The 45,197-nt window shown below is 50.9% G+C and carries 41 protein-coding genes; 23 read left to right on the top strand and 18 right to left on the bottom strand.

What is annotated here, in order from left to right:
- Window positions 1–16: 16 nt before the first annotated feature.
- Entirely contained in the window at window positions 17–856 is an 840-nt protein-coding gene (locus ABWO75_RS05670) for a hypothetical protein (protein WP_353183447.1), read from the bottom strand.
- Window positions 857–1,126: 270 nt separating this feature from the next.
- On the opposite strand from ABWO75_RS05670, the gene ABWO75_RS05665 reads away from it, so the two are divergent.
- Window positions 1,127–2,146 (top strand): nucleoid-associated protein, encoded by a 1,020-nt coding sequence (locus tag ABWO75_RS05665; RefSeq protein WP_353183445.1) that lies wholly within the window; start codon window positions 1,127–1,129, stop codon window positions 2,144–2,146.
- A gap of 35 nt (window positions 2,147–2,181) precedes the next feature.
- On the opposite strand, the gene ABWO75_RS05660 is transcribed toward ABWO75_RS05665, so the two are convergent.
- Window positions 2,182–3,999: a helix-turn-helix transcriptional regulator gene (locus ABWO75_RS05660; protein WP_353183443.1), complete on the bottom strand. Its 1,818-nt coding sequence runs from the start codon at window positions 3,997–3,999 to the stop codon at window positions 2,182–2,184.
- 238 nt (window positions 4,000–4,237) lie between these two features.
- Here ABWO75_RS05660 and ABWO75_RS05655 point away from each other — a divergent pair, with 238 nt between their 5' ends.
- The 4 genes from ABWO75_RS05655 to ABWO75_RS05640 all read left to right on the top strand — a co-directional run bounded on the left by ABWO75_RS05655 (window position 4,238) and on the right by ABWO75_RS05640 (window position 6,657).
- Entirely contained in the window at window positions 4,238–4,564 is a 327-nt protein-coding gene (locus ABWO75_RS05655) for a DUF4870 domain-containing protein (RefSeq protein ID WP_353183441.1), read from the top strand.
- 225 nt (window positions 4,565–4,789) lie between these two features.
- On the top strand, window positions 4,790–5,476 hold the full coding sequence (locus ABWO75_RS05650) for a hypothetical protein (RefSeq protein WP_353183439.1): 687 nt from the start codon (window positions 4,790–4,792) through the stop codon (window positions 5,474–5,476).
- 12 nt (window positions 5,477–5,488) lie between these two features.
- The gene (locus ABWO75_RS05645; RefSeq protein ID WP_353183437.1) at window positions 5,489–6,049 is read left to right on the top strand and encodes a hypothetical protein; all 561 of its coding nucleotides are present in this window, start codon (window positions 5,489–5,491) and stop codon (window positions 6,047–6,049) included.
- A 134-nt stretch (window positions 6,050–6,183) separates the two neighbouring features.
- Window positions 6,184–6,657, top strand: a complete 474-nt coding sequence (locus ABWO75_RS05640) for a protein kinase family protein (protein ID WP_353183435.1) — start codon at window positions 6,184–6,186, stop codon at window positions 6,655–6,657.
- On the opposite strand, the gene ABWO75_RS05635 is transcribed toward ABWO75_RS05640, so the two are convergent.
- The 8 genes from ABWO75_RS05635 to ABWO75_RS05600 form a co-directional block, all read right to left on the bottom strand.
- The gene (locus ABWO75_RS05635; protein WP_257657801.1) at window positions 6,648–6,953 is read right to left on the bottom strand and encodes a GNAT family N-acetyltransferase; all 306 of its coding nucleotides are present in this window, start codon (window positions 6,951–6,953) and stop codon (window positions 6,648–6,650) included. The two genes, ABWO75_RS05640 and ABWO75_RS05635, sit on opposite strands and share 10 nt — an antisense overlap.
- Before the next feature lie 193 nt (window positions 6,954–7,146).
- Complete coding sequence (locus ABWO75_RS05630; protein ID WP_353183432.1) at window positions 7,147–7,911, bottom strand: rhomboid family intramembrane serine protease; 765 nt, start codon at window positions 7,909–7,911, stop codon at window positions 7,147–7,149.
- Window positions 7,912–7,995: 84 nt separating this feature from the next.
- The gene (locus ABWO75_RS05625; RefSeq protein ID WP_353183430.1) at window positions 7,996–8,451 is read right to left on the bottom strand and encodes a 3-oxoacyl-ACP synthase; all 456 of its coding nucleotides are present in this window, start codon (window positions 8,449–8,451) and stop codon (window positions 7,996–7,998) included.
- A gap of 92 nt (window positions 8,452–8,543) precedes the next feature.
- Window positions 8,544–9,419 carry an endonuclease/exonuclease/phosphatase family protein gene (locus tag ABWO75_RS05620; RefSeq protein WP_353183428.1) on the bottom strand — a complete coding sequence of 292 codons (876 nt, stop codon included), beginning with the start codon at window positions 9,417–9,419 and terminating at the stop codon, window positions 8,544–8,546.
- 15 nt (window positions 9,420–9,434) lie between these two features.
- The gene (locus ABWO75_RS05615) at window positions 9,435–10,856 is read right to left on the bottom strand and encodes a SusD/RagB family nutrient-binding outer membrane lipoprotein (RefSeq protein ID WP_353183426.1); all 1,422 of its coding nucleotides are present in this window, start codon (window positions 10,854–10,856) and stop codon (window positions 9,435–9,437) included.
- A gap of 18 nt (window positions 10,857–10,874) precedes the next feature.
- Complete coding sequence (locus ABWO75_RS05610) at window positions 10,875–14,075, bottom strand: SusC/RagA family TonB-linked outer membrane protein (RefSeq protein ID WP_353183424.1); 3,201 nt, start codon at window positions 14,073–14,075, stop codon at window positions 10,875–10,877.
- Between the two features lie 109 nt (window positions 14,076–14,184).
- Entirely contained in the window at window positions 14,185–15,240 is a 1,056-nt protein-coding gene (locus ABWO75_RS05605; protein ID WP_353183422.1) for a FecR family protein, read from the bottom strand.
- 81 nt (window positions 15,241–15,321) lie between these two features.
- Entirely contained in the window at window positions 15,322–15,930 is a 609-nt protein-coding gene (locus ABWO75_RS05600) for an RNA polymerase sigma factor (protein WP_353183420.1), read from the bottom strand.
- Window positions 15,931–16,265: 335 nt separating this feature from the next.
- Here ABWO75_RS05600 and ABWO75_RS05595 point away from each other — a divergent pair, with 335 nt between their 5' ends.
- The 4 genes from ABWO75_RS05595 to ABWO75_RS05580 are packed head-to-tail and all read left to right on the top strand — an operon-like array spanning window position 16,266 to window position 21,028.
- Window positions 16,266–16,901 carry a TetR/AcrR family transcriptional regulator gene (locus tag ABWO75_RS05595; protein ID WP_353183418.1) on the top strand — a complete coding sequence of 212 codons (636 nt, stop codon included), beginning with the start codon at window positions 16,266–16,268 and terminating at the stop codon, window positions 16,899–16,901.
- Window positions 16,902–16,924: 23 nt separating this feature from the next.
- Window positions 16,925–18,331: a TolC family protein gene (locus ABWO75_RS05590; RefSeq protein WP_353183416.1), complete on the top strand. Its 1,407-nt coding sequence runs from the start codon at window positions 16,925–16,927 to the stop codon at window positions 18,329–18,331.
- Window positions 18,331–19,446 carry an HlyD family secretion protein gene (locus ABWO75_RS05585; protein WP_353183414.1) on the top strand — a complete coding sequence of 372 codons (1,116 nt, stop codon included), beginning with the start codon at window positions 18,331–18,333 and terminating at the stop codon, window positions 19,444–19,446. Before ABWO75_RS05590 ends, ABWO75_RS05585 begins: the two co-directional genes overlap by 1 nt.
- A 4-nt stretch (window positions 19,447–19,450) precedes the next feature.
- Window positions 19,451–21,028: a DHA2 family efflux MFS transporter permease subunit gene (locus tag ABWO75_RS05580; protein WP_353183412.1), complete on the top strand. Its 1,578-nt coding sequence runs from the start codon at window positions 19,451–19,453 to the stop codon at window positions 21,026–21,028.
- A gap of 26 nt (window positions 21,029–21,054) precedes the next feature.
- Here the strand turns inward: ABWO75_RS05580 and ABWO75_RS05575 are convergent, their stop codons facing one another.
- Window positions 21,055–21,882 (bottom strand): glycoside hydrolase family 16 protein, encoded by an 828-nt coding sequence (locus ABWO75_RS05575; protein ID WP_353183410.1) that lies wholly within the window; start codon window positions 21,880–21,882, stop codon window positions 21,055–21,057.
- A 158-nt stretch (window positions 21,883–22,040) separates the two neighbouring features.
- On the opposite strand from ABWO75_RS05575, the gene ABWO75_RS05570 reads away from it, so the two are divergent.
- The 4 genes from ABWO75_RS05570 to ABWO75_RS05555 all read left to right on the top strand — a co-directional run bounded on the left by ABWO75_RS05570 (window position 22,041) and on the right by ABWO75_RS05555 (window position 23,684).
- Complete coding sequence (locus ABWO75_RS05570; protein WP_353183408.1) at window positions 22,041–22,457, top strand: lipocalin family protein; 417 nt, start codon at window positions 22,041–22,043, stop codon at window positions 22,455–22,457.
- Window positions 22,458–22,483: 26 nt separating this feature from the next.
- A complete protein-coding gene (locus tag ABWO75_RS05565; protein ID WP_353183406.1) occupies window positions 22,484–22,966 on the top strand; it encodes a hypothetical protein in 483 nt (160 codons plus the stop codon).
- A 108-nt stretch (window positions 22,967–23,074) separates the two neighbouring features.
- Complete coding sequence (locus tag ABWO75_RS05560) at window positions 23,075–23,350, top strand: Ada metal-binding domain-containing protein (RefSeq protein ID WP_353183404.1); 276 nt, start codon at window positions 23,075–23,077, stop codon at window positions 23,348–23,350.
- Window positions 23,322–23,684 carry a DUF4180 domain-containing protein gene (locus ABWO75_RS05555; RefSeq protein WP_353183402.1) on the top strand — a complete coding sequence of 121 codons (363 nt, stop codon included), beginning with the start codon at window positions 23,322–23,324 and terminating at the stop codon, window positions 23,682–23,684. The genes ABWO75_RS05560 and ABWO75_RS05555 overlap by 29 nt, the downstream gene beginning before the upstream one ends.
- Window positions 23,685–23,699: 15 nt before the next feature.
- Here ABWO75_RS05555 and ABWO75_RS05550 read toward each other — a convergent pair whose 3' ends face one another.
- The 3 genes from ABWO75_RS05550 to ABWO75_RS05540 all read right to left on the bottom strand — a co-directional run bounded on the left by ABWO75_RS05550 (window position 23,700) and on the right by ABWO75_RS05540 (window position 25,873).
- On the bottom strand, window positions 23,700–24,950 hold the full coding sequence (locus ABWO75_RS05550) for an RNA polymerase sigma factor (RefSeq protein ID WP_353183400.1): 1,251 nt from the start codon (window positions 24,948–24,950) through the stop codon (window positions 23,700–23,702).
- 61 nt (window positions 24,951–25,011) lie between these two features.
- Window positions 25,012–25,356 carry a YciI family protein gene (locus ABWO75_RS05545; RefSeq protein WP_353183398.1) on the bottom strand — a complete coding sequence of 115 codons (345 nt, stop codon included), beginning with the start codon at window positions 25,354–25,356 and terminating at the stop codon, window positions 25,012–25,014.
- Window positions 25,357–25,420: 64 nt separating this feature from the next.
- Window positions 25,421–25,873, bottom strand: coding sequence for a carboxymuconolactone decarboxylase family protein (locus ABWO75_RS05540; RefSeq protein WP_353183396.1), 453 nt, complete (start codon window positions 25,871–25,873; stop codon window positions 25,421–25,423).
- 212 nt (window positions 25,874–26,085) lie between these two features.
- Between ABWO75_RS05540 and ABWO75_RS05535 the strand changes: the two genes are divergently transcribed.
- The 7 genes from ABWO75_RS05535 to ABWO75_RS05505 all read left to right on the top strand — a co-directional run bounded on the left by ABWO75_RS05535 (window position 26,086) and on the right by ABWO75_RS05505 (window position 35,627).
- A complete protein-coding gene (locus ABWO75_RS05535) occupies window positions 26,086–26,418 on the top strand; it encodes a hypothetical protein (RefSeq protein ID WP_353183394.1) in 333 nt (110 codons plus the stop codon).
- A 53-nt stretch (window positions 26,419–26,471) separates the two neighbouring features.
- Complete coding sequence (locus tag ABWO75_RS05530; protein WP_353183392.1) at window positions 26,472–26,705, top strand: hypothetical protein; 234 nt, start codon at window positions 26,472–26,474, stop codon at window positions 26,703–26,705.
- A gap of 5 nt (window positions 26,706–26,710) precedes the next feature.
- Complete coding sequence (locus ABWO75_RS05525; protein ID WP_353183390.1) at window positions 26,711–28,336, top strand: PepSY-associated TM helix domain-containing protein; 1,626 nt, start codon at window positions 26,711–26,713, stop codon at window positions 28,334–28,336.
- A gap of 206 nt (window positions 28,337–28,542) precedes the next feature.
- Entirely contained in the window at window positions 28,543–29,130 is a 588-nt protein-coding gene (locus ABWO75_RS05520; protein ID WP_353183388.1) for an RNA polymerase sigma-70 factor, read from the top strand.
- Window positions 29,131–29,271: 141 nt separating this feature from the next.
- The gene (locus ABWO75_RS05515; RefSeq protein WP_353183386.1) at window positions 29,272–30,417 is read left to right on the top strand and encodes a FecR family protein; all 1,146 of its coding nucleotides are present in this window, start codon (window positions 29,272–29,274) and stop codon (window positions 30,415–30,417) included.
- Between the two features lie 140 nt (window positions 30,418–30,557).
- Window positions 30,558–33,980: a SusC/RagA family TonB-linked outer membrane protein gene (locus ABWO75_RS05510; RefSeq protein WP_353183384.1), complete on the top strand. Its 3,423-nt coding sequence runs from the start codon at window positions 30,558–30,560 to the stop codon at window positions 33,978–33,980.
- Between the two features lie 42 nt (window positions 33,981–34,022).
- Entirely contained in the window at window positions 34,023–35,627 is a 1,605-nt protein-coding gene (locus tag ABWO75_RS05505) for a SusD/RagB family nutrient-binding outer membrane lipoprotein (RefSeq protein WP_353183383.1), read from the top strand.
- Window positions 35,628–35,689: 62 nt separating this feature from the next.
- On the opposite strand, the gene ABWO75_RS05500 is transcribed toward ABWO75_RS05505, so the two are convergent.
- Window positions 35,690–36,412 carry an SDR family NAD(P)-dependent oxidoreductase gene (locus tag ABWO75_RS05500; protein ID WP_353183381.1) on the bottom strand — a complete coding sequence of 241 codons (723 nt, stop codon included), beginning with the start codon at window positions 36,410–36,412 and terminating at the stop codon, window positions 35,690–35,692.
- Window positions 36,413–36,711: 299 nt separating this feature from the next.
- Between ABWO75_RS05500 and ABWO75_RS05495 the strand changes: the two genes are divergently transcribed.
- The 3 genes from ABWO75_RS05495 (at window position 36,712) to ABWO75_RS05485 (ending at window position 40,491) form a co-directional block, all read left to right on the top strand.
- The gene (locus tag ABWO75_RS05495) at window positions 36,712–38,499 is read left to right on the top strand and encodes a PQQ-dependent sugar dehydrogenase (RefSeq protein ID WP_353183379.1); all 1,788 of its coding nucleotides are present in this window, start codon (window positions 36,712–36,714) and stop codon (window positions 38,497–38,499) included.
- A 194-nt stretch (window positions 38,500–38,693) separates the two neighbouring features.
- A complete protein-coding gene (locus tag ABWO75_RS05490) occupies window positions 38,694–39,251 on the top strand; it encodes an NADPH-dependent FMN reductase (RefSeq protein ID WP_353183377.1) in 558 nt (185 codons plus the stop codon).
- 127 nt (window positions 39,252–39,378) lie between these two features.
- Window positions 39,379–40,491, top strand: a complete 1,113-nt coding sequence (locus tag ABWO75_RS05485) for an NAD(P)-binding domain-containing protein (RefSeq protein ID WP_353183375.1) — start codon at window positions 39,379–39,381, stop codon at window positions 40,489–40,491.
- Here ABWO75_RS05485 and ABWO75_RS05480 read toward each other — a convergent pair whose 3' ends face one another.
- The 3 genes from ABWO75_RS05480 to ABWO75_RS05470 form a co-directional block, all read right to left on the bottom strand.
- Entirely contained in the window at window positions 40,492–42,135 is a 1,644-nt protein-coding gene (locus ABWO75_RS05480) for an FMN-binding glutamate synthase family protein (protein ID WP_353183373.1), read from the bottom strand.
- A gap of 88 nt (window positions 42,136–42,223) precedes the next feature.
- A complete protein-coding gene (locus ABWO75_RS05475) occupies window positions 42,224–43,543 on the bottom strand; it encodes an acetylxylan esterase (RefSeq protein WP_353183371.1) in 1,320 nt (439 codons plus the stop codon).
- Between the two features lie 149 nt (window positions 43,544–43,692).
- On the bottom strand, window positions 43,693–44,856 hold the full coding sequence (locus ABWO75_RS05470; RefSeq protein ID WP_353183369.1) for a sialidase family protein: 1,164 nt from the start codon (window positions 44,854–44,856) through the stop codon (window positions 43,693–43,695).
- Window positions 44,857–45,197 lie beyond the last annotated feature (341 nt).

The raw sequence follows: 45,197 nt of genomic DNA, 5'->3' as shown, positions 1-45,197 counted from the left end.
GAATCCGGTGGCCGTATTACCACGACCACTTCCATTTGTTGAATACCGCATAGGCGCTGGCTACACCAGCACCAACTCCGGCACCAATCACGGTGCCTATGGGACCACCTGCTGAACCGGCTGAACCGCCTACTATTGCACCTGCGATATCTGCGGCAACCACGTCCGACAGCTCGGCCGGCGTCAGCTCGGCCAGCGATTCACGCAGGGCGTGTTTGGCCATACCGTGCGTGGCATTGTGCCAGTATGCTGCCGAGTAACGGGCTACTGCATACGCCTGAAGCAGCACGCGGCGATCTTCTTCCTTAACTGCACGACTATTGATCAGGTCCGCTTCCATGGATTTGATTCTCCGGATAAATTCGAACACACCGGAAGTGGCGGTACCATCGCCGGTGCCGGTTAACAGCGATACGATGGGAAATGGATTATACGGGCCGGGGGATCCAGGGGGCGTATTGCATAGCGATGGGATGATGTCGCAGATGTTCAGGGCGGCAAGTGCACGGGGATGTCCGTTGGTTAATTCGGCATATCGGCCGAGCAAGGACTGCAACCGGTATTGTTCTGGCTCGTTGAACGCTTCATCCTGCTGCCGGTAAAAATCCTGCGTGACAGCCATTAATTTCTCCCGGTCTACTCCGTCTCCGGCTTTGACTTGACCGGCAAAATAATCGAGGTACGCATTGTGGATCCGGCCGGTGCCATCTTCGGGGTTTCGCGCATTGGCCATCTGTTCGATGCTGATGCTGCTTTCTGGTGCCGCGACCGGCTCAAGCGGATCCCCTTTATCGCAGGAGACAAGACCGACAGTGAAACTGAGCAACAGCACGCTTACGTAATTTCTCTTTTTCATAACCATGTAATTTAAAAGGTGAAACTTGTTGTTCTTTGTAGGTATATCAGTCCACGGGTGTGGTTGTTACCCCCGGTATATTGAAAAAAGGGAAAATAAGTTACAAGACATTGTTTATCAATAAATTAATTTAAAAAATAGATGGCCGATCACTCGTGGGTTATCGCGAATAGGAAGTGAAATAGGGTTGAATAAAAAATGATTGATACCTTTAACGGCGAATGACATTCCAAAGAAGCGAAACGGCATCAAAATTTAAGAAGAGAACACATGATCCAGTTTGAAGAAGCGGTGATCGGCAAGCTGATCCTGCACCGGATAGCAGCGGAAGGCAATTCCGTGATAAGCAAATCACCCATTGATTATACGGACGACGAAGCAACGGTACTGAAAAAAATATTCCTTAAACCTTTCCTCACCACAACGCAGACATTTGAATTTAAACACGACGTAAACATCGACTATAACATCCTGTTCAACCTTGCCAGGCGGATTCACACCAACGATGATTTCACGGAATGCTCCGAAAATATTGCGCAGCACCTGATCTCATCATCCAGGCATCCCAACATCAAAGACGGCGATGTTTTTATTGCGAAGTTTGACGGCGTTTTAATGAATAACAGGACTTATGCGGCGCTGGGGATTTACAAATTTGAGGATAAGGAGCATTTTATTGAAACAGCGACGGACAACGGTGGTGTGGGGATGAATGTCCGAAGGGGAATCGGGAACAAAAAGCCCGATAAGGCTTGCCTGATCTTGTTTTCCGACGAACCGTATACATTGCTTGTCGTAGACAGCAACCCCAATGAAACCGACTACTGGCAACGCGATTTTATTAATCACCGGCCGAAAAACGACGACGTCAACAACACAAACAGCTTCTTGACACTGACAAAAAACTTCATTACGACCCAGATTCAGGAAGACTTTGAAGTAACCAGAACCGATCAGATTGATTTGCTGAATCGATCGGTGGATTATTTCAAGAAACGTGAAACCTTCGATAAAAAGGAATTTGAAGAAACGGTTTTCGGCGATCCTAATGTAATTGAATCATTCCGCAGGTTTGATAAGCATTACCAGCAGGACCATGAACTTGATTTATCGGATAGCTTTGACATCGCGTCGCAGGTCGTGAAGAAACAGGCCCGGATTTTCAAAAGCGTGCTGAAACTGGATAAAAACTTCCACATCTACATCCACGGAAGCCGCGAACTGATTGAACAGGGTGTCGATGAAAAGGGCCGGAAATATTATAAGATCTACTATGAGCAGGAATTATAGGTAGGCATTGCCTTGTGCAGATCTTCCCGGCAGCATCAGTTGCCCAGTTGCTGGATGAACTGTTCCAGGTCACTTTCCCTGGGAAGTCCGAGTTTCTGTTTGAGCCGGTATTTGAACATACGCACACTCTGCACCTCCACGTGCAATGCCTGCGCTATCTGCTTGGAATTCATCTTCAGGTAAATATAGGTGCAATATTTCAGGTCCAGCGGCGTAAGCTTCTGTACCGCTTTTCCGGTGAGCTGATTAAAAAAACCAGGATGTAATTCCTGCACCTGTAACTTAACCTCTTCAAAATCGGCATTAAGCAGTGCCTCTTCTTTGAGCAGTTTACGCACGTGATGGGTGTCACCTGTTTTGAGCTGGCTGCGGATCTGGTTCAGCATATCGTTTTTATGTTCGATAATCAGCGAATTGGCCAGCGCTTCTTTCTGCAACCGGCCCCGCTGCAGTTCGAGCAGCTCCTGTTCGGCACGGAGACGGGCCTGCTCCTCCTTTTCCATTTTCAACTGCATGGCCGCATAGCGCTCGCCCTCTTCCTTTTCATTGGCCAGTTTTTTCTCCCGCTCAATGGAATAGCGAAGCCTGAAGTGATACGAACTGAACATAAATACCAGTCCGATAAGCAGTGCCAGTGCCAGCCCACCGTAAAGGTAACTCTGCCGTTTCCGGAGCGAAGCCGTTTCAGTAAGCAGTTTCAGCTGTTCGTTCTTCTTTTCGGTTTCATATTGGATTTCCAATTTCTGGGCGTTAAAAATCTGTTCGTGGTCCAGGATCTGCCGGAGCCGGGTCTCTGCCTGCCGCTGGTAATTAAGGGCTGCGGGATAATCCTGCTTCTTGACAGCAATATCCGACAAGTGTTTAAAAATCGTATACGCTTCCTTATCGTGGGCCTGATCACTTTGCTGAATGCGGCTCAATCCCTGAAGCAGGTATTTTTCCGCCTGTAAAATGTTTCCATTACCGAGGGCAAATCCACTTTTAATACCGTATACGTTTACCCACTTTTCCGCACTGGCCCGGTGCTGTTCCAATTCTTTTTCAGCGAGTCCGAGGTAAAAGTAGGCCTGCCTTTCGCGTTCCGCTGCGGGGGCATCGGAATAAGTCAGGTAAAAATTGCCCAGGTTAATACAGGTGATAGCAAAGGTATTGCCGCTTACTTCCCCAGCATGCTCCTGCTGGATGGTAAAAGACCGTTTCAGGTAATGGTACATGCTGTCGAGGCTGGCGCGGTTCCCCGACTTTCTATAATCGGCCAGGTACATACTGGAAAGACCGTTGTTAACGTTGACTAATAAGTTGGGCTTTCCGATGCGCTGCGCATACGCAGCACATGCCAGGATGTATTTCTCCATTTTCTCCCGGTCGCTCCATTTGCTGTATGCACTGTACAGGAGGTAATTCAGGTGATAGCGCGTAGTCAGTTCACCTTCATTACCATCGAGGTATGCAAGGCCTGTTAGTGCATCTTTTACCACCTCATCGGGCTCATTGAGGTAATTGGCCAGAAAGGCCTTTGCACGATAAGCCACTGCTTTCGCAGCTTTATCCGTGGCGTACCTCATACTGCTGTCCAACAGTCGTTTACCCAACAACAGGCTATCCATGGCAACGTAGATGCCGCTTTGGTGTGCATACAGGTAAGCCAAGTCATCCGGCTTATCGGCGTGTGCCCGAATAGCAGCTTCCAGTGTTTTCAGGGCTGCTCCGTTCTGGTTCTCCAATTGCAGTTGTTCTACGTGCTCAAGCGTGGCTGCGGTCTGTGCATCAATAGCCTTGACCTGGGCCATGGCAGTCAGGGGGGCCGACAACAGCAATAACGCAAGATATTTGACGATTTTGGTAGTATCCATGTAGCTGTTCGGATGGGTTCCGATGCAATAATAAAATATTTTCCGGTAACGTAGCGCGTTCATGGTGCGAGAAACAGGAACTCCAGGGACCTGAAAACCCGGTTATTTCACCGTTTTTAACCACTGTAGATACTTTGTATATAATTAAACACCACTCCATAGATGATTTGTCGCGCCAAAAAAACAACGTTTCTTTTTTTTCTATCCAACTTTGCCTGATCATCAATAAGGAGGAAACATGACTGCCAGAACTCAATCCATTTTAAGTTATCTCGGTATTTTTTGGCTGATCGCTTATTTTGCCGGAAAGGGCCAGCGTGATCCGTTGAGCGCATACCACCTCAAACAGGGTCTGGGGCTCCTTGTTATCGGTATTTTTTTTAACGTCGCCGTGTTTATTATCAGCCTGGTGTCATCCATGGTCGCTTCGGCGGTAAGTTACGCTGGTGTTTTATTGCTGTTGTTGATGGTATTTGGAATCATTCACGCAATAAACGAGGTAAAGAAACCATTGCCCGTAATCGGAAAGGGCTTTGAAAATCAATTTCCGTTTTTGGACAACTGATCACATACCAATGAAAGGAATTTTACACAGCCGTCTGTATATGATTAATTGCGACAGCAAAGGAGGTAATGGAATACGGCCAGCAGATTTTCGAAACCGATCAATTAGCAATTGCCTATGCCAAAAAGCATAACCTACCCTTTGCGGTATGGTAACGGATTTTGGAAGTCCGGCAGCAACGGAACACGGTATCAACATTAATATATCATTTAAGCACAAAGGAATATGTGGTTAGCGATCGACAAAATGGAACAGTCCGTTCATCACACGGATGGTTTAAAAAATCCCCAAAAAGCCGGAAATGACATGGTACTGGGCATATACAGGAATCACGTAAGAACGGTTATTTATAAGGCTTATACGAAGAAGACATTCGGTGAATACTGGGATATTGCTGAAAATAAAAAAATTCCGAAACGGGCCTGGACGCAGGAAATGCGGATGTTCTATGCAGATCGTGCAAAAGAAGTCCCCAAACCGCCCTATTTAATTAAAGTCACTATCTTCGGCTGGATATTCCTTACCTTATGTATCGGTATTCTCGCCAGCCTGGTTTACGATTCGTTCAAACCACCGTTACCAAAATCGGCACAGGTGAGCGCTATGGAAGCCCCTTTGGTTCCCGGCGATGTCTTCTTCGGGCACTTTGAAGCGTATAAGAAAAAAGGAGACCGAATAGCTTCCGGCATCGGTTTTGGCTGGTTCAAAATCGTCAGCATGAAACAGGACACGTTCTACGTGGCGAAAAGTACAGTTATGAGCAAAAATCACCAGTCCAGTGAAAAACTGAACAGTACAGACTTTGAAATGGAAACGATTCCGGCTACCATAACCGAGAAAAGCGGTTACACCATCCGGCTGATGGCCACGGACGGGAAAACGGAATACTACCTGGACGAAAAGAAACCGTAATCCGATTGGCAAATGCAAAAAAGAAAATCGAAGATAGGCAGTACAATCCGGCTTATCGGTGTAATTGGGTTACTGGTATTCGGCGTTATATTGTACGCCACGATAAAAACAAAAACATCGAGCCTGAATAAGGTAGCTCCGTTTGATCAGCTAATCGGGCAGACTGTCCAGTTAAACCGGGAGGCCTACCTGATGCAGGAAATACCAGTGCGCAACGATGACTATCCGTTTGTGCTAATGGACCCCGGGCATGAAAATTTTCAGTGGTATATCGACCGGACAGCAATTGACCCGCCGGAAACGGTGATATTGGATACGATTCCCGCGGGCACCCCGATCACGTTCGAAAGGGCCATCGTTTACACGAATGGGGTGTCCGGGCATTCAACACCCTGCATCTTTGGATGGCTATCTATTAATGGCAAAGATTATCGCGTGGAATATTCATGGGGAAAGCTGGATTTAGCTAAATGGTTCGACCAAGAAAAGAAAAGCTGGAAATTCTGGCAGGCACCCTGGCAGGAAGCGCCGGACACCACGTATTATGAAGTCCCTGCGGCCCAGTGGTGGTAACCTTGCCGGCGCCGGAATCACGGTAAACCGGTCAGTCGCAATAAACGAGCGCGGCATAGATCAATAGATAACCTTGGCAATCCGGTCAGGTATTGCTATATTTGATTTATCTGCAACTAAATCATTAGATCCCCTTGAAATATCAACACATCCAACCTGGCTGGATTATGATTGCGGTATTTGTGCCCGCAATTGTTTTCCTAGTGGTCGCCTATATTTTCCAGCTGGGTGAAAAACCAATTGACCTGGGTGGATTATGCCTGATAAGTGCTGTATTGCTTTTGCTGTTATTATGTTTCTACCGCATGAAAACGATCGTTGAGCAAGGTGTCATTCACATCAGTTACGGCATTGGGTTAATACACTTTAATTTGAAACCGAAGAACATTTCAGCCGTAAGGGAAGTGAAGATCCCGTTCTATGCCGGATTTGGTATCCGGATTACCCCTTCAGGTATGCTGTACAATATCCACGGGAATAAAGCAGTGGAAATACGCTATGGGAAAAATGGCACGCAAACGCTACGGATCGGCACCGCGGATGCAGCCGCACTAAAGGCGGCCATCATCACCCATTTCAGCGATGAATTTGTTAAGGATCAATCCTGATCATGCTCGTTGAACCAGATATCCATGTATGTTTCCGGATGCCGTTTAAACTGTGCGTAAACGTAGGGGCATAAGGGTACAATCTTCAGCGCATGTTCCCGGGCATGGGAAACCAGCTTATCCAGCAGCAACCTTGCAAAACCTTTTCCCTCGTGCGCAGGATTTACTTCGGTATGGTAAACGATCAGCTTACCGCCAGCAATGGCAATATCCATTTTCCCTGCCTTCTGGTCATCAGTGAATAACTGGATCTCTCCCCGGTTATTGTGATTTATAACGACTTCTGTTCTTTCCATAATGCTGTTTTACCTATTATACGTGATTTATTTTAACCCGTTAGCGGACACCGATGTTTATCCCTCTGTCAGTTACGAATGCAAGTTACGATATCCGACGGTCATATTTATTAATCCAAGTTAAGAAACCATCGTAAATATCAACCTTCATCCATGTCGACCCCTTAACTTAACGAGGATTCATTTAACTGAATCACCTTCCGCTCCTCACGCGGGATTTCCGGTAACGCCGTTTCCCCTTAAAACGGCCAACGAGCAAGAGCCCTGCAATAAACCCGCCGATATGTGCTGCATAGGCAACGCCTCCCGCTTGCTGGCCGCCGAGTGCCCCAAGGCCGTTACTAACCTGAAAGATAAACCAAAGCCCGATAGCCAGGATAGCAGGCACCGAAATAATAAAAAACAATATCCAGACCGTAATCCGCTTATGGGGGAACAACACGACATATCCGGCTAGCACGGCTGAGATCGCGCCTGAAGCCCCCAGGCAAGGCATCAACAAGTCCTGGCCGAAGAACAGCGTACTGAATACGTGGCTCAGGCCACTCAATATACCACAAAGGAGATAGAAAAGTAAATAACGGAAATGTCCCATGCGGTCCTCCACATTGTCACCGCATATCCAAAGGTAGAGCATGTTACCTGCCAAATGCCCGATTCCGCCGTGCATGAACATCGCGGTAATCAGTGTAAGGAATACGGGAATTCCCGTTGGTTGCAGGCCCGGCATCTCAAATGAGCCGCCCAAAGCCGGGTCGATGATCAACTGGCTATCGGTGACGATATCCTTACCTGTAAGGATTTCTGCGGGGATGATCGCGTAGGCATATGTAACGTGAATGTTGTATCCGAAGCCCTGCAAAAATATAAACACCAGTATATTGGCGATGATCAGCAGGTAATTGACAAAAGGAAATGATTTCCGGTCATGGTTTTCGTCTCCGATGGGCAATAACATAATGCGGCTTTTATGGATTGTACGAATATAGGAAGACTTTGCTTACCGTGAAAATGGCGTGATGTCACAATTGCGCAGTTTCGATTAAGCAATTTGACTAACGGTATATTCCTGTGAATTGAACACAAAGCGCTGGCCAATTGTTTTACCCAGCAACTGGGTGCCAATAGGCGAAACCGGCGAAACGATGCCATAGGCCCGGCCATCTACCTCCAGACGGCCTATGCCAATGGCAATGAAAAACGTTCCGCGATTTGTTTCAACCAAGCTACCCAGCGTAGCCGGTCCCGATTGCGGACGGATATCCACGGCGGCCAGGTGCTGTTCCATCTGTTTGGCATTTGCCAGCGACTGTTGGTACCGGTCAATTTCCTGCTGCATCATTTCGCGCGTCGTCTCATACTTGTCTCCCGCACTGCTCTTTCCGTCGCTGGCGGCCGCTTCACTGGCTGCGGCAATGGCCTGTTGTGCATGCGTAATACGCTCACTCACATGCTGTCTGCACGCCTCCAGCAGGTGTTGTTTAATCGAATTATCCACACAGCCAATATCCAAAAAAGATGTCACTTTCTACATAACGTCAAAAAATTACATACAAACCAAAAGAAAGGCATCACCTGCCCCGGATGATTTTAGTGCGCTGTTTCTGTTGCCCAGTTAAGCCAGCTCGTCACGGGCAGATGATCGGAAGGATAATGATCGCCATTGTAGGTATCCGATAACACCTGGTAATCCGCTACCTGAAAATGCGGGCTTACGAAGATGTAGTCGATCCGCCCTCCGGGCTGGCCCTGGAACACACCTCCCGGAAACCCGGTACCCTCCACGCCGACCCGTGGGGATTGGGTTACTTCATAGGCGTCTGACAACAGCTCCTTTACCGCTTGTATTTGAGTGGTTTCGGAAAGGGAATTGAAATCGCCGGTGCAAATGACCGGCTGATCACCGGCAATTTCCCGGATCTTGCGGGCGAGTAGCGGTCCCGACTGTTCCTTGGCGATGTATTTCCGCCAGTAGAAATGTACATTGAAGAAGAAAAATGTCTTTCCCGTTTCCTTTTCCCGGAACTGTGTCCAGTAGCAGATCCGGCGGTCGCTGGCATCCCACCCAATGCTTGGCATATCCGGTGTTTCGCTAAGCCAGAAGACACCCGAGTCCAGTGCATCAAACCGTGCTGCTTTATAAAAAATGGCGCAGTTGGATAACAGCCCGTCCTGCCCGCCATAAGGATGCGCCAGGTAGGCATATCCCGGTAGCAGTTCGCCCAAATCGGCCAATTGCGAGGTATTGCCTTCCTGTGTGCCAACGATGTCAAAGCCGTGGCTGCTAATCAGTTCGGACAGGGGTTGCTTGCGTATGTCCCAGCCGTTACCTGATTGTTCATCGGCCTCAGCAGCATAGCGGATATTATAAGAAGCTACGCGGAATCCCGGTTGGGCCTGCAGTTGTGCCTGACTGCAATTGATTGCAGCCAGGAAAAGAAAAATAAAGAAATAGTGTGTTTTCATGGTTATTTTCTCCTATTAATTGACGTCCCACCAAACTTTGGAATTGATATTATCGCCGCCCATGGCCTGTGCAGCGGCTTCATAGTTTGTCCGGTTGTATATGGGCTGCACATCCGGATAAAGCAAGCGGGAGGGCATTACGCCGTCATTTAACATCGAATGAGTGGTAGGCAGCTCGGGGTACCCGGTGCGTCGGTATTCTGCCCATTGTTGGTTATCGGTAAAATAAAGCGCCAGATATTTGTGCAGCATAATGCGTTCAAGCGTACCGTCGTATTTAGCCAGGTTGGTTTCAAAATAACTTGCTGGCACGGTTTCGCCGGTCCACAGCTCAATTGCTGCCCGGATGCCGTTTTGGTAATGGGTTTCCGCATCATCCAGGTGTCCCTTTTGTGCCAGTTCTGCCTTAATGAAACAGATTTCGGCATAGGTAAGTATCGGAATGATCATGGGTGCTACTACCTGCTGGTTATTCATATAGGAGGGCGAATAAGTAAATTGCTCGTTGTCATATCCACTTGGGATCCCCTTATAACCGATTGGGTCTCCTTGTTCCGTGGCCTGTCCCACGTAAATCGGCCTCCTGGGGTCTTCCAGCGCATTTAGCGTTTCAATAAAAAACTGACCCACAGCGTGCTGGTTACTGAAATCAAGTGCCCGGGACCAAGGCGAGATATTCGGGGTAACCCCGGTCACGTGAAATACTGCGGCTTCCGAGGGTGCATCGATGATCGGTGTAGCAGCGGGATCGTTAACGATGACCACCATTTCCTGATAAGCCGACGGGCGGACGTCCGATACGCGCAGCAACAGGCGCAGGCGCAGGGAGTTGGTGAATTTTTGCCAAAGGCGGGTATCGTTAGCGAAAAGGATATCGGTACCATAGGCCATTGCAATGTTATGATCATACAGTGTATTTGCGGTTTCGAGATCGGCCAGCAATTGCGTGTAAACCGTTTCCTGATCGTCATACTTGGCTTGGAGAATGCCATCTTCCGCCTGTGAAGCTTCGGAAAACGGGATATCCCCGAAGGTATCGCTCAAATTGGAATACACCCAGGCATTTAACGTGAGCGCAATGGCAAGGTAATTAGTTGACTGGTCCGCTTCCGCAGTGATCCGCATCTCACGGATGTTTTTGGCCCATTTGTAAGCAGCATTCCACTGCGAATTCCCGGTAGTGGGCAGAATCTCATACCGTTGTACCCCACCGTAATATGCAGGGTACGGCAGCTGTACCTGCATCAGCTGACAGTTGATGTTATAGTGATTGGTGACATTATTGGAGGCCATGTTGTAGATGACCTCATTCAGCAAGGTACCCGGACTGATCTGGTCAATCAGGTTCGGATTGGTATTGATTTCCTCAAAGTTATTATCGCAGCTCGAAGCACCTAATAATAAGCTGCATGCTGCTAATATTGTAATCGTTTTCATCTGACTTTCTTTTGTTAATTAAAACCCAACTTTCAATGTAGCCCCATAGGTGGCCGTGTATGGCATCGGTGCCATTTCAAGCCCGGGCACGAAGGATGTTCCGTTCATGGTACCACCTTCCGGATCCCACATCGGGAACTTATCAAACACGGCAATATTTCTTCCGAAGACACTGAGGGAGAGGTTGTCTATATGAGCTCCCTGAACAAGGGATTTCGGGAACGTATAGGTCAGGGAAACCTCCCTAAGTTTGATAAATGACGATTCGAACACTCCGGTTTCGGCGATCTGGTGCAGCTGGCTGTAATACGTCTGTGTATTTACGGGAATGGTATTTTCAACGTACCCGCCACCAGCAACAGGCATCACCCCTTTCCCAATGATTACCCCTTCATCCCGGCCCGGTATGGTGTTGGCCATAAAGCCATCCCAGGAGGAACGGTTATACGTATTGGACAGGATCAATCCCCCGTATGAACCGTCGATCGTGGCATTAAACCGGAAGTTTTTATACCGCAGCGTGTTGGTTATCCCGGCACGCCAGTCGGGTGCAACGTCTCCGAGGTATTCGGTCGTTGCCGTCCGCACCGGAACCCCGTTTTCAAATACCTGATTGCCTTGGTCGTCCCGGACGTACTTCGTTCCATACAGGTCGGTCGTGCTGCCGCCGACTGTGCCGATCAGGGAACCCTGGTATACTGTTGCCAATGTCTGGCGCTCAAGGTTGTCGTTCAGGGAGATAATTTCATTGTGGTTGGTCGACCAGTTAGCCGTGATGTCCCATTCAAAATTGGTGTTCCGGATAGGTGTGGCGGTGACGACAACTTCTACGCCATTATTACGCACCTCACCGGCATTGATCACCCGGCTGCTGTAACCGGATACGATATCGCTCGGCAGTGAGAGAATTTGGTTTTCGGTGGTCGAAACGTAATAGGTAAGATCTAACCCCAAACGGCTATCGAACATCCGGTAATCGATACCGGTTTCCCAGCTCGATGTAATTTCCGGTTTAAGGTTTGCATTGAACATCGCTGCCGGCACTACTGCTGAGCTGGCAAATCCGCTCTGGCTGTAATACTTCGAAATTTGGTAGGGGTTGGCATCGTTACCCACCTTGGCATAGGACAGCCTGTATTTAAAGAAGCTTACTGGCTCCGGCAGGGTGAACAACTCCGACAGGATGACACTGGTTGTCACCGACGGATAGAAGTAGGAATTATTACCCGCCGGTAATGTGCTCGACCAGTCGTTACGCCCGGTAGCATCAAGGAAGACCTTGTCATCCCACGATAGCGAAAGCATACCGTAGAAACTGTTGATCTGCTTACGCCTGTCGTTGGTGCGTACGAGGGGATTGTTGACGCCGTTGGCCAGACTGTATACGTTGGGGACAATCAATGCATCCACTTCCGACATCACGTTGCGATGATCATAAGACATCCGGCTTCCGCCTGCCATCAATGTATAATTAAGCCGCGCTGCAAAGGTGTTCTTATAGGTTAGCAGGAAGTCGGCGTTGATTTCTTCGCTCGTCACGTCCTGCCGGCCGTAATATCCCCGGGGGTGCTTTTTGCTGGAATAACCCCGGTGCGTTTCACGCAATTGCGACAGGGAGTTCAGCGAAACCCGCCCCATCAGGTCCAGGTGATCCGATAGCTTGATATCTGCCTTGACGTTGCCGACAAGCTGATTGCTCGTTAACGGGTTCGTATCTACATACATCAGGTAATAGGGGTTAGTCGACCAGGCAGAAAATGGATTTAACTGCTCCAGGTTTTCCCGGCCTTTTACCCAGATTGGTTTGTACCAATCCGTATCCACATTAGGCAGCAGGAACATCATAAAGTAGCCCAGCGAGCCGTTGCTCATACCAAACCCGGGGAGGTTGTCGCTGCTTCGGTTATTATAGTTCATCACGGACGATAACCGGATCGCATTGGTAATTTGGTAATTCCCATTGAAAGACACGGTATTTCGTTCGTAGCCCGTGTTAGGAGCGATATACCGGTTGTCCGTACGTCCCAGGTTGAGCCGCATGGAACCGCGCGAATCACCGCCCTGAAACGACAATGAGTTTTCAAACGTCATGCCCGTGCGGTAGAAATCTTTCATGTTATTTCTGTATGGCCTCCATAGCGTCCTTTCCGCCCCTTGGTCCTGTGTTATGGGGTCATACTGGTAGTAGTACTGGCCGTTGAATTTCGGACCAAAAGCTACCGGTGTTCTGGTGCTGGGGCCATCTTCTGAATCGTTCCACGAATAGTACTGCTCACCGGCTTCATTAACGCGGGCAATGCCGCCTTCGCCGTATTCGTACTGATAGTCCGGCCAGTTGATAATGTGGTCCGTTAGCAGGGTAGAATTAAAACTAATGCCTATTTTCTGATTTTTCTGTCCAGATTTCGTTGTGATAATCAACGCGCCGTTGGCTGCCCGGGAGCCGTACAGGGCCGCTGCCGACGGTCCTTTCAATACCGTTACGCTTTCGATATCTTCTTGCCGGAGTTCGGAGACCGCATTACCATAATCAACCGGTGCCTCCGTACCGTAGGCCGCCCCCACGTTGTTTCCATAAGCCGTGGTTTCCTGATTCATCGGTACGCCATCGATGACAATCAATGCGGCGTTTCCGCCCGGATCCAGCGATGTGGTGCCACGCAGCTGGATGCTCTGCGAGTTAATCGGTCCTGTACTGCCGGAAATAATATTCAAGCCAGCAACTTTACCTTTCAGTCCTTCCGACCAGTTCGTCGAAACTGCCGTAGCCAATGCTTCTGCATTAACGGTCTGCTGTGCATAACCCAATGCTTTCTCTTCACGTTTGATTCCAAGTGCGGTGACGATCACCTCATCCAGATCCGTTGCCTGTTCCGTTAACCGCGCCAAAATGGAGTTTGTGTCACCTGCCTGCACCAGAAAGTCGGAGACCTCGTAGCCTGCATAGCCGATAAGAGAAAATCGGATGGTATAACGTTCACCGGCGGTTAAACCGTGCAGACTGAACAGCCCTTCGGTATTGGAGGTTGTTACAGCAATCCGCGCGCCTTTGCTGTTGTTTGCCGTCACCGTTACCCCCTGCAGTAACTTCCCCCTGCTGTCTACCACCGTGCCCTGTATCCGCCCATCCTCCTGGCCATGTGCCGGGAATACCGCCAGTAGGTAAAGCAGGCATACGACCCACCGGAAGCTGTCAATTAGTTGTGTTTTTTGTTTCATCAGTTGAATCCGTTAATTTTTAAACTTGTTTTCAAACCGATTTTCTTAGTGCAAAGGCATCCCATTCAGCTTAAAAAGCTGTCTTTTGCAACCTGGAAAATCTCGGTATTTACTTGTTGGTAATTACAATGTGATCCTCTTTTTCATATCGATAATTCAAATCATTCATGGTGCATACAATGGACAGCATGGTTTCAAGCGAATCCGTTGGCAAAAAAGCACCGGAAAACGACAGCCCCTTCAAACGGGTTCCCTGCACCGTGATGCGTATCCCCCGTGCTTCGGCCAGCCGCTGGAATACATCTACCAGGGGAGTCCGGCTGAATTGCAGGGTTTCAGCAACTCCCCTGCTTTTTAGCCGGCCCCTGACGTCGCCGGAACCCAGTGACGGGGTATGTGTCATGGAAAGTGTCTCTTCCAGCGCATCGATGCGGAGTTCATCACCGGGTTTGAGATAAGTAGCTGCCATCACAAATGGGGCGGACCGGGTAGAAGTGACCACAACTTTTCCGGATAACAGTTGGATCATCGTTTTACCTGCTTCCCGGGTGCTGACAATGAATTCGGTACCCAGTGCCGTAGTGGCGAACCCATTAGCATATACCGTAAATGGCTTCTCCCGATTCGGCATCACCTTGAAAATGGCCCTACCGCTTAACCGGACTCCCCGGGCGTTGCTTCCGTATTCGGAAGAATACGTGAGTTCGCTGTTCGGCGAAAGGCGGACAACAGAACTGTCCGGCAGTGAAATCAGCTTCGCTTCCTGCCCCGTATTTTGATGGGTGATCGGCGCGGGAACAACCAGCGCCTGTTCCTGCGGGATTTGTTCCGGTCGAGACAGGATGTGCAGCGTTAGCCCAACCGCCAGACTTAACACAAGCATCGCCGCAGCAGAAATCCACAGGACTGGCCTAATCCGTGTGCGTTGGGCTGTCTGACCGGTTATTCCCGCCCGAACGTGTATACGCTGTAACCACGTATCGGATTGCGGCACGTCGATGATGGGTTGCTTTTCCGAATGGTCGTTCCGCATATATGTACGCTCCATCAGGGTTCGCAGCTCCCGATGACGGTGAAGGTAATCCAGCAAGATGTGCCTTTCCTCTTCAGAAGCCTTTCCCGACCAAAACTTTTCAATCAACTGCTGTAGATTCCTGTTTGTCATTTCAATAATAAATACGATAAGGCTGGAAAAAGGGGGTGGGTAATCAGGTTAAACAATCGTTAAGTTATCTTAACAAAAAGATCAATTGGACAGTAGCATGAACAATACCGCTATTTCCGCGAGGTGTTGCGGATATTTAGCACCGATATATACCTTTATGGCCTTGGTAGCGTGTTTCAAATAATCTTTTACCGTCTCGGTGGAGAGGTCGAGCATGTCCGCGGCTTCTTCGTTTGTCTTCCCCTCGAGCCGGCACAGCCGGAACACTGCTTTCCGCCGGGCAGAAAGTGATTCAACTGCTTCTTCGATGGCATTCAGCCGCTGTTCAAAGACAGCCTCGTCGTGCGTTTCGTCATCCAGTAATGGTTCAAACCGCACATAACTGTCCACGTATTCCTCTGGTCGCCGTACCGCCTGTTTTAAAAAAGTAAGTGCCTTATGGTAGCTTACGACAAACAACCACCCCGCTACCGGCCGGTCGGACCGGATTTTAAAACGATTTTGCCAAAGCGACACAAACACGTCCTGCAGAATGTCCTCGGCGTGTTCCGTTTTTTTTACCAGTTTGAAAATATTGGCGTAAACCGCTTTATAATGACGCCGGTAAACGGCATTAAATGCAGCGGCATCTCCCGAAGCAAGGGCGATCAGCTCGGCTGATTCACTGGGCAATTTATGCATATTACGCATGACGCAAAACTATCAAGTGCGTGGTGAACGGATAATCAACAATTCGTTATTAAATTGTTAATCCAGCATATCGCTCAGGAAAAAATCAGCACCCATTCCTTCCGGTTTCGGTGCTGCTGAACGTTACACGCAATCGTAAGCTAAAAGGCAACTTCCAGCGTAACCAACCTGTGTCCAATAGTTACCGTACGATTTTACGCTAATCTGACAAACAAAAAGCACATATTAAAATACTATAAAACAACACGTTACCATATACACTTGTCTGAGTAAAAAAATCAAACAGTTGTTTAAATTAAACGTTTGTTTAGTTTTGCATCATCAAAGTCAGCAAGATGGAATATAGTGAAAAACAACGGCAGATCATGGACGTCGCACTGGCGCTTTTTGCGGATCATGGTTATCATAAAACCTCAATACGCGATATTGCGCGGGCAGCCGAGGTAAACGTTGCCATGGTATCCTATTACTTCGGTTCAAAAGATAAGTTGCTGGAAGCTATTTTTATTCATCGTTTCGGCACCATGCGGGAGATACTGCGCGACATCATTTACGAGAAAACGCATTCACCCATTGAAAAGGTCGAAAAATTCATTGATATTTTCATTGACATGCTGGTACAGCACCAGTTGTTCCACCGGCTGATGATGCGCGAATCGAGCGTTATCAAAGAAGGGCCATTATTCGACATGATCTACGAGTTGAAGACAACCAACCGGAGGCTGGTGGAAAAAGCCGTGAAAAACGGACAGCGTCTCGGCGTATTCCGGAAAGACGTGGATGTCTTTTTTATGTCGTCCGTGTTAATCGGCAGTGTCAATCAGAATCTGGCCAACCACCGGTATGAAATGGAACATACACAATGGACCGTCGAGGAAAAGGAAGTCGCTAAAAAGAAACGTATCAACGCGTTACGAAAACACCTGAAACGCATGTTCATCGCGTACCTGACCTTTGATGAAGGGCAATAACGTAAACAAATTAAGCTATTCAAATGAACATAATCCAATTATACTGTAGACGAATTAGTACTGGTTTACTGGTTGCGGTTAGCCTGATTGGTCCCGGCGCGGCAACGGCCTATGGCCAGTCGCGGGCATTGGGCCTGGAAGAGGCCATTGCGTTAAGCCTGAACCACAGTCATACGTTGAAAATAGCAAACAGCCAAATTGATGAGGCTATTGCAACGGTGAAAGAGGCTAAAAACCACCGGCTGCCCGACATCGATGTATCGGGGCAATACCTCCGGGTAAATAAGCCGAATGTGCAGCTGAAAATCGGCGGCACCCAGGAGGCCAATGGTGAAGCGGAGCAGGGTGCCGCTACGCCCAACGTCAGTCAGGCCATGTTTGGCATGGCTACCGCTACCTTGCCCCTATTCTCGGGCGGACGGATCAGCAGTGGAATCGAATCGGCTAAATACCTCGAAAAAGCGGCTGAGCTGGATGCCGAAGACAACAGGCAGCAGGTAATACAGAATACCGTTGCGGCATACGTTAACCTGTATAAGGCCCAGGCCGCTGTCAAATTAGTGGAAGAGAACCTGCGGTCTTCAAACCGGAGGGTGGCCGACTTTATTAATATGGAGGCAAACGGCCTGGTAGCACGTAACGACCTGTTAAAGGTCCAGTTGCAGGAAAGCAACCTGGAATTGGCGTTGCTGACCGCAAAAAATGAGGAACAGATATCCAACTACAATTTTGACCTTATGCTGGGGATCGCTGAAAATACGCCGCTGCTACTTGACAGCACCGTAGTGGAAGGGCGCGCAGCTGCCGGTACGCTAATGGATTGGGAACAAACGGCACTGAACCACCGTGCCGATGAAAAAGCACTGGAAAACAGAATCCTTGCAGCACGTGCCGCAGTAACAGGGGCTAAAAGCAGTTACTACCCCACCCTGGCGCTGCGTGCGGGCTACGTAGCAGTTAATGTCCCCCATGCGCTCACCGTGACCAATGCCATGAATGCAGGTGCAGGATTGAGCTATAACCTGGCTTCGCTATATAAAGCGGGTGCCACCGTGCAGCGGGCCCGTGCGCGGGAGGAGGCTTTGAATTGGAATCGGGAGCAACTGCAGGACGACATCAAAATCGAAATCCATCAAGCCTATCAGGACCTGGATCAAAGCCTGAAAAAAATAACCGTTTGCCAGAAAGCGATGGTACAGGCCGATGAAAATTTCCGGATAACAAAAAATAAATATGACAATAGCCTGGCGACCACAACTGATCTGCTGGATGCGGATGTAGCCAGGTTACAAACCCACATCGATTATGAATATGCGAAGGCCGATGCCCTGGTTTCATACTATCAGCTCCATGAACGTGCGGGTATCACGGTAGCTCTGTCAGCATCGCAGCAAAACGAACAACCCATCAACAGGTATCACAATAAGTAATGGAAACAACTCAACAGCATCCGGCCGAAGCGGCTGGGAAAAAATCAGGAAACAGACGGTTCGCCCTCGTTTTTATCGTACTTATTTTAATCGGCGGCACGTATGGTATTATCAAATACCTCCACGCACAGCACCACGAGGAAACCGATGACGCGCAGGTAGTCTCGGTAATCAGTCCGGTAATTCCACGGATATCGGGTTACATCCGGGAAGTCCGGGTCAAGGATAATGAACAGGTACGTGCAGGCGACACCCTGGTGGTTCTCGATAACCGGGATTTCAAGATAAAACTTGCGCAGGCAGAGGCGATGCTCGAATCGGCAAAAAGCAATGTCGTTGCAGCAGGTGCAGGTGTGGCCGTGGCCCAGGCAAATATCAACACATCTGAAGTCAATATCGGGACGGTGGAGGCCCAGATTGAATCAGCGAAAATTGACCTTTGGCGTGCAGAAAAGGATTTTGAACGGTATGCTAACCTCATCGCCGATCACAGCATTACCCAGCAGCAATATGAGCAAGCCTTGGCTACCAGGCAGCTGGCCGAAAAACGACTCGATATTCTGGAGTCACAACGACAGTCCGCCGCGCGGCAGGTGGATGCGGTGAGCCGGCAGAAGTCAGTAAGCAGCAGCCAGACCCAGGTAGCCAATGCGCTGATCAGACAGCGCGAGGCCGAGGTGGATGCCGCACGCCTGACCCTTTCGTATACGGTGATTACGGCCGCTGTAGACGGTCAGGTAGGCAAGGTTAACCTGCAGCCCGGCCAGTTTCTGGCCGCCGGCCAATCCTTGTTTCATATTGTACCGGCCACAGACAAGTGGGTTGTTGCGAATTTTAAGGAAACCCAGCTGACCCACATGCATGTCGGACAGAAAGTAGCTATCCAGGTAGATGCATATCCCGATACCACACTGCACGGAACGATCACCTCCTTCTCCCCTGCTACTGGCGCTGTCCAATCGCTTTTGCCACCGGATAACGCTTCGGGTAATTTTGTGAAAGTAGTGCAGCGGGTGCCGGTCCGTATTGATTTTGACCGGGAACCGGGCAATGCAAATTTTATTGAGAAAATCCGGACCGGTATGAACGTGCTGGTAGACGTGTACCTTAACTGATACCATGCAACAGGACTTAACAGTCGAATACGGTTTTCGCAGGGTAATCGTGACTATTACCGCGGTTTGCTGTGCCCTGTTGGAAATTGTGGACACCACAATTATCAATGTGGCCCTCAATGAGATGCGCGGCAGCATGGGTGCCACGTTAAGCGAAATCGGCTGGGTGATCACCGCCTATGCGATTGGGAATGTAATTGTCGTGCCGTTAACCAGTTTTCTGTCGCAGCAATTCGGTCGGAGTAATTACTTCGCCGCTTCCATTGTCCTTTTTACGATCTGTTCGTTTTTATGCGGGAACGCTACGACGATGTGGGAGCTTGTACTTTTCCGCTTCCTTCAGGGCGTGGGCGGAGGAGCCCTGCTGGTAACCTCGCAGACCATCATTACCGAGGCGTACCCGGTAGAAAAACGCGGTATGGCCCAGGCCATTTACGGGCTGGGAGTCATTGTAGGCCCCACACTTGGTCCGCCATTGGGCGGGTATATCGTGGAACATTACAGCTGGCCGTATATCTTTTACATCAATTTACCCATCGGTGTCATTGCCACCATGCTCACGTTAACGTATATAAAAAGTCCGAAATATGGCGAGAAACAGGCAGCAAGTCAGATCGATTGGTGGGGGATCGTGTTTCTTGCCGGCGCCGTGGGCTCGCTCCAGTTCGTACTGGAACGTGGACAGGAGGAAGACTGGTTCTCCAGCGGCATGATTCTGGGATTCGCCATCTTATGCGGTATATGTGCCTACCTCTTTATCTGGCGGGAACTAACCTATAAAAATCCCATTGTGGAGTTACGGGTGTTAAAAAACAGCAACCTTCGGGTCGGGACTATACTCTCGTTCATTCTCGGGTTCGGCTTATATGGATCCACATTCATCATTCCGCTATATACCCAGAATTCATTGGGCTGGACCGCCTACCAGGCAGGCCTGCTGATGGTGCCCTCATCATTGGTAACCGCTTTTATGATGCCTATCATCGGGCAGGCCATCCAGCGGGGTGTCCGGCAAAAATACCTGGCGGCTTCCGGCATGTTTCTGTTTTTCATTTTTTGCATGTGGGGATACCACATTTTGACACCCGATACCGGTGACGACGCATTTTTCTGGATGTTGATGCTGCGGGGCCTGGCGATGAGTATGCTGTTTATTCCGGTTACTACGTTATCGCTGTCTACCTTGCGGGGGAAACAAATCGGTCAGGGTGCGGCGTTTACCGGAATGATGCGCCAGCTTGGCGGCTCTTTTGGTATTGCCCTGATCACGACGTTCATGACCCGCCGGAATGCGTTGCACCGAAACGACCTGATTGGCCACATCAATCCGGAAAATGAAGTTTTTCAGCAAAGTTATCAGGGAATGGTTGCCAATTTTATGCAGCATGGAATGCCAGCAAACGAGGCCCGGGCCGCCGCATTGCATGCGCTGGACGGATCCGTTATGAGCCAGGCCGCCGTCCTCTCGTATATGGATGTATTCCTGTACATCGGAATCATGTTCCTGATCTGCGTGCCTTTTATTCTGATGTTGAAAAACAACATGTCAACAGATAAAATTGATGTGTCTGCCGCTCATTAGCGGCTACGTCGTGTACCAATGTACAGCTACTGGTATATCCTAACCCAATCCACAATCAGTTGTACGGGCAGCTGTGCAGGGTCCACCTCACCTACCCAGCTGCCGCCCAGTTGCTGGTCAATCAGCAGGTAAAAGGGTTGATCGTATGGCCATTGTGAGGGATCTACGCCTGCGACGCGCGGATAGGTGAACGTATCCTGACCATCCAGCTGGAATACAATCCGGTCCGGATACCAGCTGATGCCAAAAACATGGTACCCGTCACCCGGAAGCGGTGCTATGCCGGAATGAGGCGGATGATCCGTCTGCTTCAGGTTGAGCGTATAGTGGGAATGGGTAGTCTGGTAAATAATCGTATCGTGATTTAGGTGCTCCATGATATCAATCTCGCCATTTCGCGGATACGCGCCATACCGGTTCTGTTCGGCCAGCATCCACAGGGCCGGCCACGCTCCCTGCGCATTTTCCAGCTTTGCACGGATTTCCACCCTCCCGTACTGGAATGCAAATTTACCCTTACTCCGAATACCTCCCGTAAGATACGGACGATGGTCAATCGAAGTATCCGGGTTGTTGATACCCAAGAGGTATAATTGTCCGTTATCCAATCGGAAAAGCTGATCATCGACGCTCATATGCCGGTTCCAGTCGGAAGTGCCCGGCGTAATGCGCGACCATTTGGACGTGTCGAGTGCAGCTTCATCGAATTCGTCATGCCAGATAAGTTTCCAGTTTTTTGCTTCCCTCCCCTCCCGCTGCACATAAATATGCCGGTTGTCCCCAATACGTTCCGTGACCTTGCAGGCAGCAAATAACGTTGCCATTAACAGCAATACAATATGCGTTTTATTCATTGCATCGTTCGTTAATCATTTACACCATGTCTAAAGTTACCGTTTATTTTCGGTTGCACGGACAAGAAATACTGGTTTTCTGGGATTTACCCGTGTATTCCCGGAAACTATCTTTGCATCTGACAGATAAATAACGCATAACCCAGAAACATACAATTATGAAACGTTTCCTTTTTATGATGGCACTCACCACATTAACTGTGCTCTCCTGTTCAAAAGATGATGAGGGGCCGAATGGTCAGCAGGACCCACTGATTGGGGCGTGGCAGTTACGCGCAATTTACAATGGTGAAGAGGTTATTGAGGTTACGAACGAACCCTGTTTCCAGGATACACGTTTCGATGTAAACGAAAACAACCTCACGCTCTTTATTTCAGTACCATCAGGTCAGCCGGATGCCTCCTGTCAAACGGAGTCTCAGTCGGCCGCCTGGGAAAATGACGGCGGCACCTATTACGTAATTACCGACGGTGAACGGGAACCCCTGGGCATATCCCTAAATGATGATAACCAAACGTTACAACTGAGCATTACCTTTGATGGTGAGCCCTTTGCACTGATTTTCCGAAAATAATCCTTACTAATTTTTAATTAAAAACCATGAAATCCAAGATGTTTATTAGCGCTGTCCTGGCATGCTGCCTGACCTGTACTGTCTTTTTCGCTACTGCGCAATCCGCGGCACAACCGTATCGCACCGGAGCCGGCCTACTCATTGACGTCGGTGAGGGAGTCACACTCGTAGGCCCGCATGTAAAGCACTTTTTTGCACCGAATCATGCCGGGGAGGGTGCTGTACTCTTTGGTGGCGGGGTAACCAGTTTGCAGGCCATGTACCAGTACAACCAGCCGATTGGTGAACTGGACGGACTGCAATGGTACCTCGGCATTGGTGGGAATATCTTTTTTGAAGAAGATGTCGACGCTACTTTTGGCATTGTACCCGCTGCAGGACTTGATTACAAGATTGCGAAAGCGCCGATTGACCTATCTTTCGATTGGCGGCCAAAATTTTTGTTGTATGACGGCGACAGCGAGTTTCTGGCAGCGCGGTTCGGCATTGGCCTGCGGTTTACGTTTTAAAACGTAAACTGTGGTGCCACATCCCGATTATTTTAATACATTCGCTCTTTAGGCACCGAAATCCCATCACAGCCAACACGAGGGAAAGGTGGTAAATGGCAGCAATCAATGATAAGGCATACCCACATAAGTAAGGGCAACTTACGAAGTTTAATCCGGAAAAAACAGATTTCCTGGGCTGGTAATGGCGCATTGAAGATTTATGGCACACTGCGGTGCGGATCAGGGAAAAAAATGAAAAGGGAAAACCGGGTATTCTTTTGTTCCGAGGAAGAAGCCCGGCAACAGGGATACCGGCCATGCGGAAACTGCATGAAGACGGCGTACCGCAACTGGAAAAAAATCACCGGATTTTATGAATATAGTAACACATCTCCTAGGTAACAGTAAAGTCGCTGAGGTCGTCACCGACGAGATTTTGCTGCACGATGCAGCCGATGGACTGGATCTGATGGGAAACCTGTATTATCAGGGATTCGACAGCATCGTTATTCATCAAAAAAATATCACACCTGCCTTTTTCGATCTGCAAAACGGTATCGCGGGAGAACTACTGCAAAAGTTTTCCAATTATCGTGTGCGCCTGGCCATTGTAGGCGATTTCGACCAGTTCCCATCCAAAAGCCTGCGCGACTTTATTTACGAAAGCAATAAGGGACGGATCGTTAATTTCGTTGCCTCAACGGAAGCGGCATTGGAAAAATTGGCGCTGCGGTAACCAATCGCTTCCCGCTCAGCTATCCTGAATATCGGAAGAAAGCGCGGTGATGTGCCGCTGGATGATCTCGCGGTCCGCGTCCGTGCCGACAGCCTTCAACGCCGCCCGGTAATAGGCCAGCGCCTGCCGGTTATCGATACCGGTATAGAGGTTGCCCAGCAGTGAGTAGTAGAATAGGTTGCCCGTAAGCTGCAGCTTTTCGGCTTCGGCAATAGCCGCAGCCTTCCCCCTGACTTTCGCCAACGCAAACGTACGGTTCAGTGCGGCAATCGGTGAATAGGCAATGGTAAGCAGGTGGTTATATAGTGTCAGTATGTTTTCCCATTTTTCCGTGGTATCGGCCCGCTGCGTATGCCAATAGGCGATCCCCGCTTCCAGGTGATACCTGGAAACCTGAATCCCGGTGGACGCCGTGTTTAGGTAATGTTGGCCCCTTTCGATTAGTGCCCTGTCCCACCGTGTGTCATCCTGGTCGCGATAGAGGATAATCTCCCCGTGGTCGCCTGTCCGGGCGTCAAAACGGGAAGCATGGAAGCACATAAGAGCCATAAGGGCATGGACTGCCGGCGTGGCGGTACGCCTGTTAGCAATCAGCTGATCACATAACCGCATAGCCTCGGCACAGAACTCCTGGCGCAGAACGGTATGGTGCGAGGTAGAATAATATCCTTCGGAAAACAGCAGGTAGATGGTGGTAAGCACCACTTCCAGCCGCGCATCAATTGCGGACAGCGAGGGCTGTTCGATCTTGATTGCCGCGGCTTTCAGTTTTTCCTTTGCTCGGTTGATCCGCTTATAAATGACCTCCTTATTCGTAAGGAATGCGTCGGCTATTTCCTGGATTCCAAAACCACATAGCAGATTCAGCGCCAGTGCAATCTGGGATGCTGTCGAAACCGCTGGATCACAAACGGTAAACAACATGGCCAGCTGACTATCGGCAATGTGTTTTTCGGAAAAATCAATTTCCAGTATATCGGTGGCATCCGTTTCATAGGTGACGGCGGGTGCCAGTTTCTGCTCAAAGAGCAGGTGCCGTTTCAGCTGGTTTCTCGTCTTATTTTTGGCCACAGTATAAAGCCAGGCTGTGGGGTTTGCCGGCACGCCGTCCAGGCTCCACGTTTCCGTCGCCGTCAAAAACGTATCGGAAACGATATCTTCCGCCACCTCGATGTGGGAAATACCGAACAGGCGGCACAGCACGGAAACCAGCTTCCGGTATTCCGTGCGGAATAAGTGGGGTATCAATACGTGGTTGTCCATCATCACTTAATCATACCCGGGAACCGCGGCACTGCGGTTCCCGGGCAATTGATAAATCCAAATCCTATCCGGCCGTCAACGCCATGCGTACCTCCACGGTTGCGCCCCATTTTAGTACCGGGCAGCCTTTTGCAATTTCCACGGCGTCGTCATAACTCTCGGCCCGGATCAGGACCAGGCCACCGATGGATTCCTTGATTTCGGCATAGGGCCCGTCTGTCACCGTAGCTGAAGTGACCACACGCCCACCCAGATCCCATCGCTTGGGCGGTGCCACCAGTTTGTTCTGTGCGGCGATACTGCCGATCCAATCCTGGAAAGGTTTGATGGCTTCCTGCATCTGTTCAGGCGATGGTTTAGCGTCTTTGCTTTTGAGATCCCGATGGATCGCGATTAAAAACTCGTTCATGGTATTTGTATTTTATGGGGTAAATAAATGTATTCAAGTATATCCGGTATAGGCAAATATAAACTTATCCAAATTGTCCCGGACGGTAAGTACCCGGTTCATTGTAAAAGGCATGATTAATCCGGTTCCAGGTATTAATCGTGGTAATGGCCAGTGTCAGGTCAACTACCTCCCGGTCGCTGAACACGGCGGTTACTTCGTTATATAGCGCATCCGGTGCAGCACATGCGGTAATTGCTTCCGCCCAGGCCAGCGCCGCCCGTTCACGGTCGGTGTAGTACGGTGCCGCTCGCCAGGCACTTAATCCGTACAGCCGCTGTTCGGTTTCGCCTTCTGCACGGGCGTCCTTATAATGCATGTCCAGGCAATAAGCGCATTGATTCAGCTGCGACACCCGAAAATAAACCAAGTTCAGGAGCGGTTGCCCAATCGCTGATTTCTTCAAATAGGCACCAATGCCAAAAAGGCCCTTTAGTGCTTCCTGTCCTTGTTCTTGGATATTGATCCGTTGTTCCATGAGTATAAAATTTAAAAATGAAGTTATACCCCAATGACAATCGAACCACCGGGATTGGACAATTACCGGAAAAAATTTTCGGTGGTGCTGTTCCATCGCACATCCCAAGCACGAATCCTTTTCTTGGCATTAAGTAAAATTTATACTTGACATATTGCGTCCAACCGCTACCTTTACACTAACTATAACTAGTCTAAATATCAAATTGCAACATGTACAGCTCTGTCCTGCTGATGTTATTTATGGCATTTTTCCTTTTTTACAATACTTCGCACCGGATGCGATGGTCCGGGAAGCGTCCATGGACGAAGGTGCTGGAACGACGCCCGATGTTGTCCAAATCACTAGCCGGACTGTTAACAGCGGTGGCTGCGCTTATTTTGATTGATCGCAACGGAGCCGGTGCCGGTATTTTTTCGTTAATCGTTATGATCATGGGAATGGGAAGTCTGATCGTAACACTGGCCCCTTATCGTTTCCTGAACAGATTTACCCTGGTGCTGCTTTACCTGGCTGCGCTGACCTGTGAATATTTTATTGCATAGCCATCATGCCTGCGAACAAAAAATACCTTACAAAATCCCCTTTTCAGCGGTTCATGAAAATTACAGCCGGTTTTGTCGGAGGCTATGCCGTCATGATTTCCGCGCATCTCGCGCTGACATCGGTTTTTAACAAAGATGCGGTGGTGGCCACTGCCTTCTTCTCGGGCTATATCTTATGGGCGATCCTGTTACTGTGCGCCTTCCTGGCCCGAAACGCGTGGAAAATATGGCTGATTTACCTGGCCCTCGCCGCCGTATTCGTGTTACTCTATCTTTTCAATCGTTGATTCACATGAACAACAGGAATCATAACATCTATTTCCATTTGCATACCATCAGCGGTATACTGGTCTGTGCGATACTATATGTGATCTTTTTCGCAGGTTCATTTTCGTTTTTCAAGAAGGAAATACAGGCCTGGGAAAAAGGCCAATCCTACACCCATGCGAATACACTGGCTTTTGATTACGATACACTGATCGATTCCATAAACGCCCAATATGATCTCCGTGGCCGGGATATGGAACTTTACCTGCAGGCCGACAATTACCAGGCGTATATCAGTCTCACACCGTCGAAAGACAGCCTCGCCAATGCTGCAGGTTCTGAAGCTGTTTCACTCACTTATGACTTCGCCGGCCACCGGAAATCAACCTATACGGAGTCATACGACCTCGGGGAGTTTTTATACCGGCTGCATTTTTTGGCGCAACTCAACGCCATTCCGCTGAATTTTGCCGGCCCGTTCGGCTATGTTCTCGCCGGACTGGTGTCCTTTCTGTTTTTATTTGCCCTGATTACCGGCCTGCTCCTGCACTGGAATAAGATCGCATCCAATTTTTTTGTATTCAGGCCATGGTCCAAATGGAAGACCGTATGGACCGATGTACATACGGTGCTCGGTGTCATCGGCTATCCTTACCAGTTCATCTATGCGGTTACAGGAATTGTACTCATCTTCAACACAGCATTGCTGTTACCATTCAGTAAATTACTATATAAGGATAATCCGAATCAGTTGTATGATGCCGTAAACAATTACAGTAACGACCCCTTTGAATACCAGCATAAACCATTACAGGAACCAATAGATATCAACACGATCATCCAAAAAGTCGACAGGGAATGGCCGGCAACACAGCTCACCAACATCCAGTTTAAGAACTATGGCGATGCAGGCATGCACATTGTATTTCGTGGTGCGGCCGATCCGCATGCGGATTTTGCCGCTACCGGGAAACTGGTGTACCGGGTTGCGGATGACACCGTCGTATTTAATAAACCAGCCAATACCGATGCGAGTTACATTGACTGGGTCCGTGCACTGGCATATCGCCTTCATTTTGGCGATTACGGAGGATATCCGCTGAAGATCATCTATTTTATACTGGGCATTATGGGATGCATTATCACCGCATCAGGCATTATGATCTGGCTGGTTGCCCGGGATAAAAACACCGTGCCAGCCCATAAGCGGAAGTTCAACTGCTGGGCGGCCAATGTATTTCTGGCCGTTTGTTTAACGATGCTCCCGGTAACGGCATTCACATTCATTGCGGTAAAAGCGACGCACCTCTCGGGCCAGGATTCCCTTTATTCGGTTTATTTTTACAGCTGGCTGGTATTGTCGGTCTACTATGTTGTCCGTCGGAATATCCGGCGCACCCATGCCGAGACCCTGTTGCTGGGGAGTCTACTTGGCCTTCTCGTGCCGGTGGTCAATGGCATCTTCGGTGGTAACTGGCTCTGGAATACGTGGCGTGAAGGTGCAGTGGATATCCTGGCAGTCGACCTGCTCTGGATCGCCATCTCGGCGATTGGTCTGGTGGCTTTCGTTAAAATGAAAGCACGGAAGCCCAAAGATGTCATGCGCAGAAGCACTGCCAAGCAAATGGAACGGACCGCAAACCAGGGATAAATGATACAATGCCAAGCCCGTTTCGTAATGCGCCGACGTCAAACGAAGGTTAGTAAAAAGATATTGCAGCTTATTTTTTCCAGTTTAAAAATCAATTCGTAATATTGAATGCCAATATATACGGGCCTAATAAATTAAGTGGTGGTTTACTGAGGGGTAACGACGGGACTTGGCAATAAGCAAGCCGTTTAACCAATTGTCCATTCATGGAGCATTTTGAAAGACAGTTTATCGGATTCCTTGCGGATGGCGACGATCGGTCGGCGTTCGCGCTGCTCTATGAAGGGTATTGGGAACCGCTGTTTCTTTATGCGGCCCGGGCAATCCAGAATAAAGAAGATGCCATCGATATCGTGCAGGAAACATTTATCGCGTTGTGGGAACAGCGCCAGCAGGTACCTGCCGTACAATCCCTGAAGGCGTACCTATTTGCAATTGCCCGTTATAAATCCCTGCAATATATCCGGAAGCATATTCACCGTGAAGATTATGCCGATTCCCTCGCCGCATTTCTGACCCGCCACGAACAAAGTCCGGAAGAATTGCTGATGGCTGACGAATTACAGCAGCTTATCGACGATGAGATACAGCAATTCCCTAAAAAAATGCGGGTCATTTTTACCCTGAGTCGCCACGAAAATCTTTCTTACAAGGAAATAGCCGAAAAATTACAGCTCTCGGATAAGACAGTAAAGAAACAGATCAGCAACTCGCTGAAGCTCCTGCGGTTGAAGATCACCAACCACTACCTGCCATTGCTCGTTTTCCTGATGGTAAATGCATGGTTCAAATAAACCGCCAAAGCCTGGCCTTATTTCCGCTTAACCGGCTATTTTAACCCTGAATAACCAATAGGTTAAAAATATTTTAATTTTTCCTACTACCAAACAGCATTTTATTACACTTACCTATAGTTGACAAAACTAACCAAGGTAATGAAGCAAGAAGACGTATTGGCGTTATTAAAGCGGTACGAGGAGAATACCTGCACCAAAGCGGAGAAAAAACTACTCCTGCAATGGCTGGCCGAACAGGCGGAATGCGACGAACCGGTATGGCAAAGCGAGGAAGAGCGCACTGCCGTACGGGAGATGCTATATCATCGGCTGGACCGCACGCTTTTTACACCGAAATGGTACCGGCGGAAGGCGGTATTGCGCCCCGTCGCCGCAGCATGCTTACTTTGCCTGTTCAGTGCCTTGGCGTGGCTGTATGCCGGGCGGCAATCAACAGACCAATACGAAAAATTTTATACCAGCGAGGCGGTGGATCCCGGATCCAGCGCGGCATTGCTCACGCTCGCCGACGGCTCAACCATCCGGCTGGATGAAGCGGATAATGGCCTGCTGTCCAATAAAAACGGGGTAATGATCAAAAAAATGGATAACGGCGAACTGGTCTACGAAGTCGATGAATCCATTCCACTGGATAAAGACGGTAACGTAGCCAAAAATACCATCAGCATTCCCCGTGGTGGCAAATACCAGCTCACGCTGCCCGATGGCTCTAAAGTGTGGCTCAATTCGGGCTCTACGCTGGTATATCCAGCGGTATTTGTAGGCAAAACCAGGACCGTTACCTTAACCGGAGAGGCTTATTTCGAAGTGGCCCACAACCGCGCGCAGCCGTTTATCGTGCAGGCATTGGATAATGAAATCGAAGTAACGGGTACACATTTTAACATTTCGGCTTACCACGACCAGCAACAGGTAAAGACCACATTGGTCGAGGGTGGCGTCATCGTATCTAAGAATAAAACCCGGCTGGTACTGACCCCTGGCCAGCAGGCGATCAGCAACTTCGAAAACGATGAAATCGAAAAACTCAATGTGGATCCGTTTTACGCGCTGGCGTGGACCAAGGGATATTTCGTATTTGAAGACCTGGACATCAAGACCATCATGAACGATATCGCGCGCTGGTACAACGTGGATATCGAATATAAGGGCAAAGGCAACTATAAGAAAATCGGAGGTACTTACCTACGGTCGAAAGGACTGCAGGAATTACTGAATCACTTGGAAGCGCTCAGTGGCGCGCATTTCCAGTTAACGGAAAGGAGGGTTATTGTAAGCATGTAATTACGCATACCCAAAAAATTGTTGCCACAAAAAAGCCGGCAATGTGGGCGCATCGCCGGCCGATGCCTGAAAAGTTCAGGACCTGTTTAGGCAACAACGAATTGCTACTAACAATCGCTATTTATTTAACCTAATTGCAAATGTATAAGAAAAATATGGTATTCGTACGGAATAAGCACCGTGCGTTATTCAAATCACTTCTTGCCATGAAATTAGCCGTGTTATGCCTATTAATCAGCGTGGTGCAGGTAAATGCCAATGTACTCGCCCAGGAGGTGAGCATCCAGGTAAAGAACGTTTCGTTGCGTGAAGTATTCCGGACCCTCACTAAGCAGACCGGCTATGATTTCCTGTATGTGTCGGAAGACCTGAGGCAGGCAAACCCGGTGACCCTGGACGTAAAACAGCAACCGTTGGATCAGGTACTGAAAAATGTGCTCGCCAACCAGCCGCTAACCTACGAAATCAAGAATACGACAGTATTAATCCACCGGAAACCGACGATGAGGCTCAACAGTACTGGAGCGAATGTGCCAAGCGCCGTGCTGCAGCAGGCGATTTCGGGAACAGTTACCAGTGACACGGGCGAACCGCTGGAAGGGGTAACGGTAAGTGTGCAAGGCACCGCTACGGCAACAACAACCAATGCCCAGGGTGTTTACCAGCTCAATGCAGCCAGCGGAAATGCCGTACTGGTGTTCTCGATTATCGGCTTTGACAGCCAGCAGATCAACGTAAACGGGCGCAGCACCGTAAACGTGCAGCTGGTGACGGCCAATGAAGCACTGGGCGAGGTGGTGGTAACCGCACTCGGCATTACCCGTGAAAAGAAGTCGCTGTCTTATTCGGTCACCGAAGTAGGTGGCGAGGAATTTACCCAGGCTCGTGAAAACAACCTTGGTAATGCCCTGTCGGGCAGGATCGCGGGTGTCAACGCCTCGAGCTCGGCAACCGGGCCGGCCGGTTCAAGCCGCGTAATCATCCGCGGTAACGGCTCACTGAGCGGCGATAACCAGCCCCTTTATGTGGTCAACGGCATTCCCATTAATAATGCAAACCAAGGCACACCCGGTACATTTGGCGGGCGCGATATGGGCGATGGCCTGATCAGCATCAACCCCGATGATATCCAGAGCATCTCCGTGCTTAAAGGCGGAACGGCCGCGGCGCTTTATGGTTCGCGCGCAGCAAATGGCGTCATCCTGATCACGACTAAATCCGGTCGCGCGCAACAGGGTATTGGCGTGGAATTCAATTCCACCTACACCATGGAATCGCCGCTGGCTATTCCCGATTATCAGTTTGACTATGGTTCCGGATCCCGCGGACTGAAGCCTACCACACAGGGCGAAGCTGTTGCCAACGGCCGGATGTCCTGGGGCGCCCCGCTTGACGGCGAACCGGTCATCCAGCACGACGGCGTAATGCGTCCTTATGTGGCCCAGAAAGATAACGTCAAAAATTTCTACGACCTGGGAAGCACCTTCTCCAATACACTGGCCCTCAACGGCGGCAGCGAGGCGCTGAATTTCCGCTTTTCGGTGTCCAACATGGACAACGCGGGTATCGTGCCCAATTCCAAGCTGAACCGCAAAACATTTAACCTGAGCGCCAATGCGAACCTGTCGGATAAGATCCTCTTCGAAGGCCGTGCACAATACAGCATTGAAGAAGCGAAAAACCGTACGGCTATCGCCGACTTTACGGCGAATCCCAACGCATCCATCGGCGTAATGGCCACGAGCCTTGACGTACGGACACTGGCTCCGGGATATGACGCGAATGGTTTTGAAACGCCATGGAACGATTATAACTTCGTTACCAATCCGTATTTTGCCGTCAACAAAGTGCGGAACGGCGACGACCGCAAGCGGTTCATCGGTTCCTTCAGCGCCCGGTATAATTTTACCGATTACCTGTATGCCCGTGGCCGGCTGGGTATGGACCACATTAGCCGAAATGCCGAAAACATCACGCCGAGCGGCATCCTATACAATCAATTCGGCGCCATGACCAAGGATCAGGACGTGTTTTACGAGACCAACGCCGAGTTGATGATCGGATTCGATAAAACATTCGGCCAGTTTTCCGTAAATGCCATGATTGGTGGTAACCAGATGTATAACCAGGCCCGCGGCGTATCGCTGAACAGCGGAAACTTTAACGTACCGTTCCAGTACTTCATCAGCAATGGCAGCAGCCAGACCTTTACGGAAGATTTCTCGGAATGGGCAATCAATTCCGTGTTCGGGTCGGCTGACCTCGGTTTTAACAATTACCTGTTCCTGAACCTAACCGGACGTCAGGACTGGTTCTCCACGCTTTCGCCCCAAAGCAACAGCCTGTTCTACCCTTCCGTGGGGGTTGGCTTCGTGCTGTCGGAAGCGATGGGCACCCGCCCGGCATGGTTAAGCTTCGCCAAACTGCGTGCCTCCTGGGCACAGGTGGGTGGCGGCGCGCCAAGCCCGTACGGCCTGAACCTCGTATATACCGCTGGTTCTATTCCGCACCTGGGACAGCCTATTATGACCATCAACGGAAATACAATTCCCAACGCACTGAAACCCTACACCTCAACCACTACCGAAGCCGGTGTGGAACTGCGGATGCTGGATAGCCGTTTAGGTGCGGACATTACGGTGTATGACCGGACGACGACCAATGACATCGTCAGCGCTTCCGTGCCACCGAGCGCGAGCTACAATAACGTAAGCCTCAATGTGGGTGAAATGCGCAACCGCGGTATCGAAGTGTTGCTGACCGGAACACCTATACAGGTACCGGAAGGCCTGAACTGGGATGTGAGCCTCAACATGGCCTACAACGACAACAAGGTAATTAAAGTTTCGGACGACCTGAACAGCCTGGCTGGCGGACAGCCACGCACGCAGAATGCGTATGTATATCACTACGAAGGTATGCCGTATGGCATGATTGCCGGTTACCGTCGCCTGCGTGATGAAAATGGCAACGTGGTGTACAACAGTGGCAACGGATTGCCGCTGCGCGGACCGCTGGAAGCACTCGGACGCGGTGTGCCACCGCTTACCCTGGGCTTATCCAACGACTTCCGGTACAAAGGATTTTCGCTTGGCATCCTGCTCGACGGAAAATTCGGCGGCGTACTGTATACGTCAACCAATGCTTATGCAACCAACTATGGCCTGCACAAACGCACGGTGGAAAACGGCGTACGGGAATCGGGTGTAGCGGTATCCGGGGTAGACCAGGATGGCAATCCGTTTGAACGGGTCATTCCCGCACAGGAATATTTCCAGGGCACGGCATTCACGTTAACCGAAGACTTTGTTTCGGGAGCCGACTTTGTTAAACTCCGCCAATTGACATTTGGTTATAGCCTGCCGCAACGCCTGCTTGCGGGCACGCCGCTGCAATCGGCAAGCCTGTCGCTCGTTGCCCGTAACCTATTGCTTTTATATAGCGAAGTGGACAACGTGGATCCTGAATCAAGCTACAGCGTGGCCGGAAATTCACAGGGCCTGGAAAATTTCGGGGTACCGCCTACACGCAGCTTTGGACTGAACCTGATGGTCAGGTTCTAACGGTCAATCAGCTGAAGTATCATAACATTTAACATTCAAGACATGAAGATAGATCACATCAAGCAAGGAATTTCAAAGATGGCCTTCGGCCTGGGCACGGCGGCTGTGCTGCTGTTGTCTTCGTGCGACAAGGGCTTCGAAGAGATGAACCGGAACCCCAATGCGTTTACGGAACCCGTAATCGGCAACCTGTTTTCGGCTGCGATCATTCGCACCGCGGGCGTGGGAGACGGCAATACACTCTATCCCAATTCCAAACAAGCAGGTTGCTTTGTCCAGTATTTCGCCTCACTCAATCCGTGGCAGTGGACGGGCGACAAGTACCTGTATAAACCCGACTACAATAACGGGCTCTGGAATACCGCGTACCGCACTGAACTGAAGGAACCTGTACAGATCCTGGAACTTACCGCCGATGATCCGGAGCAGTCCAACCTGCACAACATCGCCCGGATATGGCGGGTATACATCCTGCACCGGGTAACGGATATGTACGGGGATATCCCCTACTTTGAGGCTGGCCTGGGTTATATCAATGGCACTTATAAGCCGAAATATGATAACCAGGAAGCGGTATATGCCGATATGCTGAAGGAACTGGAAGAATCGGCCGCCGCGCTCGATCCGGCAAAGCCGTCGTATGGTGCTGCCGACTTTCTGTATGGCGGGGACGTGGAGCAATGGCGTGTTTTTGCCCATTCACTGATGCTGCGGTTGGGCATGCGCATGACGAAGGTAGATCCGGCGGCTGCGGAAAGCTGGGTGAAGAAGGCCATCGCGGCCGGCGTCATGCAAAGCAATGCCGACATTGCCAGACTGGAGCATACTTCCGGTTCGGGAACCAACTGGAACTGGAACTCGCGCCAGCTGCAAACGGCCGAAGGCGTGCCACCCTCCGCTCAGGGCAAGGGCTTCTCGAAGCTTAATAAAACGTTTATTGATTATTTGAAGTCGACCAACGACCCGCGGTTACCTTTTTACGCTACGCTATGGCAGGGCAATATTGACATCACCAAACTGCCTGCTGAGTCGTCGCCTGAAAAGCAGAAGGGCCTGCCGGGTGGTTATGACTACACCTCCATCCAGGACCTGATACCCGGTTGGACCGACAACATGCAACAGGAATACTCGGAAATCAATATCCATACCATTGCGCACCTGGAAGCGCCGACCATTTTCCAGAGCTACGCCGAAGTGGAATACCTGCTCGCCGAGGCCGCCCTACGCGGCTGGGGACCGGGTACGGCAAAGGAACATTACGAGGCGGGTGTTCGTGCTGCCTTCCAGGCCCAGGAACTGTACCCCAATGCGATGGATGCCAACCAGGCATTGGTTGCCGCTAACGGCTACCTGGCAGACAATCCGTATACTCCCGGCAGTTTCGACAGTGAAATGAAACAGATCCATACCCAGTTCTGGGCGTCGCTGTTCATGAACAACATCGAGGTATATGCCAACTGGCGGCGGACGGGATATCCCAACCTGATACCGACGGACTATCCGGGTAACGAAACCGGTGGAAAGATCCAGCGTCGGCTCATGTATCCCGATACGGAAATCAGCCTGAACACGGAAAACTACAATGCAGCTATCCAGCATCAGGGACCGGATCTGTTCATGACCCGCATCTGGTGGGATAAGGAATAGGGATAAAGATTGTGATAATTGGTTGCGGCGGGTGCCCCTTTTCATAAGGGGTGCCCGCTTTTTTATAGCCGTTCATGCAGCCAGTCCGGCAACCACCGGTACAGTATCGCAATGATGCGCCAGCGCCGCGTGATGTATACCACCCTGCTGCGCCGCCGCAGGCCTTGGTAAATCTGGCGCGCGGCCTTATCAACCGGAGCGACCCAGAATCTTTTGGGGGACTTCGCGCCGGGCGTGGCCACAAACCCCGGACAGATGTCGGTTACCGCAATGGCGGGCTGCACGTTCCGCGCCTTCTGCCGCAATCCTTGCAGGTAATTAATCTGGTATGCTTTAACCGCACTGTAGCCCGGCGACTGGCGGCTGCCGCGGATTCCCGCAATCGATGTAATGGCCGCCAGCTGTCCATAACCCTGTGCCAGAAAACGGGTAAAAGCCCAGTCTGCAATACAGGTGAAAGCCAGTACATTGAGCCGGATCATCTGCTGTTCCAGGGCAAAGTCCAGCTGTTCGTTGACATCCCCCCCGCCCGCACTGATTACCACGGCATCCACGCCCCCCATGGCCGCAGCCAGGGCATCCAGTTCCGCCCCGCATACCGCCGTGTCAGTCGCGTCAAATACCCGCACATACACACGTTCCGGGCAGGTGGCCGCCACCTCCTCGAGCAGTTCAGCACGTCGACCGGTAACGCCTACAGCGTGACCCGCCGACACCAGGATACCGGCCAGCGCGCGCCCGATACCGGAACTGGCCCCGACAACGATGATCTTTTGTTTTTCCATACGCATACCATACTGGATTTCCGATGTAAAGATACAGAACAACGCGACTTCCCAGCCGTTACATCCAACTGAATTTGCTGTTTTTTAACCGGCAATATCCGGAAAATGAACGCATATTTCGGCCAATATCATTTGGAATAAACGAAGGGAATATGTAGTTTAGCCTGCAGATACTAACCATGCACGCACACCACCCTGTGATGAACGATAGTTAATGCCCGTGGAACAATTCCCGTTCGCTATTGCATGGAACAGCACCTGCTGCGTTTTACTAACTTCATGATAACAACTAACTAAAAATGACTGCCTATTTTAAATCACTTCACCCGTGGAGAGCCACCCGTTTACTGATGGCCTTAGGGGTACTTTTTACCGTATTTTTTTTCGTGCAATGCCAGACAGGTTCCAAACTGCCGCCGGGCGATCCGGATAATGGCGGGCTCTACCTCCCCGACGGTTTCGATGCGTTGGTAGTGGTCGACAGCCTCAATGGCTACGCCAGGCACCTCGCCGTTAACGACAACGGCGACATCTATGTAAAAGTGCGGCTGCATGCGCGCACGGATGGCTACGGCAACATCGCCATGCGCGATCTTGACAACGATGGAAAAGCGGACAGCATCGTGTATTTCAGCAAATACGAAAGCGGACAGTATGGAACGGCCATGCGCATCCATAACGGCTACCTGTATTTCAGTTCCAACCTGATCGTTTATCGCTATAAGCTGAAACCGGGACAGCTGGTACCGGACAGCAAGCTGGATACCATCGTTATTGATAATCCGCCAAGCCATGCACACCAGACCAAGCCGGTGGCATTCGACGGCCAGGGCAATATGTATGTGGGCTGGGGAGCCGGCTCGGACGACTGCTCCGACGGCCAGCCCGGATCAAAAGGCCAGGGAGTAGCTGACCCTGCCACACCCGGTGAAGGGTGTCCGCAGCTGCTGGACCATGGCGGCATCTGGAAATTCAACGAAAACACGTTAAACCAACGTCAGGAAGACGGCACACGCTATGCTACCGGTCTGCGCAGCATCGTCGGCATGGAATGGGACAGCAATTCCAACTCCCTGTATGCCGTATCGCACGGCCGCGACAATTTCAAAATGCTTTGGCCGGGTATGTATTCCCCCTGGGAAAGTGCCGTACTGCCTGCCGAAGAACTCTTCCGCGTACACGAAGGGCTCGACGGTGGATGGCCTTATTACTACTACGATCAAATACAGGGCAAAAAACTGCTCAACCCGGAATATGGCGGCAACAAAAATGAAGCGAATGGTGGAAAGCTGACGAAGCCCATTGTGGGCTTTCCGGGCCACTTTGCACCGAACGACCTGTTGTTTTACAAGGGAAATCAATTTCCTGCGCGCTATAAGGAAGGGGTATTCGTAGCCCTCCACGGCTCCACCAACCGGGCACCGTATCCGCAGGCCGGCTACATCATCGCGTTCGTACCGATGAAGGACGGCGCAGCCTCCGGCCCCTGGGAAGTGTTTGCCGATGGCTTTGCGGGACTTGATACGATCGTCAGCAATAGCGATGCACACTACCGCCCCATGGGTCTCGCTGAAGGTCCGGATGGTTCCATCTACGTGAGCGATACGGAACAGGGTCGGGTTTGGCGCATCATGTACAAAGGCGACAAGGATGGTTTCGGTGAAGCCCAGCTCGCCAAAATGGCCGAACGCAAAGCTACTGCAGCAAATATCAAGGATCCGGATCCCGTAGCAGATAACCTGGACCGTGGACGCCCCGTCGATGCCGCGGCGGTTTATATGATGTACTGCCGGGCTTGCCACCAACGCGATGGCAAGGGCGATGGCGGCCGTTTTCCGCCGCTTGAAAAATCCGAGTGGGTAAATGGCGACAAAACCCGGCTCATCAATGTGGTCCTAAACGGTCTCTCCGGTCCCATTACCGTGCGGGGATTACCCTATGAGGAGCCGATGCCGGCGCATGGAAGCTTTTTGAATGATGCCCAGGTGGCCGAAGTATTAACGTATGTGCGGTCAAACTTTGGCAACACGTCAAGCCCGGTAACCGCCGATGAGGTTGCCGCGGTACGGAAAGAAACAGCAAAATAGCCACATCACAAGCGTACCAGCCACAGCCGGGCTACCTTTTTAGGCAGCCCGGCTGTGTTTTTGGTACAGACAACGGGTCCTGCCCCACTCTCGCTAACCGCAACGCACCCGGCAGATCCGCATACTGGTCCGCCCGGGCCGTCCTTAGCTGAATCCACAGAAAACCTTTTGCACCTATTTGCGCTTATATAGGTATGAAAACATACAACATAGCCGTTTGTGTGGGCAGCCTGCGGCAGGCGTCCCTGAATAAGAAGATCGCCCATGCGCTGATCGCGCTGGCGCCCCAGTCGCTTGAACTCCATGTGGTGGACATCAGCCAGCTGGCACTTTACAACGAGGACCTGGACCAATCTCCACCCTCCGAATGGGCAGCGTTCCGAAAGGAAATCCGGGAGAGCGACGGTATCCTCTTCGTAACACCTGAATATAACCGTTCGATTCCTTCGGTACTTAAAAATGCCATTGACGTGGGTTCGCGGCCTTATGGCCAAAGCACGTGGGACGGAAAACCAGCGGCAATTGTGAGCGTTTCACCGAGCAGCATCGGCGGCTTTGGCGCCAACCATCACCTGCGGCAGGCATTGGTATTCCTGAATATGCCGGCCATGCAGCAGCCGGAAGCCTATATCGGAAATGCCAACGAGCTGTTCGACAGTAACGACCAGCTGGTCAAGGAATCAACCCGGAAATTTCTCGGGGAGTTTATCACTGCCTTCGCCGCCTGGGTGGCCAAAAACCTGCCGGATTAGCGACGACTTGCGGCAAATTACCACGGAAGCCGGATTTCTGCACAAACGGGTATAACCGGTTGTTGCGACCTGCCGTCATTCGATCTTTGTACTTCGGCATTTTGTTGCTATTTTAGTCACCAAAGATATGGTTCCGCATTCCCATTCATCTCCCGGACAATCGACGCAGGCAACATACAAAACCAACATTGTGGTTATCGGTGCCGGGCAGGCAGGCCTGTCTTCGGCTTATCACCTCAGCAAATTGGGTGTGCCGGCCGGCAAGGGCTTTGTTGTGCTCGATCAGTCGCCCCGCCCGGGCGGAGCCTGGCAGCACCGCTGGCCGTCGCTCACACTGAGCACGGTCAACCGCATCCACGACCTGCCGGGCATGCGCTTTGCCGATACGATAGCGGACGGGGATACCACCGTACGGGCCAGTGTGGCGGTACCCCACTATTTCGAGGCGTATGAACGGGCATTTGACCTGCAGGTTTACCGGCCGGTAAAGGTGGTGGTCGTCTGCGACCGGGGTGACCGCTTTCGGGTGGAAACCGACCGGGGACTCTTTTCGGCCCGGGGCATCATCAATGCTACCGGGACGTGGGAAACACCATATATCCCTGAGTATCCCGGTGCCCAGCGGTTCCAGGGCACCCAATTGCACACGAAGGATTATCGCTCCGCGGATGCCTTCCGCAACAAGCACGTAGTCATCGTTGGCGCGGGCATTTCCGCTATACAGCTGCTTGACGAAATTTCCCGGGTAACGACCACGACATGGGTCACGCGGCGGCCTCCGGCATTCCGGGAGGGTTCTTTTACTGAAGAAGACGGCCGCGCAGCCGTGGCAATGGTCGAAGACCGGGTACGGCGCGGGTTGCCCCCTGCTTCCGTCGTGTCCGTCACCGGGCTCCCCCTGACGCCGGCCATCACGGCCATGCGGGCCCGCGGCGTACTCAACAGGCAGCCCATGTTCAGCGAAATCACCGAACAGGGCGTACGGTGGCCCGATGGCCGCACGGTCAATGCCGATGTGATCCTGTGGTGTACTGGCTTCCGGAGTTCGCTTGACCACCTGCTTCCGCTGATGCTGCGCGAACCCAATGGCGGCATCGTCATGGCTGGCAGGCTGGCCACGCAGGTAGCCAAGGATCCGCGCATTCACCTGGTGGGCTATGGTCCCTCCGCCTCCACCATCGGTGCAAACCGTGCCGGTCGTGCGGCAGCCAGCGAGCTGATGCAGCACCTGGGGCTGTAGCTAGCCCGTCATTGGTTTCTTCGCCCAGGCATATTTTTCGAAATCGACATCTTCAAAGCTGGGTTCAAAGGATTCCGCGCGACTGACCTTCATCAGCAGCTCAAAGGATTTGGGATAAGGCGGCTGCAGCAGGCAACGGCTGGGGATATAGGGATAACTATCCAGGTACGTTTCAATGCGATTGGCGGAAACACGTCGATGGATATAAATCCGGTGGATATCATCCGGGTGCTTTATGCCGGCAGCTCCCATCAATTCACCCGCGCTCTTTACGGTATCGTGATGGAAGTTGGCAACGCGCACCTTCTTATCGGCTACAACCAGCCCTTTCACGAGTTCCGGGTTCTGCGTCGCTACCCCTGTAGGACATGTGTTGCTGTTACATTCCAGTGCCTGGATGCAACCCAGTGCCATCATCATGCCCCGGGCGCTGTTGCAGATATCGGCGCCCAGTGCAAAATACTTGACCAGGTCAAATCCCGTGACAATCTTGCCCGATGCAATGATCTTAATGTGCTGCTTGAGACCAAACCCGGTGAGGCAGTCGTATACAAAGGCGAGTGCATCGCGCAACGGCATGCCCACGGAGTTGGAGAACTCCAGGGGCGCCGCGCCGGTACCGCCCTCGCCCCCGTCAACGGTTACAAAATCGGGATAAATACCCGTTTGTATCATGGCCTTGCAAATGGCGACAAACTCGCTGCGGTGCCCAATGCAAAGCTTAAATCCCACCGGCTTTCCGCCGGAGCGTTCGCGTAGCTGCTTGACGAATTCAAGCAGGCCAATCGGCGTATTAAATGCACGGTGATACGGTGGTGAATCCACCTCTTTTCCCATTTCCACCAACCGGATACGGGCAATCTCTTCGGTTACCTTAGCTGCCGGCAATATGCCGCCATGGCCCGGTTTTGCTCCCTGGGAGAGTTTGATCTCCACCATCTTCACGTGCGGATGCTGTGCCTTTATCCCAAACGCCTCGGGATTGAAGTTCCCATCGGGGTGACGGCAACCGAAATACCCCGTCCCGATCTGCCAGACCAGGTCGCCGCCCCCTGCGAGGTGATAATCGCTTAGGCCGCCCTCGCCGGTGTTGTGGTAAAAGTTTCCGATTTTAGCCCCCTCGCTTAACGCCAGGATCGCATTCTTGCTCAGCGAACCGTAGCTCATTGCGGATATGTTGTACACACTTGAGGAGTATGGCTGTGTGCATTCCGGGCCGCCCACCACCACACGCGGGTGTTCGTTGATCTTGAAGAAATCAAGCGCATTAATGCTGTGATTGAGCCACTCGTAATTGTTGTCGTATACGTTGAGCTGTGTACCGAAAGGTGTGGTATCCAGCTCCCGCTTAGCACGCTGGTAAATCAGGCTGCGGTGCAGCCGGTTGAAAGGCCGGCCGGCCGTATCGCTTTCGACAAAATACTGCTGTATTTCCGGTCGGATGCTTTCAAAGAGGTAACGCAGCCGGCCGAACAGCGGAAAATTCCGACGGATGGCTTTCCGGGTCTGAATCATATCAGCCACCCCCAGTGTCACCAATGGCAAAACGATAACCAAGCTCCACAGCACGGGTATCCACCACATGCTGACGAGGCCGATTACCGCCAGGATAATGACGGCCCCAAAAAGAAATTTACTGCGCATTTCCCAAATTTGGGAAATTTTAGTCAGTAATCAAAGGCGATATCCGCAGCGCTGTCCCCCTGAAATCATTGGGGCATTTGTCCGGGCGTTACCGCCGCAGTTGCTCAACCAGCCACTCCTGCACCTTCGTCTGCTGTTCCGGAAACGTCCAGTGTCCCGTTTCCTGTACGAGGTAGAGTTCCTTCGGAGCCTTTATCTGATTGTAGGCGGCGTAAAATGAGGTGGGCGGACAGGTTTCGTCATTATAGCCCCAGCTGTAAAAGCCAGGTACCTTTACCGAGCGCGCGAAATTGACCACATCATAATAGGCCGACACGGCAATTTTATCGTCCTTGGCCATAAACGGCGCATTCGTTTCGTTGAACATGTGCGGCCATCCGCCCGCCCTGCCATGGAGGTATCCGGTGAGGTCACTCAGTGCCGGGTAAAACGAAGCCAGGTACTTCACCCGATTGTCCAATGCTGTCGTAATAATCGCCAGCGCGCCGCCCTGGCTGCCTCCCCAGACGGCCAGGTTGTTGCCGTCGAACTCGGGAAGCGAAAAAAGGTAGTCAATGGCACGCACACAGCCCAGGTATACCCGTTTATAGTAATACCGGTCGCGGTCATCCATGTTAAAGAACTGATAGCCGCGGAGTGCACCGGCACCCAGGTCGTTGTAAAGGCCGGTCTCATAGGTGACCGGCATACCGTGGATACCGATCTGCAGCGTAATCACGCCTTCCGCTGCCAGCTCAATGAGGCCGGCATAAGGACGGATGCCAGCACCCGGCACCTGGAGCACAGCCGGGTATTTTCCCGGCTTTTTCGGGCGCGCGAGGATACCGTATAGCCGGGTACCCAGCTCGTAGTTCTGGATATTAACTTCATATACATCCACTGTTTCCGTGCCACGCTCGGGAAGCAGCGTCAGTTTTGCATCCATCGGAATCTTGGCAGCCTCGGCTTTGGCAGCATTCCAAAAGGTCCAGAAATCGTCGGGAAGCTGCTGGGTAGGCTGTATGGATTCCGGTGCAAAGGCGGCCGTGGCAAATCCCCGGTAATCCGCACCGTCAACCGTGACACGTACTTCACACCGCAGAAAACCCGGGGTGTCCAGCGTGGCTTCTTTGCCTACCACGACGGTACCGGAAGACAGGGTGGCTTCACCCGATTGGGTCGGCGGCATTTTTTCCAGCCCGATCCGGTAGCTAACGGTCGCATTTTCAACCGGTACCTGATGCTTCAATACCGTTACTTCAAAGGAGGCCTCCTCCCCCAATGCGTAGGTCCAGTCTGCCTTATTAGGGGTTACCAGTACCTGGATCAACTGGGCGGAACGCGACTGGGTTTGCGCAACACCCCATAAAGAAAGGAAAAGCAGCCCGCAGGTAGCGGTAAACATACGGATGAATACAATTCTGTTCATGGTTATAAAATTGGTGGTTAAAGACGATTACGATCTCCATGCGAATATAAAAAAACCATTGTCAAATGCGGCATGTTGTTTGTGTTTGGCGATGCCGCCATGTTACTTAGTACCTACACATTACCACGATGAATGCATACGTACAATGGTTAAATGCCCGAAGGATCAAGTACAACATGCTTGATTGACCTTCTGTTGTATGTATAGGTGATGTGTACATACCCATCGGAGGCCTGTATAACCGCCGGATAAGCATAACCATCTTCGATTGGCTCGTTTTCAAGGGTCATTACCGGCGTCCAGTTCTTTCCGTCCGCCGACACCGCCACGTTGAGGATATTCCGGTCTTTAGGTTCTTCTCCCTCTTTCGTGGAATGGTTGTATACCAGCAGCTGCCGGCCATCACGCAGTGTCACTGCATCCGTCCCTGAATTCGGATTGGGCAAGTCCATGGCGGTCATCGCACTCCATGTACGACCCTGATCATCCGACCAGCTTTCCGCCAGCACGCCCTGCCGTGTACGGCAGATCACCTGAAGCCTGCCGCCGGGATAGGTGAGTATACTGGGCTGAATGGCATCAAATTCAACACCGTCATTAATCGGCCCTACCACTTCCCAGGCACGTCCCAGGTCTTTGCTGATCTCAAAATAAACCCGCCAGTCCTGGTCCGCGCCGTCTCCTTTCGGATATTCGATACTTGTTGGACTGATAATCGTCCCATCATGCAGCTGTATCGGTTTATTTTTTATCGGCCCCAGCAATGATCCGATCTTCGGGTCTTCACCCAGTTTCCGCGGTTCGGACCACGAGCGTCCGTTATCCGCCGAAGTCATCACCATGCCCCACCAGGTTTGCGGCCCGGGACCAATCTTATAAAATAACATCAGGTCTCCGCCTTCGGGTTGAAACAACACCGGATTCCAGCAGGGATACCGCAGTGTGTCGTTTTGGATGCCGTTGGCGGCCTCCTGAGCGCTTGTCCATTTCCCGTCCACTAACCTCGAAACCCAGATGCCCACATCATTATTGCCTTCATGGGTGCCGGCAAAAAAAGCGGCGACCATGCCTTCCGGTGTTTCCACGATGGTCGAAGCGTGACTCTGTGGGGCGGGCCTGTTGTCCAGTGAGTAGATAAGCTCACCCCGCAAGTAAGCGCCATTAGTTGAATCCACCAACGCGGGAAGACGGTACCGTCCGGTGACATCGTTTGGCTGATCTGCCGTGTTCGATGGGGTCCCTGAACACGATGAGAAAACAACTGCAATAAACAGCCCTATGATAACGAGATCGTTTTTATCCTTCTTATTCATTTTTGACATGTTCGTGCAAAAAGGTCTATCAAACTGCAATATACTATTTTATACCGACACCGTCCGGTCAGTCCTTCCATGAAGCATCTGGCAGCGCGATTTGCATCTCACTGAAACGCAGCAAATTTGGGATTAAGCATGTAAACCATTACCTTTGGTTCAGCAACTAAACGTAAACCATTTCTGCTGTCTGCTGATTGATTTGACCTTGCAAAAGCATACCGGTTCGGGACCGGGTGTATATGCTGACAGCACCTTCTTCGGAGTGAGTCCAGGGTGAGTCCATAGTGAGTCCAGAGTGAGTCCAGTTTTCATCGATAAATACCCGGACTCATGCCGGA

It is taken from the genome of Parapedobacter lycopersici (assembly GCF_040395035.1).
GTDB lineage: Bacteria > Bacteroidota > Bacteroidia > Sphingobacteriales > Sphingobacteriaceae > Parapedobacter > Parapedobacter lycopersici_A.
The sequence above is the reverse complement of the archived record's forward strand: the minus strand, read 5'-3'. Positions and strand labels throughout refer to the sequence as shown.

Excerpts from the sequence above, each read along its gene's own strand:
- ABWO75_RS05670 (WP_353183447.1), bottom strand. The coding sequence starts at position 856 with ATGAAAAAGAGAAATTACGTAAGCGTGCTGTTGCTCAGTTTCACTGTC.
- ABWO75_RS05665 (WP_353183445.1), top strand. The coding sequence starts at position 1,127 with ATGATCCAGTTTGAAGAAGCGGTGATCGGCAAGCTGATCCTGCACCGG.
- ABWO75_RS05660 (WP_353183443.1), bottom strand. The coding sequence starts at position 3,999 with ATGGATACTACCAAAATCGTCAAATATCTTGCGTTATTGCTGTTGTCG.
- ABWO75_RS05655 (WP_353183441.1), top strand. The coding sequence starts at position 4,238 with ATGACTGCCAGAACTCAATCCATTTTAAGTTATCTCGGTATTTTTTGG.
- ABWO75_RS05650 (WP_353183439.1), top strand. The coding sequence starts at position 4,790 with ATGTGGTTAGCGATCGACAAAATGGAACAGTCCGTTCATCACACGGAT.
- ABWO75_RS05645 (WP_353183437.1), top strand. The coding sequence starts at position 5,489 with ATGCAAAAAAGAAAATCGAAGATAGGCAGTACAATCCGGCTTATCGGT.
- ABWO75_RS05635 (WP_257657801.1), bottom strand. The coding sequence starts at position 6,953 with ATGGAAAGAACAGAAGTCGTTATAAATCACAATAACCGGGGAGAGATC.
- ABWO75_RS05630 (WP_353183432.1), bottom strand. The coding sequence starts at position 7,911 with ATGTTATTGCCCATCGGAGACGAAAACCATGACCGGAAATCATTTCCT.
- ABWO75_RS05620 (WP_353183428.1), bottom strand. The coding sequence starts at position 9,419 with ATGAAAACACACTATTTCTTTATTTTTCTTTTCCTGGCTGCAATCAAT.
- ABWO75_RS05615 (WP_353183426.1), bottom strand. The coding sequence starts at position 10,856 with ATGAAAACGATTACAATATTAGCAGCATGCAGCTTATTATTAGGTGCT.
- ABWO75_RS05610 (WP_353183424.1), bottom strand. The coding sequence starts at position 14,075 with ATGAAACAAAAAACACAACTAATTGACAGCTTCCGGTGGGTCGTATGC.
- ABWO75_RS05605 (WP_353183422.1), bottom strand. The coding sequence starts at position 15,240 with ATGACAAACAGGAATCTACAGCAGTTGATTGAAAAGTTTTGGTCGGGA.
- ABWO75_RS05600 (WP_353183420.1), bottom strand. The coding sequence starts at position 15,930 with ATGCGTAATATGCATAAATTGCCCAGTGAATCAGCCGAGCTGATCGCC.
- ABWO75_RS05595 (WP_353183418.1), top strand. The coding sequence starts at position 16,266 with ATGGAATATAGTGAAAAACAACGGCAGATCATGGACGTCGCACTGGCG.
- ABWO75_RS05590 (WP_353183416.1), top strand. The coding sequence starts at position 16,925 with ATGAACATAATCCAATTATACTGTAGACGAATTAGTACTGGTTTACTG.
- ABWO75_RS05585 (WP_353183414.1), top strand. The coding sequence starts at position 18,331 with ATGGAAACAACTCAACAGCATCCGGCCGAAGCGGCTGGGAAAAAATCA.
- ABWO75_RS05580 (WP_353183412.1), top strand. The coding sequence starts at position 19,451 with ATGCAACAGGACTTAACAGTCGAATACGGTTTTCGCAGGGTAATCGTG.
- ABWO75_RS05575 (WP_353183410.1), bottom strand. The coding sequence starts at position 21,882 with ATGAATAAAACGCATATTGTATTGCTGTTAATGGCAACGTTATTTGCT.
- ABWO75_RS05570 (WP_353183408.1), top strand. The coding sequence starts at position 22,041 with ATGAAACGTTTCCTTTTTATGATGGCACTCACCACATTAACTGTGCTC.
- ABWO75_RS05565 (WP_353183406.1), top strand. The coding sequence starts at position 22,484 with ATGAAATCCAAGATGTTTATTAGCGCTGTCCTGGCATGCTGCCTGACC.
- ABWO75_RS05560 (WP_353183404.1), top strand. The coding sequence starts at position 23,075 with ATGATAAGGCATACCCACATAAGTAAGGGCAACTTACGAAGTTTAATC.
- ABWO75_RS05555 (WP_353183402.1), top strand. The coding sequence starts at position 23,322 with ATGAATATAGTAACACATCTCCTAGGTAACAGTAAAGTCGCTGAGGTC.
- ABWO75_RS05550 (WP_353183400.1), bottom strand. The coding sequence starts at position 24,950 with ATGATGGACAACCACGTATTGATACCCCACTTATTCCGCACGGAATAC.
- ABWO75_RS05545 (WP_353183398.1), bottom strand. The coding sequence starts at position 25,356 with ATGAACGAGTTTTTAATCGCGATCCATCGGGATCTCAAAAGCAAAGAC.
- ABWO75_RS05540 (WP_353183396.1), bottom strand. The coding sequence starts at position 25,873 with ATGGAACAACGGATCAATATCCAAGAACAAGGACAGGAAGCACTAAAG.
- ABWO75_RS05535 (WP_353183394.1), top strand. The coding sequence starts at position 26,086 with ATGTACAGCTCTGTCCTGCTGATGTTATTTATGGCATTTTTCCTTTTT.
- ABWO75_RS05530 (WP_353183392.1), top strand. The coding sequence starts at position 26,472 with ATGAAAATTACAGCCGGTTTTGTCGGAGGCTATGCCGTCATGATTTCC.
- ABWO75_RS05525 (WP_353183390.1), top strand. The coding sequence starts at position 26,711 with ATGAACAACAGGAATCATAACATCTATTTCCATTTGCATACCATCAGC.
- ABWO75_RS05520 (WP_353183388.1), top strand. The coding sequence starts at position 28,543 with ATGGAGCATTTTGAAAGACAGTTTATCGGATTCCTTGCGGATGGCGAC.
- ABWO75_RS05515 (WP_353183386.1), top strand. The coding sequence starts at position 29,272 with ATGAAGCAAGAAGACGTATTGGCGTTATTAAAGCGGTACGAGGAGAAT.
- ABWO75_RS05510 (WP_353183384.1), top strand. The coding sequence starts at position 30,558 with ATGTATAAGAAAAATATGGTATTCGTACGGAATAAGCACCGTGCGTTA.
- ABWO75_RS05505 (WP_353183383.1), top strand. The coding sequence starts at position 34,023 with ATGAAGATAGATCACATCAAGCAAGGAATTTCAAAGATGGCCTTCGGC.
- ABWO75_RS05500 (WP_353183381.1), bottom strand. The coding sequence starts at position 36,412 with ATGGAAAAACAAAAGATCATCGTTGTCGGGGCCAGTTCCGGTATCGGG.
- ABWO75_RS05495 (WP_353183379.1), top strand. The coding sequence starts at position 36,712 with ATGACTGCCTATTTTAAATCACTTCACCCGTGGAGAGCCACCCGTTTA.
- ABWO75_RS05490 (WP_353183377.1), top strand. The coding sequence starts at position 38,694 with ATGAAAACATACAACATAGCCGTTTGTGTGGGCAGCCTGCGGCAGGCG.
- ABWO75_RS05485 (WP_353183375.1), top strand. The coding sequence starts at position 39,379 with ATGGTTCCGCATTCCCATTCATCTCCCGGACAATCGACGCAGGCAACA.
- ABWO75_RS05480 (WP_353183373.1), bottom strand. The coding sequence starts at position 42,135 with ATGCGCAGTAAATTTCTTTTTGGGGCCGTCATTATCCTGGCGGTAATC.
- ABWO75_RS05475 (WP_353183371.1), bottom strand. The coding sequence starts at position 43,543 with ATGAACAGAATTGTATTCATCCGTATGTTTACCGCTACCTGCGGGCTG.
- ABWO75_RS05470 (WP_353183369.1), bottom strand. The coding sequence starts at position 44,856 with ATGAATAAGAAGGATAAAAACGATCTCGTTATCATAGGGCTGTTTATT.